The sequence below is a fragment of the Sphingobium sp. GW456-12-10-14-TSB1 genome (genome assembly GCF_059424385.1).
On the sequence record NZ_JBWKZI010000002.1, the window covers coordinates 490,172 to 547,842 of the forward strand.

The window sequence follows — 57,671 nt, forward strand, 5'->3', positions numbered from 1 at the left end:
GATGCGCGTGCTGGAGTTGCTCGATCTGATCCGCCTGCCCGCCACGCTGATCGACCAGCCGATCGGCGGCCTTTCGGGCGGCCAGAAGCAGCGGATCAACCTGGCACGGGCGCTGGCGGCCGATCCGCAACTGATCCTGTGCGACGAGGTGACGTCCGCGCTCGATACTGTCGTGGGCGCGGCGATACTGGAGCTAATGGCCGAGTTGCGCCGGGAACTGGGCATTGCGACCATGTTCATCAGCCATGACATTTCAACAGTCCGGGCGATTTGCGACGACATATTGGTGCTTTACGCCGGTACGATGGTCGAGACCGGGCCGCGTGAAGCGTTCGGCGTCGCGCCGTTCCATCCCTATACGGACCTGCTGATCGGATCGGTGCCGGAAATGCGGGCGGGATGGCTGGAGGAGAGTCATGCCGGGATCGCGCCGCCGCCGGTTGGAGGACAGGGCGATCATCCTGACCTTTGCCGTTTCCTGCCGCGGTGCCCCGCGCGGGTGGATGGGCTTTGCAATACCACGCCCCCACCCCGCCGCCCGCTCAGCAAGGGCAGCCAGATATTGTGCCATCTTGGAGATGAAAGCTTGCGTCCGTCATGAGCCGCTTCGTTCGTCTGGGTGAAATCGATCGCCCCGCTATCACCGTGCATGTCGATGGCGCCCCCGTCGGGGCGCTGGAGGGTGACACGCTGATGGTCGCATTGTTGAACCAGGGCAGCGTGCTGCGCCAGTCAGAGTTCGGGCCGGAGAAACGGGCCGGTTTCTGCCTGATGGGCGCCTGCCAGGATTGCTGGGTGTGGACCGAAAGCGGCGACCGCCTGCGCGCCTGTTCGACCCTGGCCGCATCGGGCCAGCGCATCCTGACCAGCCAGCCGGAGGCATCATGGCCGAACAACGCATGAGCCCAAGGGTCATTATCGTTGGTGCAGGGCCAGCCGGGACACGCGCGGCGCAAGCCTGCGTGCAGGCAGGCGTGCGCCCGATCCTGCTGGACGAGGGACGCCGCGACGGCGGCCAGATCTATCGCCGTCAGCCGGATAATTTCACCCGGCCCTATGCCAAGCTGTACGGCAGCGAGGCCGGTCGGGCCCAAGCGTTGCATGAAACATTCGATGGGCTGAAGAGCGCGATCGATTATCGCCCGGAAACGCTGGTGTGGAACATTGCTGGCGGGCAAGTCTGGACAGCGAGTGCGACATATGCGGACGCAATTCCGTTTGACGCATTATTGCTGTGCACTGGGGCGACCGATCGGCTGATGCCGGTCAAGGGATGGCAGTTTGCCGGCAGCTACAGCCTGGGCGGGTCGCAGGTGGCGCTCAAGAGCCAGGCGGTATCGATCGGGCACAATGTCGTGTTCATGGGATCGGGGCCGCTGCTCTATCTGGTTGCAAGCCAATATGTCGAGGCAGGCGCGAATGTCGTCGCTGTGCTCGATACAGCCCCCTACAGCGCGCGGATCAAGGCTTTGCCTGACCTGCTGGCGGTGCCGTCTGTGCTGTGGAACGGCGTCACGCTGACGATGAAATTGAAGCGCGCGGGCGTAGCCGTGCATAATGGCATCACGCCGCTGGAAATCATCGGCAACGCCGATAGCGGCGTGAGCGCCGTGCGTTTTCGCACCGGAGCGGGGACCGAACAGGACATTGTCTGCGACGCGGTGGCGATGGGGCATCATTTGCGCCCGGAAACGCAACTGGCCGATCTGGCGCGCTGCGCCTTCGCATTTGATCCAGGCACGCGGCAATGGCTGCCGGAGCGGGACAGCGATGGACGGTCGAGCGTGGCGGGCGTTTATTTGGCGGGCGACGGGGCCAAGATATTGGGCGCGCGATCAGCGGAAGCCAGTGGGCGGCTGGCGGCGCTGGCGGCACTGGCCGATCTGGGGCTGCCGGTGGACAAGGGCGAGATGGCGTCGCTGCGCGGCGATGTCGGCACCTATGCGAAATTTGCGCGGGGATTGGCGAAGGCTTTTCCATGGCCCTCGCATCAAGCATCGCAATTGCCCGACGATGCGATCTTGTGCCGGTGCGAGGGGGTGACCGCTGGCGACCTGCGCGGCATCATGCGCGAGACGGGCGCCAAGGAGGCAAACCGGGCCAAGGCGTTCAGCCGGGTCGGCATGGGGCGTTGCCAGGGCCGTTATTGCGGGCTGGCGGCGGCCGAGCTGATCGCGGCGGAAGCGGACATTCCCATTGAGCAGGTCGGCCGATTGCGCGGTCAGGCGCCGGTCAAGCCGCTGACCATAGCGATTGGAGACGATCAATGAGCGGGGCCAGCGATGTCATCATCGTGGGCGGCGGGCTGATGGGGTCATCGGCAGCACTTTTCCTGCGCGGCCATGGCCTGTCAGTAACCTTGCTGGAAACCGACCTGATCGGTCGGCAGGCAAGCGGCACCAATTTCGGCAATGTGAGGCGACAGGGGCGCCCCATCCATCAATTGCCGCTGGCCAATCGCGCCATTGCCATCTGGCGGAAATCGCGAGAATTATTGGGAGCCGATGTCGAATATCTCCAGTCCGGACATATCCGCGTCTGTTATCGCGACCGACCCGAACTGGTCGGTTCGATGGAGGATTATGCGGCAAATGCGCGCATGGAAGGGCTGGATCTGGAATTGGTGAGCGGCAATGTGCTGCGCGACAAATTTCCCTTTTTCGGGCCTGACGTGCTGGCCGGTTCCTATTCGCCAACGGATGGTCACGCCAATCCGCGCCTCGCCGCGCCTGCCTTTGCGCGGGCAGCGGCACGACTGGGCGCGGTGATCCATGAAAATACCCAGATTGTCGATGCGCAGAAGGTCGGGGAGGATTTCATCGTCACGGCAGCGGACGGGCGGACATTCCGCGCGCCTATATTGCTGGTGACGGCGGGCGCATGGGGCAATGCGTTGTCATCGCAATTTGGCGAGCCGGTGCCGATCGTCCCCAAAGGCCCGACCATGAGCGTGACAGAGCCGGTACCTTACGCCATTTTGCCGACGGTCGGCGTGATGACCCCGTTGGAGCAGGAGACGGTCTATTTCCGTCAGGTAGCGCGGGGCAATATCGTACTAGGCGGCAGCACGCGCGGACCATCCTTCCCCGACCAGTATCGCGCCTATGTCGAGCCGCAAAATACGGTGAGTCAGTTGAAGCATATAAGGCGGCTCGCCCCGTCGCTGGGCAGGCTCAACATCATCCGCGTCTGGTCCGGGATCGAGGGCTATATGCCCGACAGTCAGCCGGTGATGGGACCGAGCGCGACAACCAGCGGGCTATATTATGCGTTCGGCTTTTCAGGATCGGGTTTCCAGATCGGGCCGGGCGTGGGCGAGACGATGGCGGAGATCATCGCGAAGGGCGCGACCGACATCCCGACCGAACCCTATCGCGTCGAACGGTTCGCTACCCAGGCCTGACATAGACAGGCTGACATTGCCGATTGCGCGCCACGCCCTATAAGCGCGATGTCAGACAGGGCAGAAGCGCGCCGCCCTGCCTGCGCCGGGGGCAGGATGGAACAACAGGACAGCCGGGCATCGACCGGTAGTGACGAAACTTTGCGCGCGGGTCTTTTCGCGCAGCGCATCGCGGCGCTGAATGCCGCGTTGGCGCTGGCCTATTGCGTCGTCGGGTGGCTGGGCCTGAAAATGGCGATCCCGCCCGGCTATGCGACAGTAATCTGGCCGGCGTCGGGTATCGCCGTGTCCGCTATCCTGGTTTTCGGACGTACGCTATGGCCGGGCGTTGCGATCGGCGCGTTTCTTGTCAATGTCGCGATCGGCATGATGCGACTGGAAACGGCAGGCCTGCCGCTGATCCTGTCCAACGCGCTGTGTATTGCAATCGGATCGACCTTGCAGGCATTGGTCGCCGCCTGCATCGTACGTAAGCGCTTCGGGAGGCCAATCCAGTTGACGTCGGCATGGGATGTAGCGCTGATGGCGGCGCTGATCTGTCCGCTGGCCTGCGTCATCGCGCCCAGCATCGGCGTCACCATTTTGTACCTGAACCACTCCATCCCTGCGACCGCCATTGCCGAAAGCTGGGCGACATGGTGGACATGTGATCTGCTGGGGGTGTTGATCGTCACCCCGGTCATCATGCTCGGTCCCTGGAAGGGATGGCGCATATTGTGGCGCGGCGAGCCGATCGCGCATTATACCGCGACGATGAGCGCGGTCATGATGGTCATGATCGGTGGCACGTTGACCGCATGGAAGGTCACGTCCGAATTCGTCCATGACCGCAACCAGGCAAGCTTTGCCGTGCTGGCGCATGAAAATGAGCGGGCATTGCGATACCGGCTGGAAGCCTATTCCCGCAGCCTGGACGGCGCCGCGGCGCTATTTGCCGCGTCGGACGAGATAACCCCGGACGATTGGCGCGCCTATGTCGCGGCGCTGAACATGGGCACATTCCTGCCCGGTCTGAACGGCATGGGCTATATCCGTCCCGTGACACCTGCGACGCTGCCCGCGTTTATGCGCGCGCAGACGCAGCGTTTCCCCGGCTATCGCATCCATCCCGACAGCAACGCCCCCCTGCGCGGCGTGATCGCCCAGATCGAACCGATAGCCACCAACCGCGCCGCCATGGGGCTGGACATATTGGCCGAAGCCCGGCGGCGATCCGCCGCGCTGCACGCGCGCGACACCGGCAAGGCGACGATCACCCGGCGCATCATATTGGTGCAGGATGCGCAAAAGCGCCCCGGATTCCTGCTGTTGCGGCCTCTCTATCAGCCCGGCCTGCCCCATGTGACCGTGGAGGAGCGACGCAAGGCCCTGGTCGCGTGGATCTATGCGCCGTTCATCGCCAACCGCCTGATGGAGGGCTTGACGCAAAGTCAGGGACGGTCGCTGGACATCCATATTTTCGATGGTCCTGTGACGGCCGATGATGACACTATTTATGCCAGCGCTGCCAAGGGGAACCATCGACCCAAATATAGCGTAACCCGCACGCTGTTGCTGATGGAGCAGAGATGGACGGTGCGCTGGACCAGCACGCCCCAGTTTGAGCAAAGCGTATCGACGAGCGAAGGCTGGCTGGTGCTGCTTTGCGGGCTGGCGATCAGCTGGATATTCGGCATATTGACGCTGTCCTACATCCGGCGCGAAGCCTATGCGTTGCAGCAGGTGGAGATCAAGACCAGCGAATTGATGGAGCGCGAAACGGTGCTCCAGCAGGCGGTGAGCGCGCTGGAGGAAAGCGAACGGCATTTTTCCGCGCTGGCCAGCCTGTCACCTGCCGGAATTTTCCGCACGGATGATCTGGGCTTTTGCAATTTCGCCAATGACGCCTGGCTGAAAACCACTGGCCTGTCGCCCGACGCGGTCATGGGCGTTGGCTGGATGGCGGCGATCCACCCCCATGATCGTGAGAAGATACGGGCGCAATGGCGGACCGCCATGTCGCAAGGGCGGACATGGCGAGTGGAATTGCGCTTCTGCCACAGCGATGGCGGCATTTGCTGGGTCGACCTGATCTGCGGCCCGGAGGTCGATACGCAAGGGCAGTTGATCGGCCTGATCGGGGTTGGCACCGACATCACGCGGCGCAAGGATCTGGAACAGGAGAATGAGGCAGCGCTGGTGCGCGCTGAACAGGCGGCCAATGCCAAGGCCGTTTTCCTGGCGAATATGAGCCATGAGATCCGCACGCCGATGAACGGCGTTATCGGCTTTACCGAATTGCTGTTGCATGATGAGCCGCGCCATGCGCAGCGCACCAAGCTGGAGCTCATCCTGGAATCCAGCCAGTCGATGATGGAATTGCTGAACGACATATTGGATTTTTCACGGATCGAGGCGGGACAGATGGTGCTGGAACCCGAACCTGTGAACCTTCAGAAGAAGTTGCAGTCGAGCGTTGCCGCACTCCATGCGCTGGCCGAACGCAAGGGGCTGCCCGTGTCCGTCATCGTCGACCCGGCCTTGCCGCAGATGATCCTGTGCGACCGGTTGCGATTGCGCCAGATCATCGTCAACCTGTTGGCCAACGCGATCAAATTCACCCATGAAGGGCATATCATCATCCGGGCAATCAGGCTGCCCGATGCCGTGTTGCGCATAGAGGTGGAGGATACCGGCATCGGCATCGCCCATGACCGGCAGACCGCGATATTTCGGGAATTTGTCCAGGCGCATGGGGCGGCGGCACAGCGCCATGGGGGTTCGGGCCTTGGCCTGGCGATCTGCGACAAGCTGGCGCGGTTGATGGGCGGACAGGTCGTGCTGCGCAGCAATCCGGGCGAGGGCACGATCGTCGCGCTTCAGATACCGCTGGTAGCCGCAGAGGGCGAAGCGATGGCGCCCGCGCCCACCATGATGGATCCACCGGTCAGGGCCACCATCGCGCGCCGCATCCTGCTGGTCGAGGACCATGACATCAATCAGTTGCTGGTGTCGGAGATGCTGGAGCGGCTGGGCCATGAAGTCGCCATTGCCTCCAACGGTGCCGAAGCGATCGCCATGGTCGATGACGCCCATGCGCGGGGTTTGCCCTACGCGCTGGTGTTGATGGACCTGCGCATGCCGCACATGGACGGGATGACAGCGACGCGCACGTTGCGCAGGCGTGGCTATGGTCCAGACCGGCTGCCGATCATCGCGATCAGCGCGAATGCCTATGCGGACGATATTACGGCCTGTCTCGATGCGGGCATGCAGGGCCATGTGGCCAAGCCGGTCAGGATGAGCGATTTGCAGGCGGCACTGAAGCCGTGGTTGCGCGTGGAAAACGACCATCGGATGCTGACAGGATCGGCGCCGTCCCCCGAACTGGCGCGCATGTATCGCCAGCGGCTGGATAATATCGCCGCACTATTCGCCGATGCCGCCGCGCCCGATGGACTGACGAGCGAGACAAAGGCGCAGTTGCGCAACGCCATGCACCAGTTGGCCGGGACGGCCGGCCTGTTTGAGAGCGCAACGACCAGCAGCGCGCTACGCGAGATTTATGAGGCGCTGGAAGCGTGGTCCGACGAGCAATGGCGAGACCTGATTCGCGGGGCAGCCGAACGATTCACGCTGATCACAGGCCAGCCAGAAAGGGCTTTGTAACGCTACAAATGCTGGCTAGAGCTATTTAGTCCCTCTGCGGAACACCTGCCGCCGCATTTACCCATCACGGCGCTTGATGGCGGGATATAGTTGGGTTAGCGCGCATGTATAACAAATGTTTAACAAGCTGGGGTCGACGTGATACATAAGGTTTATGTCGTCGATGACGACGAACTAACATGCGTCGCGTTGCGCGACCTGCTCGAAATCGTGCCGGGGGTCGATGTCGAGATGTTTGCGTCGGGCCAGGATTTCCTCGACGCCATGCCGGTTGCTGGCGGGCTTTTGCTGATGGACGTCTATATGCCCGGCCTGGACGGGTTTGAGACAGTCGCGAAGCTGGGAGCGAGGCGCAGCCAATTTCCCACCATCATGATGTCGGGCCGGGGCGAAATCCGTCAGGCGGTGCAGGCGATGAAGATGGGCGCGATCGATTATCTGGAAAAGCCGTGTCAGCCGCAGACGCTTTATGCAGCGGTCAAGGCTGGCCTGGGCCAATTGAAAACGGTGCTTGATGACCAAAGCGCCAATACCGAAGCGCAGCAGCGCATTGCCAGCCTGACCGAGCGGGAAAGCGAACTGCTGCGCCTGCTGGTCAGCGGTATGACCAACAAGGATGCTGCCGAGCAGATGGCGATAAGCGTGAGGACGGCGGAAGCCCATCGCGCCAAGATCATGCTGAAGCTGGGCGCGGACAATTTCACCGAAGTCATGCGGCTGGCCTATGCGTCGGGCTTTGCCACGCTGAGCCCGGACAACGGCCCGCCGCCCGTGCTACAACAGGCTTAACGTTGCGGTAAGCATTTGTGCTTACGTATTTATACCAATTCGCGGGCATAACGGCGTAATGCGGGATGGCAGCATCATTTCATACCCCTTGATGCGGGTCATCCTGTTCGCCGGAGTCATGGCTTGTTCCAGCCTTGCCATGGGTCAAACAGCGAATGCCGCCTCCGGCGGCGCGGCGGTGACGATCTTGCGATCGCTATCGGCGACCCAGGAAGAATCGCTCGATTTCGGGCGTATTCTTCCTGCGGCGCAGGACGGGATCGTGACGGTGCGGCCTGATGGCGGGACCGATTGCAGCGCCGCAATGCTGTGCCTGGGCAAAGGGAAGCCTGCCCTGTTCCGGTTGACGGGCTCAGACTCGTCATTGTTCGTATCGATCGACCCGGCAGTCGCGATGATGGGACCGGATGCCGCGAGTCTGATGGTGACCCTGTTGCCATCCGGGCCTGTGGCGACGGCGAGTCGCGCTGGGGCATCCTATGCGGTGGGTGGACAGATGATCGTGACGGCGGGGACGCCGCCGGGCAGCTATGCCGGGCAATATAATATTAGCTTTGAATATCAGTAATTTAGGATATATTCCCTGGTCATTTCGATGGTTAATGGCGGCTTTACCATGCCCATTAGCCTTAGATAGACGGACATTTCCTATCCATGCCTCTGTCGGAGCTGGAATGCCGACGCTGACCAAGGGGTATATCACATGACCAATAAATCCGTTCAGGCCCTGGGCCTGACTGCCATGCTGTTTGCGGGCGCTGCGCTCTCGATCGAACCGGCCCACGCTGCATCCGCCACGGGCGATGCGACGGTTAAGATCCTGCGCGCCATCACCGTCACCAAATCGTCGGACCTGGACTTTGGCAAGATCGTGCCGTCGGCCGCTGCTGCGACCGTCGCCATCGCCGAAGACAATAGCCGCGTGTGCGGCAGCGGCCTGTCCTGCTTCGGCACCACCACCGCGGGCGCCTTTGCCGTCGTCGGCGCCGCGAATGAGACCGTGACCGTGGCGATCGACAATCCGTCGATCACGCTGACCGATGGCGGATCGAACAGCATGGCGGTGTTGCTTGCCACGACGACGTCGGCAATGACCCTGTCCGGCACGGGCGATGGCAGCTTCAAGGTTGCCGGCACGCTCAATGTCGGCGCCAATCAGGCCGCCGGCACCTATTCGGGCCAATATGCGGTTTCGGTTTCCTATCAGTAAATCACGGTCGGCGGGGGCGGCGCATAAGCGCCGCACCCACGCCGATGCCGAAGGGAGGACGGGGCAATGCGTGCAATATCCGCCATGGCGGCGATTGCCCTGAGCCTGTCCCCCCTGCCCGGCCATATGGCCCATGCCGACACGCGCAAGCAGGCGCCGATTGTCGAGGCGGCCACAGACATCAGTTTCGGGACGATCGCCGCCAGCGCTGCCGGCGGCACGATAGAGCTGACGCCATCTGGCACTGTGCGCTGCTCAGCAGGGCTGCAATGCCTGGGCGGTGAGCGGGCCGGGCTATTCTATGTCACCGGTCCCAAAGATTATATGGTCGGCATCATGCTGGCCCCTGCGCAACTGACCAACGGCCGTGGCGAAAGCATGACGGCCCTTCCCAAAGCGTCGCAATCGACGATGGTGCTGGATCCTGGCAAGCGCAAAAACAAGTTTAGCGTCGGCGGCAAGCTGACCCTGTCGGCGGCGCAGCCCGAAGGCGCGTACACCGGCAGTTATGAAGTGATGGTCGAATATTTCTGACCCCACTCCGCATGGTTAGCGAGTTGCTAACCTATTTTCGTCATCTTTGCCCATTGCGGCCCGCTGGACACGAAGCCGCTGACATGGGGTAATGATATGAAATGCACAATGATGATGGCGGCGATTGTCGCCAGCCATGCGCTTGCGCCGACCATGGCGCAGGCTGCCGCCGGCGACCTGCTGGTCGCGCCGACCCGCCTGATCATGGGCGCCAATAGCGGCGGCGAGGTCGTGGTCAACAATACCGGCGACAAGGCGACGACATATCGCATATCGCTGGTGCTGCGGAAGATGACCGAACAAGGCACGATCGAATCGGTCGATGAGGCCACTGCGTCGCAGCGCGATGCCGCAGCGCTGGACCTGATCACTTATGCACCGCGCAAAATCACGCTGGCGCCGCAACAGTCGCAGACGGTTCGGATCGGCGTGCGGGTGCCGCCGACCATGCCGGGTGGCGAATATCGCGCGCACCTGCTGTTCCGCGCGGTGCCTGACGTCGCCGATGCCGCCGCGCCGCAACCTGCCGCTGACGGTATGTCGATTAGCCTGACGCCAATTTACGGCGTCACCATTCCCGTCATCGTGCGCGTGGGCGAGCCGAAAGGCAGCGCCAGCCTGAACAACGCCCGTCTGAGCGTACAGGAGGGACAGGCGCAACTGGACGTCGACCTGATGCGTGCGGGCGAACGATCCGTCTATGGGACGCTGGAATTGATGCAGGCCGACGGTAAAACGCCGATCGCCACGATCAAGGGGATCGCCGCCTATCCGGAAGTGGCGCAGCGGCACATCATGCTGCCGGTGGACCGGGCTGCGCTGGCACGCGTGAGCGGGCCGCTCAAGGTGCGGTTCGTCGAGACGGACCCCGCGGCGGGCGGCGCAGTGAGCGAAACAGCCGTGGCGCGACCCTGACACCAGACCACAGGTCCATATCCCATGAACGCGCGGCCCCGGCTGTGGCGTGTTTTGCTGTCATGCCTGCTGGTCCTGCTGCTGTTGCGCGCGGGGCCGGCGATGGCAGCGGCCGCCCTGCTGTCCGCCGACGACGCGCTGTTGTTCGATGCGCGGGTCGGGTCATTGTCCGTCGGCAACGGCATTCGCGGCTTCACGGTCGAGGATGCCATCTGCCTGGATATGGGCGATGTGATCGAGGCACTGAAGATTGCCGTGGTGCCGAGCGAGGACAAGCGCCGGGCACAAGGTTGGGCTTTTGACGAGGCGCGGCATATCGCCATCGACCGCGATACTGGCGAGGCGCGGTTCGGGACGGAATATATGCGGCTGGGCGCAAATGACATTCATGACAGCCGGTCGGGATGGTGCGTTGATACCCAGGCGCTGGGCCGATGGCTGGGCGTTACATTTGATGCCGACACGACCAACGCGATCCTGACCATCACGTCCCCCGCGCCGCTGCCCATCGAAGCCGCGTTGCGCCGGACAGCGGCGGCCGAGCGGCTGGCGACGAAAACGCAACCACAGACAGCGGGGCTGGAGAAGCACCGCTTCCCCTATCGGCTATGGCGCATGCCCGCGCTCGATGCATCATTGGCCGCCGGGTGGCAGCGCGACGCGAAGGGCGCGCAGGTGCGAACGACACGATATGAAATGCTGGCGTCGGGCGAACTGGCCTATGCGTCTGCCGAAGCGCGGCTGGCGTCCGATGCGAACGCCATGCCGGACAGTTTGCGGCTGCGTCTCTACCGGGCCGATCCCGACGGGCAATTGCTGGGGCCGTTGGCCGCGACTCAGGCGGCCATCGGGGATGTGGACAGTTTTGCCATCCCCCTTGTTGCCGGATCAGCCAGTGGACGCGGCGTGGCGCTGACCAACCGGCCGCTCGATGCCATTGGCGAATTTGACAAGGTGGCGCTGACTGGCCTGCTACCGCAGGGGTGGGACGCGGAACTCTATCGCAACGGCGAATTGCTCCGCGTGGTCCCGGCGGATGCGGATGGACGCTATGCCTTTCGCGATATTGCGTTGCGCCATGGCGTCAATGTGCTGGAAGTCGTCCGCTATGGCCCGCAAGGGCAGGTCAGACGTGAACGGCGAGTCTATAATATCGCGGCGCAATCGCCGGGGCCGGGCGAGACCTGGTGGTCCACCAATATCGTGCAGGGCAATCATGATCTGCTGCGTTTCGGCACGAGTCGGCAAACCCCGGCATCGGGATGGCGCGGCAGCATGGCCGTCGACCATGGACTGGGCCGGGGAACGTCGATCGGCGCCGCGATCGTACGTGCGCCCTCATCAGATGGCAGCGCCGATTATGGCCATCTAAACCTGCGCGGCGGGTTGGGTGGAATGCTGGGCGAAGTGTCCTGGGCAGGCCGCAGGGGCGGCGGATCGGCCATGCGCGCTTCTGTCGTGGGCGATCTGTTCAAGACCAGCATAGCGGTAGAGGCTGTCCATAATCGCGGGTTGCGATCCGAACGGATGGACCCTGCACTGCGGTCCTATGTCGGGGTAGCGCTCGACCGGCCGGTCCATGCAGCCGGTCTGATCCTGCCACTGCATTTCGACCTGCGCTCGACCCGGCAGCAGAGCGGACAGGGGGTAGAGGCGAATGGCCGCCTGTCGGTTGCGACGCGCAGCGTGGCAGCCAGTCTGGTGGGTGGATGGAGCCGGTTCCAGTCGAGCGACGGCATGGCCCGCGAGAGTGCGACAGCCGGGCTGCTGGTCAGCGGGCGGGCCGGCAAGGTGAGGTTGCGGGGCGAGGTCCATTGGCGACTGAAGCCCGATCCCACGTTGATGGGGGTCCAGCTGACCGCGAACCGGGCGCTGGGGGCAACCGACATGGTGCAGATTTCCGCCAATTATGCGGCGGGCGAGAAAAAGGTCGCGATCGATGCGGCCTATGCGCGCGATTTCGGCCCGGCGGCGCTGACGCTGAACCTGTCGGGCGACAGCCGCCGGGCGGTGGCGATCGGCCTGGGACTGACGTTCAGCGTAGGCCCAGGCGCGAACGGACGGTTTGGCCGGGTACGTTCCGCGTCGCAGGCGCGAGGCGGCGGATTGCTGGTGCGAGCCTTTCGCGATCTGGACGGCAATGGACGGCGCGATGCGGGCGAACCGCCCTTTGCCGACCCGGTCGGGGTACTGGTGAACGATCTGCCGTTACCCGCCCGGTTGCGCGGGGAAGAGGCACGGGACATCGAGCTGGACGGGCTAAGCCCCGCTACCCCGATCAAGATTGCGCTGGACGAAGCATCATTGTCCGATCCGTTCGATATACCAAGCAATCCGGGCGTCCTTGTGACCCCGCGCGCTGGGCTGCACGAAGTGGTCGAACTGGGCGTATCGCCTTCAGCCTCGGTCGAAGGGACGCTGGCGATGAACGGGCGGGCGCTGGCGGGCGAGACGATCGAGTTGCTGACGATGGATGGTACAAGCGCCTATCGCGCGCGCACGGAGTTTGACGGCATGTTCAGTTTCGAGCGGGTTCGGTACGGCCGCTATCGGCTGAAGGTGGCGCAGGGCCGCCACCCACAGGTCGAGCAGATCGTCGAACTGGGCCAAGCCCGCAGCATGGCGCGGCTGGGCGTCATCGATGTCGGCACTGTGCAGCGCATGGCGGCGCGCTGATCAGAATTCGACGAGCGCCACCTTGGTCTTGAGATTGGCGACATAGGCTTCGCGGCCCAGATCCTTGCCGATGCCAGATTGCTTGAAGCCGCCCGTCGGCAGGATGAAGTCGTTGCTGCGGCCATAGCGGTTGACCCAGACAGTGCCGGCCTCCAGCGCGCGGGTGGCGCGCAGGGCGCGGCTGAGGTCGCCGGTATGGACGCCCGCGGCCAGCCCATAATTGCTGTCATTGGCCAACGCATAGGCTTCCCCTTCGTCGGCGAAGGTCTGGACGGTCAGCACCGGTCCGAAAATCTCACTCTGCACCGCCTCACTATGCTGCGCAGCATTTTGCAGCAACGTGGGCAGGAAATAGCTGCCATCCTGCGGCGCCGTGGCGCGTGTACCGCCCGCAAGCACCTGTGCGCCATCAGTGACGGCGCGCTGAACGATACCGTCGATCCGATCGAGCTGGCCATCGGAGATGATCGGGCCAAGCGTACTGTAGCTGGCCCAGGTTGGTCCCGGCTTGTGCGCCGCAAAGGCCGCCATGATGCGATCGATGACCTGATCGGCAACCTTGTCCTGCACCAGCAGGCGCGACCCTGCGACGCAGACCTGCCCGGCATTGAGCGTGATCGCGCGCGCGACGATGGCGGATGCCTTGTCCAAGCCTGCATCGGCGAAGATGATCTGCGGGCTTTTGCCGCCCAGTTCCAGCGTCACCGGCTTGGGGCCGGTCTGGGCGCAGGCGGTCATGATCGCCGCGCCCGTCGCGGTTGACCCGGTGAAGGTGACCTTGGCGATCTCAGGACGCCGCACCAGCGGATCGCCAACGCTTCGTCCGTCACCCTGAACGATGTTGAAAATGCCGGCGGGCAAGCCAGCCTCGATCGCCAGTTCCGCCAGCCGCACGATGCTGAACGGCGTCATTTCCGACGGCTTCAGCACGATGCTGTTGCCTGCCGCGATGGCGGGCGCGATTTTCCATGCGGCCATGACCAGCGGCAGGTTCCACGGCGCGATCGCAGCGACCACGCCATAGGGTTCGTGGATGGTAAGGCCCAGCTTGTCCGGTGTGGTCGATGCGACTTCGCCGCCAATCTTGTCCGCCCATTCGGCAAAGAAGCGGACGGTTTCAGCGGTATAGCTCACGTCCCAGGCGCGAATTTCGTGCATCATGCGCGTGGAGCCAAGCGCCTCCAGCGGTGCGAGCGTTTCCATGTCGCCATCAATAAGGTCAGCCCAGCGGCGCAGCACCCGCATCCGACCGCGCGGGTCAGTCTGCGCCCAGCCGCTGCTTTTATAGGCGCGCTGCGCGTCCTCGACCGCCTGCGCCAACTGCGCATCATCGACACTGTCGAGATCGGCATAGATCCGCCCGTCCGAGGGGCGCCGCACGGGAATCGCCTGTCCGCGCCCGACAACACGCCGTCCCCCGATAAAATTGCTGCCCTGCGGCAAGACGATGAGATCGGGGTTGAAAATGTCCACAGCGCAGCTTTCCTTCATGCAGGCTGGACGAGAGAATATGGATCGCGCGCGGCATGTGTTGCAGTTGCGGGGGAAAATCTGCGCGATAATCTTCCAAAAACGGGCCGAAGGCAGCAGCCAATGCTTGGACACGCCGATTAATACCGATCCAAGTGATTCCTTATCTGGGCAGGCGGACGACCCATTTCCGCCGGGGAGCAAGATGCATGGCGACAGACATAGAGGCGATGGTGGACCTGCGGGCGATGACCGTGGACGATCTGCCCGCTGCGCACGCGCTTTCCAGCGAACAGAAGTGGCCGCACCGGATCGAGGATTGGGACATGCTGCTCAGCCTTGGCTTTGGTTATGTGGCGGAACGTGACGGAGAGGTTATCGGCACGGCCATGGCGTGGTTGTACGGGACCGACGCGGCGACGCTGGGGATGGTGATCGTATCGCCGGCAGCGCAGGGCATGGGGCTTGGTCGCCGGTTGATGGAGGCGGTGATGGCCGATCTTGGCGACCGTACGATCCTGCTCAACGCCACGGATGAGGGCGCGCCGCTCTATCGCAAGCTTGGCTTTGAACCGGTCGGCCCGGTGTTCCAGCATCAAGGGGCTGCCTTTGCCGTGCCGGTCGCCGAACTCATCCCCGACGAACGGGTGCGGCCATTGGGGGCGAAGGATATGCCGACGCTCCATGATCTGGCGCGGCAGGCGAGCGGCATGAACCGGGACACGCTGCTGGATGCTCTGGTGCCAGGCGCGCAAGGCGTGGTGCTGACGCGCGCCAATGAACCGGTGGGCTTTGCCCTGTTCCGCCGTTTTGGCCGCGGCTATGTCGTCGGGCCGACGGTGGCCCCGGACACTGGCGGCGCAAAGGCGCTGATTTCCCACTGGCTCGGATCGAACAGCGGGATTTTCTGTCGGCTCGACGTGCCGGAAGAAAGCGCGCTGAGCAACTGGCTCGATGAATTGGGCCTGCCCTGCGTCGGCCGGGTGATGCGCATGGTGCGCGGGCCGATGCCGCAGACAGACCCCTTGATCAAAGTCTTCTCTCTCACGACACAGGCGCTCGGATGACTCTTTCCCTTTCCAACCCCGCCCTTTTCGTCGAACGCGCCTATATTGGCGGCGCGTGGGTCGGCACAGCGTCCGGTGCGACCGTGCCGGTGGACAATCCCGCGACCGGCGCGATCATCGGCACCGTGCCCGATTGCAGCGCGGCTGATACCCAGGCGGCGATAGATGCGGCAGAGGCCGCCTTCCCGGCGTGGAAGGCGCGGACGGCAAGCGATCGCGCGGCGATGCTGGAGCGTTGGCATGCGCTGGTGATGGACAATCTGGTCGATCTGGGCCGGATCATGACCGCCGAACAAGGCAAGCCGACCGCGGAAGCCGAGGGCGAAATTCGCTACGCTGCAAGCTTTATCAAATGGTTCGCCGAAGAAGCCCGGCGGATTGACGGCGGCATCATCCCCGCCCCCGAAGCCAATCGCCGCATATTGGTGATGAAGGAGCCGGTTGGGGTATCGGCGGCGATCACGCCATGGAATTTCCCCTCTGCCATGATCACGCGCAAATGTGCGCCTGCACTGGCGGCCGGTTGCCCGGTGGTGGTCAAGCCGTCGGAACTGACGCCCTATAGCGCGCTGGCCATGGCAAAGCTGGCGGAAGAAGCAGGTTTCCCGGCAGGCGTGTTCAACGTCGTCACCGGCCTTCCGACAGCGATCGGCGGTGCGCTGACCGCCAGTCCTGTAGTGCGCAAATTGTCCTTCACCGGATCGACCCGCGTAGGCGCTTTGCTGATGCGGCAGTGCGCCGACACGATCAAGCGGGTCAGCTTCGAACTGGGTGGCAATGCGCCGTTGATCATATTCGATGATGCCGACATCGATCTGGCCGTTGCCAGCGCGATGGTCAGCAAATTCCGCAATGCCGGCCAGACCTGCGTCTGCGCCAATCGCATTCTGGTGCAGGACGGCGTTTATGACCAGTTTGCCGAGAAGCTGGCCAAGGCCGTGTCGGCGCTGAAGGTCGCACCGGGCGACATGCAGGGTAGCACCATCGGGCCGCTGATCAACACTGCCGCCGCCGAGAAGGTGAAGGCGCATGTCGACGACGCGCTGTCGCACGGCGCGACCCTGTTTGCGCAAGCGCCCGAAGGTGCGACAGGTGAGCGCTTTGCCCGCCCCGTCGTCCTGACAGGCGCGACACGGGACATGCGGCTGGCGGAAGAAGAGACGTTCGGCCCGGTCGCGCCGCTGTTCCGCTTCACCCATGAGGATGAAGGGATCGAACTGGCCAACGCCACCAGCTATGGCCTTGCCAGCTATTTCTATACCGAAAATCTGCATCGCGCCTTCCGCGTTGCCGAGCGGCTGGAGGCGGGCATGGTTGCGCTCAATACCGGTTCGATCGCTATGGAAGTCGCGCCGTTCGGCGGGGTCAAGATGTCGGGTCTGGGCCGAGAGGGGGCCCATGCGGGGATTGAGGAATATCTGGAGACAAAAGCGTTCCATATCGGCGGGCTGAAGATCTAGAGCCACCCGTCCCGCCCGCTTAGCCCAGTTCCCGCCGTCGCTGGCACACGTCCCTCGTAAAGGAGGCATCATGCGCAACTATAACATCTCCGTCATCCCCGGCGACGGCATTGGCAAGGAAGTCATGCCCGAAGGCATCCGCGTACTGGAGCGGGCGGCGAGCCTCTATGGCTTCACGATCGGCCAGAAATGGCAGGATTTCGCCTGCTGCGATTATTACGCCAAACATGGCCAGATGATGCCGGACGACTGGAAGGAGCAGATCGGCAAGCCTGACGCGATCTTCTTTGGCGCGGTCGGCTGGCCAAACACGGTGCCAGATCATATTTCGCTGTGGGGATCCTTGCTCCAGTTCCGGCGGGAATATGATCAATATGTCAATCTGCGCCCTGTTCGGTTGATGCCCGGCGTCCCCTGTCCGCTGGCCGGCCGCGAGCCGGGTGACATTGATTTCTGGGTGGTGCGCGAAAATACCGAGGGCGAATATAGCTCGGTCGGCGGCAAGATGTTTCCAGGCACCGATCGTGAGATCGTGATCCAGGAGACGGTGATGACCCGTCACGGCACCGACCGGGTATTGCGCTATGCTTTCGATCTGGCCACCACGCGCGAGCGCAAGCATGTGACGTCCGCCACAAAGTCGAACGGCATCGCCATCACCATGCCCTGGTGGGACGAGCGGGTGGAGGAGATGGCCAAAAATTACCCGACCGTCACCCATGATAAATATCATATCGACATTCTGACGGCGCAATTCGTGCTGAACCCCGATCGTTTCGACGTCGTGGTGGCGTCCAACCTGTTTGGCGACATATTGTCGGACCTTGGCCCGGCCTGCACCGGAACGATCGGCGTGGCACCGTCGGGCAATATCAACCCGGATGGCACCCACCCGTCGCTGTTCGAACCGGTCCATGGCTCGGCGCCCGACATCGCCGGCAAGGGCATTGCCAATCCCGTAGGCCAGATCTGGTCGGCGGCGATGATGCTGGAGCATCTGGGCGAGGCGGATGCCGCTGCTGCCATCATGCGCGCGGTCGAAACGGTATTGGCCGAACCTGCCCTGCGGACAGGCGACCTGAAGGGCAAGGCCAGTACCGAGGAATGTGGCAAGGCCATTGCCGACGCGCTGGCCTGAGCGGGACCGGCGCGGCACAATATGCCGCGCCGTTTCGCCAATACGGCCCCGGCAGGCTTGTAAACGGGTCGATTGAGACTTTCCCGCTGCGTCACAAGGATAGGCTGCGTCCCATGACCACCATGGCGAGCACCCCCAAGATGCACCAATCCAACCGTAACCTGCTGGACATCGACCGCGATCATCTGATTCATTCGGTCACTTCCTTCCGCGCCCATGAAGCGCGCGGCGCGACCATGTTGCAAAGCGGCAAGGGCATGTGGCTGACCGATATGGACGGCCGCGAAGTGCTAGATGCCTTTGCCGGGCTGTGGTGCGTCAATGTCGGCTATGGCCAGGACAGCATCGTCGAGGCGGCAGCAGAGCAGATGCGACGCCTGCCCTACGCGACCGGCTATTTCCATTTCGGTTGCGAGCCTGCCGCGCGGCTGGCCGAGCGTCTCGTCGCTCTGTCGCCGGAGGGGCTGGAGCATGTCTATTTTACGCTGGGCGGGTCGGATGCGGTGGACTCGGCGATCCGCTATATCACCCATTATTACAATGCCATCGGCAAGCCCGCCAAGAAACAGTGCATCGCGCTGGAGCGGGGCTATCATGGATCTAGCAGCACCGGCGCGGGCCTGACGGCGCTCGCCAACTTCCATCGTAACTTCGATCTGCCGCTGCGCTGGCAGCATCATATCAGCTCGCCCTACCCCTATCGCAGCGATCTGGAAGGGGACGATGCAGCGATTATCGCCCGGTCGGTTCAGCAGTTGAAGGACAGGGTCGCAGAACTGGGCGCGGACAATGTCGCTGCCTTCTTCTGCGAGCCGATACAGGGCTCTGGCGGCGTCATCGTGCCGCCAGTCGGCTGGCTCAAAGCCATGCGTCAGGCGTGCGACGAACTGGATATTTTGCTGGTCGCCGACGAAGTGATCACCGCCTTTGGCCGCACCGGGCCAATGTTCGCCTGCGAAGCGGAGGGCGTGACGCCAGACCTTATGACCGTCGCCAAGGGTTTGACCTCCGGCTATGTGCCGATGGGCGCGGTGCTGATGTCCGACAAAGTCTATCAAGGCATTGCCGATGGCGCGGCCGCCGATGTCGTGATCGGCCATGGCGCGACCTATTCGGGCCATCCGGTGAGCGCGGCGGTAGGGCTGGAAGTGTTGCGGCTTTATACCGAAGGCGGGATATTGGCGAACGGCCAGAAGGTCGCAGCGCGATTCGATGCCGGGCTGGCCGGGCTGGCTGACCATCCGCTGGTGGGCGATACGCGTGGACGCGGCCTGCTAGGTGCGATCGAGCTGGTGGCGGACAAAGGCACGAAAGCGCGGTTTGACCCGGCGCTCAAGGTCGCCGACCGCCTGTTCAACGATGGATATGCCAATGGCGTCATCTTCCGCGCTTTTGCCGACAATATCATCGGCCTGGCTCCGGCGCTGTGCGCAACCGATGCCGAGATGGACGAGATATTCGCGCGTATCAGGAAAACGCTCGACGGCTTGCTCGAACAGGCAGATATTCGCGCGACGCTGGGATAAATATAAGGGGGAACAAGGACATGTTGGGCGGACCCAGACTGGACAGGATCGACCTGAAAATCCTGACGCAGCTACAGCAGTCGGGCCGGATCACCAATGTCGAGCTGGCCGATGCCGTCGGCCTGTCCCCCAGCCCATGCCTGACCCGCGTCAAGCGACTGGAGAAAGCGGGCTATATCACCGGCTATGGCGCACATATCAATTTGCACAAGCTGGGCGAATTTCTGACCGTCTTTACCGAGGTGACGCTAACCGAACATCGGTCGGGCGACTTTTCCCGGTTTGAAACCCGCATCCGCAAACTGGACGAGATTGTCGAATGTCATCTGGTCAGCGGCGGATATGATTATCTGTTGAAATTCGTGACCCGCGGGGTCGGCCATTATCAGTCGATCATCGAAGGTATGCTGGAAAGCGATTATGGCATCGAAAAATATTTCAGCTATGTCGTGATCAAATCGCCCTTCATCAAACATCATTACCCGATCCAGCATCTGTTTGGCGAGCAACGCTAGGATTGGAAGCGGAAGCTTGTTGATTGATTATGCATGACATCACCGACCTGATCGAACCGCTCGTTGCGTTCCGCCGCGACATTCACGCGCACCCTGAACTCGGCTTTTGCGAGCATCGCACGGCGGGACGGATAGCCGAGCAGTTGCGCGCGCTGGGGCTCGAAGTGCATGAAGGGATCGGGCGTACGGGCGTGGTCGGCGTGCTGCGCAACGGCACGTCGGGACGCAGTATCGGGCTGCGGGCGGATATGGACGCACTGCCGATCGAGGAGCAGACCAACCTGCCCTGGGCCAGCAAGACGCCTGGAACCTTCCATGGTTGCGGCCATGACGGGCATGTCGCGATGCTACTGGGCGCGGCCCAGCAGCTGACGCGCAGCCGCAATTTCGACGGGACGGTCCATTTCTTCTTCCAGCCAGCCGAAGAAGGACAAGGCGGTGCGCGCGAAATGGTGCAGGAGGGACTGTTCGAGCGTTTCCCGTGCGAGCGCGTGTTCGGTCTGCATAACTGGCCCGATCTGCCTGCCGGCACGATCGCGACCCGGCCGGGCCCGATCATGGGCGCGGCCGACAAGTTCGAAATCCTGCTTGAAGGACGCGGCGGCCATGCCGCGATCCCGCAGGATACGCCCGATGCCATATTGGCCGCAGCGACGCTGGTGACGCAATTGAACGCGATCATATCGCGCCGGATCGCGCCGACCGCGTCGGCCGTGCTGTCGATCACGCAAATCCATGGGGGGCATACCCATAATGTGATCCCCGCCGAAGTCCGTATCGGCGGCACTGTGCGGACGTTCGATGAGCAAGTGCAGGACAGGATCGAAGCATCTATCCGCGAGATTGCGGCAGGCGTGGCACTGGCCAACGGATTGAGCGCGAGCGTCGATTATCAGCGTTACTATCCCGCGACGATCAATGATGCGCAGGCGGCGCAGGAAGCGCTCGACGCGGCAGCGACCGTCGGCGTCGCGCAGCTCGCACCCGACCCCGCCTTCACATCGGAGGATTTCGCCTTCATGCTGAAAGCCTGCAAGGGTGCCTATATCTGGCTGGGTCAGGCAAAGCCTGAGGGTGGCGCGCCACTCCATAACCCCCATTATGATTTCAACGATGATGTGCTGGGGCTGGGTATCCGGCTGCATGTCGCCCTGGTCGAACGGCATTTGGCGATTTAGGGCTGTAGTAACATATCAGCCTTCGATCGAAACGATAGGAGCAGCGGACGAAGAGGGCCTGCCCTATCGCGAAATGACTGGCGGTTGGTAGCCAGTCCGTTGGGCTGAAAGCCTCTTTGAATTCCCTCAGGCCGGCACGACTCCCGGCCCATATCGTGTCGGCACGCCAGGACGCGCCGGCCTTGTATGAGCCGGGATGCGTTGCGCTTACCGGATCGTCAATTGCACGCCGACCGTTCGTGGCGCGTCAACCAGGGCACTGATGCTGCCGGGTGCGAGCGGGATCGACTGCTTATATTGCGTAGTCAGCTTGTCGGTCAGGTTCTTGCCGACCAGCGCCACTTCCCAACGACCATCCTGCGGCCCGAACCCAATGCGCAGGTCGACCTTGGTATAGCCGCGCTGCTCCAGCAGCGGGTCGGCGGTAGCCGCCATGAAATAGCGTGACGTGAAATAGACCAAGGGATCGACCGTCAGACTGTAATTGCCGACCGGGATAGACGCCCGTGCGCCGACATTTCCGCTCCATTCCGGCGCGTTGGTGCGCCGTTTGCCCGACAGATCCTGAGTACAGCCCCCGCCGACTTGCGCCAGTGCCTGGATAGTGCAGGCACCGTTGGGATAATCGGTATATTTGGCGTCGAGATAGGCAACACTGGTATTGAGCGTGAGCCAGGAGGTTGTGCGCAGACTGGCATTGAACTCGACACCTTGCGAGCGCGATGCGCCGACATTCTGCACCAGCGAGGTGATGGTCCCGTTGGGCTGAAGTTGAAGACTGGTTTCCTGCAGGTCCTTATAGTCGCTGCGATAGAATGTCAGGTCCATGTTCAGCCGCCGGTCAAGGAAGCTGCCCTTTATACCCAGTTCATAGGCGTTGACCGTTTCCGGCCCGAAATCCTCGTTCTGCGCCCCAAAGCTATAGCCGCCAGCCTTAAAGCCGTTGGCATAGCTTGCGTATATCATGACGTCGCGCGACAGATCATATTGAATGCTTGCGGACGGCATGAATTTATTGTCGGTCCGCTCCGGGCGCGCAAAGTCCGCGGTATTGGTGGCCAAGAGCCGCGCCACAATTGCTGTCTGGGCGGGGGAAAGGCTCTGAAATCCCTCGAACGAGGCGAGATTGTCGCCCAGTCCTGGCGCGGCCGTACGATGGGCACGCTTCTGGATGCTGGAGTAACGAGCGCCCAGATTGATCCGGAAATGCTCGATCGGACGGATGGTCGCGGACGCGAAACCCGACCAGGTCGTATCATTTTGCGTAATGATATTGTTACCGGCGAATAATGTGGAGGCATTGAAAGTGCCCGTGGTGTCGCGCGCGCCAAAGGGCTGGAACGAAAAACCAACAACTGTTCGCGTGCTCAACCGACCATGCGAGGCATAGCCGCCAATCATATATTCCAATGTGCCGCCGGTGGCAGACTGATAGCGAATTTCCTGGCTCACTTGGCGATAACGTTCGTCCTGACGCGTGGGATAGCCATTGGTCCCGCCAATCGCATCGGTCAGCGGGAATGGAATGCCCTGCCCCAAGTTCGTGGTGTGATGCCAGAAATAGCCGGAGATCATGTTGATCGATCCGCTGCCGACGTCGACACTGTTCGTCCATGCACCTTCAATGAAGTCATAGTTGGTTTGAGTAGGGCCGGTCGCAGAATGATAATCGAGCGTGTCGTCAATGTTGCCGCCATTCTGATTGAGATAGCGATTGCAGACATTGATCGGGGCGAGCGCGAAGCCCGGCGGAGGAGGACAGTTGATGACTTGGTACATCCCTGAACCACGGGTGCGCGAGCGCGCGCCGTCTATCCGCAAGTCCGACCGGAAGTCGCTGTCCGGCTCCCATTTGAGAGCGATACGTCCCTGGGCCGTGCGGTCATGCGGCCCATCTTCGCCGGTATTGCTGCTTTTGATATATCCGTCGCTACCCGACACGCGACCAGCAATGCGGGCGCTGAGCGATGGGCTGAGCGGCGCGTCCACCCCCATCTGCACATCATATTCCTGGGTCGAGGGAACATAGGTCGCAACCGCATTGTAATTCAATTCTTCGCCTGGCTTTCGCGTGACGATGTTCAGCGCACCGGCAATCGCGTTCGCCCCGAAGAAGGTTGTCTGCGGTCCCTTGAGCACCTCGACCCGTTCAAGGTCAAACAAGGCTGCGCGAGTGGAGCGCGAACGGCTGCGATAGACGCCGTCGACAAAGGTTGCGACCGACTGTTCGAAGCCGGGATTGGGCCCTGACCCGACGCCCCGGATCGTGATCGCATTGGCGATGGTGCCGGTCGAAATCCGTACGTTGGGCAGGCGTACCGCCATGTCATTCAGGCTGGTGATGTTCTGGCGTTGCAGCGTCTCGCCGCCGACGACCGAAACGGCGACTGGCACGTCCTGCAGTCGCTGTTCGCGGCGCTGGGCCGTTACGACGATTTCGCCGTCGGCATTTTGCCCTGCCGCATCTGCCTGCGCAAACGCTGGCGTCGTTAGCAAAGCACAGATGGCAGTTCCCAAAAGCAGATGGCTTTGTGAGATAATTTTCATCACTCCCTCCCAATATTTATTTGGATATAATGTCTATTATTAAAATTATATAATATGACTCATAAGATTATTATTATTATATGTATTGCGATTTATAATTCTATTTGGCTAGATCTATCGATTGAAGATCTTTGCCGATTATGAGAGGGCCGCTGTAATTCGCCCTTATTTCTTGTTCGACAACCTGCGTGGATTGAGGGGTCAGGAAGCCCGCGATGTGCATCAGAACCAGCTTCTTGACCCCAGCCTTGGCGGCGAGCTTGCCAACTTCCTGCGGCGTCAGATGTTCGAGCGTCATGTGCGCGGCAAGTTCGGTGCGAACTGATCCGCTGTTGTCCACAGGCGCCGCGTCGACGCGCGGCGGCAGGACTTCGCTGACCAGAATGTCGGCACCTTTCGCCAAGGCAGCGACGGCGTCACTTGGTCCTGTATCGCCAGTGAACACCACTGATCCGCTGAGCGTATCGAACCGATAGGAATAGCTTTTGTCGACCTTGCCGTCAGGCCCGACGGACTTGTGCCCGAAATGCGAGTTCTCGACCGCCGTAACCCTGACCTTGTCGTCAGAATAGATCAGGCCCGGCTGTTTGTCGTGACCGACAAAGCGCGTCTTGGCCTGTGGCAGGCTAGGGATGCCGGCGCGAAAAATCCGCTCCGACACGCTTAGATAGCGCAGCGCTGCGTCGACCAGGAATTCGGTCGCGGGCGGACCATAGATTTCGACCGGCGGCCCTTTGGCGCCGCGAAGCCCCGTACCGATCCAGTTGAGCGACATCAGCGGTTCCAGTCCCGCCGTATGGTCGAGGTGATGATGCGTGATGAAGATTGTTCGCAGCGCGCCAATTGGAAATCCGGCCGCTACAAACTGATGCGCGGTACCCGCGCCCGCGTCGATCAGGTAGGGCGTGCCGCCGATGACGAGCAGGGAAGCAGGCTCCGACCGCTCAAGGTCGACCACCGGACCACCCTTAGTTCCCAACAGGATGATCCTGTCCTGCTTGGTCGGCGTTGCAGCGGAGGGCTGAGCCGTCGCGGCCCCTGACATTGCGGCAAAGGCAGTAGCCGCGAGCAACAAAAAGCGTGTCATTCCTTGATCTCCGGACGAAATCCCTGGTTGGGGCGCGGGCCCCCTGATGGTCGGAACCGGACCGGGCCATCACATGCGGGCCCGGCCTTGTTCCAGTGGAGCATCACGATGATTTGGCCGTGCCGACCGTCACTTTCTCTATCTCACACCCGCAGGTCCGCGGCCCGGTGCGATCGTCCAGCGCTGGCCGCCCGATAATCGCTTCGCCGGCAAGGATGCGAATGATGCGATCGACAGGTGCAGTCTGGGTCACCTTACCGTCGACCTTCATGGTCAGCGTGAAGCCCTTGTCCGCAGGAACGAATGCGACCGAAATCTCATGAGTGCCGGGAGCGAGCGCGCCGCCGCCCTTCACTGTCCGGCGCTCCTGTGCCCGGCCTGACGGATTATACGTAAAGACCGGCACCCCGTTTTCCAGCGATAGCGCATAGCCCGACGGCACGCCCCCCTGGTTGAGGATCGGCCCGTTCTCCATGCCCTGAACGGTTACCTTCGCAACGGCTTCCCAGCCCGGCGTCAGTTCGGGGAAGGCAGCCGCCGGATAGCGTATGTCGCTAGGATAGTAGACATGGGCGACATTGGCTTCGATCGCTGGCGGCCGGAATTTCGAGTTGATCCGTTCAAAGAAATCGGCGGACAAGGGATAGATGTTGAACTTTGCAGCAGCCTTGTCGAAATCCGCCCTCAGTTCGGCGAGTTTTTCGGGATATTTGGCAGACACATCAACGGTCTGGGAATAATCATTATTCAGATTGTAAAGCTGCCAGGTCGCTTTGTAGGGATTGGTCTTATTAGGGCCCCAAGGCTTCCAGTTCACGTCTGTTCCTGCCAGCCAGCCGTCCTTGTAATAGGCGCGGCTGCCGAGCATTTCGAAATATTGCTCGCGATGGCGGGTCGGGGCTTTGGCATCCTTGAAAGTATAATTTAATGCCACGCCGTCAATCGGTTGCTGGACAACGCCATTCACCTTTTCCGGAGGTGCGATGCCGATGGCCTCATAGATGGTGGGGGCGATATCGATCACATGACTGAATTGGGTGCGAACGCCGCCCTTGTCGGCGATGCCCTTGGGCCATGAAATGACCATGCCATCGCGCAGTCCGCCCAATTTGGACGCGACCGTCTTGCCCCAGGGGAAGGGCGTGTTGGTGGCATAACCCCAGCCGACCGGATAGTTGCTCAGCACATGCTCGCTGCCAAGTCGGTCGATGTCTTTCAACATGTCTTCGTCCGAAGGCTCGATTCCTGCGAACAGCGAATAGACATTGTTCGTGCCGCGAAGATTGTGCAGCGCCGCGCCATTGTCGCCCTGGATGAAGATGATCAGCGTGTTGTCGAGTTGTCCGGTATCCTTCAGCCGCGCGATGATCCGGCCGAACTGATCGTCGGTATAGGCAAGCTGGGCGGCAGCGACCTCCATCATGCGCGCATAAAGACGCTTCTGGTCGGAAGACAGGCTGCTCCACGCGGGCACACCCGGCAACGGCGGCGCCAGCTTCGTATCGGGCGCGACCACACCCATTTTCTTTTGGCGAGCAAGTATCTGTTCGCGGACGACATCCCATCCCATGTCGAACTTGCCTTTGAACTTGTCGATCCACTCCTTGGGCGCCTGCTGCGGCCCGTGCATGGCACCTGGCGCATAATAGGCAAAGAAGGGTTTGTCGGGGTTGGAGCCATTTTGCGCGCTCATCCAGGCGAGCAAATGGTCGGCCATGTCCTTTTCAAAGATATAGTTGGGATCGTTGGGATCACGGCGGACGCCGATATGATTTTCAAGCAACGGCGGATTGGCCTGATCCGTCCCGGCGGCGTTGAAGCCATAGAAATAATCGAAGCCCATGCCGCTCGGCCAGTGCGTGAACGGTCCCATCGGCCCCAGTTCCCAGTCTGGCGTATTGTGGTTCTTGCCGAACCAGGCGGTGTCGTAACCGTTATTTTTCAGCACCTGGCCCAGAGTTGCCGCGCTGTCGGGAATGACAGATGTATAGCCCGGCTCATCCACGGACACGTTGCTGATCGATCCGGATCCGACCGCATGATGGTTGCGTCCGGTCAGCAGCGACGCCCGCGTGGGCGAACACATGGCCGTCGTGTGAAACTGCGTGTATTTTAGTCCATTGCGCGCGAGCATGTCGAAATTGGGCGTCGGGATCGGCCCGCCAAACGTGCTCGACGCGCCAAAACCGACATCGTCGGTCAACACCAGCAGGACATTGGGAGCGCCTTTGGGTGCCTTGGGAATATTGGGATAATAGCGCCAGCTCCCGTCAGCCTGTGTGCGCAGCGGTTGCTGCTGCTGCTGCGCAGATGCCGCGTCGCCACCAGCCTGTGCCAAAGCCTGCCCACTGAGGGAGGCGACGAGGCCGGCGGCAATCACACGCGCCATATCCTTCGCCAATCGCGCACGCACCCGCTTCAGATACCCTTGCCGCATCATCAGTCCTTTCCCAATCTTCTTGTCGACCCTGCTTGCGAAGGCCTTTGCTTTCCGCCGTTAGTCGGTAATCAAGCGCGCCGTCGTGCCAGAGGGGGTATCCGGCCAACTTGAGCGCAGTGCATATTGGCTCATACGCTTGGCGACTTGTTCCTGTGTGCACCCACAGGGGGCAACCGGGCCGGATATTTCTATCGCGCGCCGGTTTCCTTCTCCTGGCTGATGGTTACGGACAGCAGCCGCCCTTGATAGGCAAAGGGCAGTTCCATATCGTCGGCGACAGATTCATCACCCAGTTGCCCAACGGAGCCGGCAAGGCCGAGGAAAGAGGACGACATGGGTGTAGTCTGGCGAGCCACTTCCTTGCCATCGACCGACAGTTCCAATGTCCCTCCCCGGCCCGGCATGGCGTCCGGGACGAAACGCCCCATAATGCTATGCGTGCCTGGGGAGAGTGACTCAGACCCGCTCAGCCGGATGGCGGTATCGTGATCGGAAGGATCGTAGAGAAAAACCGGCTTGCCGTTGATCACGAAAAGCCCCCAGCCCATCGCCCAGCCGCCTTGCGCGACCAGGGTTCCGTCCCCTCCTGCCGATGGAACATCTACTTGTGCGCTGGCTGACCATCCGGTCCGCATCAGGCTGGGGAAGGCCCCATAGTTGAACCGCGCCGTGCTGGGATAATATGTCACGCTGTTGCGTCCCCCCAAGATCGACGGACGGAAACGGGCATCGAGACGGCTGAAGAAATCGGAGGTCAAAGGGAAGACGTTGTTCGCCTTCGCAGCCGTTTCGAAATCGGCCTGCAACGCGGCGAGCTTTTCGGGATGTCTGGCCGCCAGATTGACGGACTGCGAATAATCCCGATTGAGATCGTATAATTCCCACTTGAATGCGAGCGGGTCGACATGCGTCGGACTATGATCCCATGTCGGGCGTGCCGGGACCGTATTGGCGAGCCAACCGTCCTTATAAAAACCGCGATTGCCCATCAGTTCGAAATATTGCTCAGTATGGCGGTTCGCGGCCTTTGCCTCACGAAAGGTGTAGGCAAAACTCACGCCGTCGATCGGCATCTGATCGACCCCGTTCATCTGCGTGGGCGGAGTAATGCCGATCGCTTCGTAGACGGTCGGCGCAATATCGATAACATGGGTGAACTGCCCACGGGTCTGCCGCTGGTCGGCGACATGGCCCGGCCAGGATACCACCATGCCGTTCATCGTGCCGCCAAGGTGTGACGCAACCTGCTTGGAATATTGGAAGGGCGTGTTCATCGCATAAGCCCATCCCGCCTGATACACGCCCGCGCTGTGCGGCCCGCCCAGACTGTCTTCCTTGCCAATCATCTGATCCCATTCAGGATCATTGTTGTTCATTGAGGCATATTCATTGTTCGTACCCCGCGGCCCGGCCTCTTCCGACGAGCCATTGTCGCCCTGAACGTAGATGATCAGCGTATTGTCATATTCGCCAAGCCGCTTGAGTTCGCCAAATAACCGGCCGAATTGATCGTCGAAGAAGGCGAGCTGGGCGGCGTAAACCTCCATCATCCGCGCCGACACTTTCTGCTGCTCGGGCGTAAGGGAATCCCATGCCGGGAGAGCGGCTTCACGCGGATTGAGGCGCGCATTCTTGGGAATGACGCCCATTGCCTTTTGCCGCTTGAATATCTCGACGCGCAGCTTGTCCCAGCCCATATCGAACTTGCCGCGAAACTTGGCGATCCACTCCTTGGGTGCCTGCTGAGGGCCATGCGCTGTACCGGGCGACCAATACATCAGGAAAGGCGCATCTGGGCGCAACGACTTCTGCCCGCCCAGCCACTGGATCGCATGATCGGCCGTATCGCGATCCAGAATATAGTCAGGCTTGCCGATATAGGGACGGATGGTGTTGAGATTTTCGGTCAGGATCGGCGCGAACTGGCTGGTTGCCGGTCCATTGAAACCGTAAAAATAGTCAAAGCCCAGCCCTAGTGGCCATCGGTCGAACGGCCCGTAGGGCGTCAAATCCCAGGGAGGCGTATTGTGATTCTTGCCAAACCAGGAGGTGTCATATCCATGGGCCTTTAACACCTGACCAATCGTCGCGGCAGTTTTCGGAATGGACGCGTTATAGCCGGGCGCATCTATCGACACCTCGGATATGGCGCCAAACCCCACCCGGTGATGATTGCGGCCGGTCAGCAGCGCGGCGCGCGTCGGGGAGCACATCGCGGTCGTGTGGAAATTATTGTATCGAACACCCTGCGCCGCCAGTGCGTCGTAATTTGGCATGGGAATGAGTCCGCCAAAGGTGCTGCTTGCCCCGAAACCGACGTCGTCGGTCAGGACGATGAGGATATTGGGTGCCTGGGCGGGAGCCTGCGGGCGGGCGGGATAGGTCTTGAATGCCGGCTGCGGAGCGGCGACGCTACCGTCGCTAGCAAGAACTGCAGTTGCCGGCATAACCATTGCTGTGGTTGCAGCTATCAGCTTGATCCAGTTACGCACGGTCGCAATTCTCCTTGGTAATTGTCGGCAACGCCATGATGCCGGTTCGCTCTGCCCTGCCGATGATCAACACCCATGCGATGCACAGGGCGACAGGGATAAGAGCGGCGAGCATGAAGCCGCCGACACCTGCTACATGAGCGACCAGCCAGCCGCCGGCCAACGGCCCGCAGATCGCACCCGATCGCGTGACGGCGATTGACAGGCCGACAAAGCTGGACAGCAGATGCTGCGGATAGAAAATCATCCCAAAAATGGTGATGGCGATATGGGCCCCGGAAATTCCTACGCCTATGGCCAGTAGCAACAGTGCCCAGAGCGTCCCGCTATAGGCAGTGACGGCGATGCCGATTAGTCCGGCGGCTGCGCAAAGATATCCGCCAACGAACGTCCTGACCGCGCGACCCCGATCCAACTGATAGGCGAAAAAAAAGCCGCCCACGATGCCGCCAAACTGAAACAATCCGCTGAGCCGCGCGGCCGTGTCTACCGGCATGCCACCACGAGGCAACAGGGTCGGCAGCCAATTTATCATCATATAGATGAGAAACGTATTGGTCGTCGCCAACCCCAGGAGCAGCAATGTCTTGATCCGGTGGGCAGGCAAGAATAGCTCAAAAAGCGGAGAGGCTGAAGGCTGCCGCCTGGTTGTGGTGGACGAAGACGGGATCGCCTGCTGATGCGACGGCATCAGGATCACCAGACCGGCTATTGCGATCAGCGTCAGCAGCCCCGCTATCACGAACAGCGCCTGCCAATTGCCTATTCTCACCACCGGCGCAACAATCAGTGCGGCCATCACCGACCCCACGGGGATCGCCGTATTGACGATCGCCAGAATTCTGGCGCGCATATGCACGGGCGCGATGTGGGCCACGCTGGCCGTGACATTGGGCAGGCACGCGCCAAGGCCGATGCCGGTCAGCAAGCGCCAGACGACGAACGCCGAGACATTGTCTGCTGTGGCGGTGCCGAAAGTAGCCCCCGCCGCCAGCATGCCCGTCCAGACGATCATGCGCTTGCGGCCGAACCTTTCCCCCAGCGGGGCGAGCAACACCGACGCGAGACCGATGCCTATCAGGACGGCGGACAGGCTGAGGGCGAAGGCAGAGGGAGGCTGGCCCCATTGCGCGCTCACGCGCGGCACGGCGAGCGGCATTGCAGCGAGGTCCAGCCCTTCGATCAGCATGAAGAAAGCGCAGAAGAACAGGATTGCGACGGTTCGCGCTGTTAGCCGGTCATGAACCGTGCCAGAGGCGTTGATCGCCTGGTCAAGCATCATTCCCACCTCTCCTGGCCAGCCTTCTGGCTTTATGCGCCGCCGCCGCTGGCACTGCGTCTATGGTGCAACGCATAGGCCCACCTAAGACGGGAGAGAACGTGTTAAATCGATAGGGAGTGATAGCATTTTACCTATCGCGACCTTTCGCTTTTTGGGGTTCCCCTAGCCCCCTCTGAAGGGCCATTGAGGGCTATAAGCTGTCTCCAGAGAACAGGGGAAAGCGCGGACGAAAGAGGATGGCGAAGAACGGCAAGAGGGGTGATAACAGGCGCGGATCAAAGGCCGCTGGCGTTGGCGGCTGGCGCAATCCGCTTCCGATTTCATCCTGACGCGCCTTGTCGCACCTGTTCGCCTGATGGGCTGAGAGGTCGTTACATGAAGGGCATCGCAAGACTGGCGTGGATGGCAGGCATGATCGCCTTGCTGAGCGCCTGTGGCGGGACGGATCGACATTCCGCCACCCGCGATGGTGCCGACTGGCCGACGACCGGCGGGACGCTTGACGCCCAGCGCTTCAGTCCGCTCAACAGCATCAACCGGGACACGGTGGGCCGACTGGGCCTTGCCTGGTCGGTTGATCTCGACACCAATGCCGGTCAAGAAGCCACGCCGATCATGCGGGACGGCACCCTTTACATCATCAGTGCTTATGACGTGGTGCGCGCGGTGGACGCGCGGACGGGCGAGGTGCGCTGGACCTATGACCCGCAGGTGCGTGCGGCGGCCGCCCGCTCATGTTGCGGTCCAGTGTCTCGCGGCGTAGCGGTGGAAAACGGGCTTGTCTATGTGGGAGCGCTGGACGGTCGCCTGATCGCACTCAATGCGCAGGACGGCACAGTGCGCTGGCAAGTGCAGACGCTGGACGACGCCTGGCCGCCCGCTGTCAACTATTCGATCACGGGTGCGCCCCGCGTCATCAAGGGGCGCGTCATCATCGGCAACGGTGGCGCGGAATTCGGCGCGCGCGGTTTCATTACCGCCTATGACGCCCAAAGCGGGAAGAAAGAGTGGCGCTTCTACACGGTGCCGGGCAAACCGGGGACTAGGGACAATGCCGCATCCGATGCGATGCTTGGCAAGGTGCAATCGACATGGAACGGGCAATGGTGGCGCTGGGGCGGCGGTGGCACTGTGTGGGACGTGATCGAATATGATCGCGAACTTGACCTGCTCTATTTCGGCGTCGGAAATGGCAGCCCGACAAATCATGGGCTGCGCAGCGACGGCAAGGGCGATAACCTGTTCCTGGCCTCAATTGTCGCTGTCCGTCCCGATACCGGCGAATATGTCTGGCATTATCAGGAAACACCGGCCGAAAGCTGGGACTATACTGCGACGCAGCCGATCATCCTTGCGGACCTCGAAATAGGCGGAAAAATGCGCAAGGTGCTGATGCAGGCACCGAAAAACGGGTTCTTCTACATTCTGGACCGCGCGACCGGCGAATTGCTGTCCGCCGACCCCATCGCCAAGACGACATGGGCCAGCCACATCGATCTCAAAACCGGGCGCCCGGTGGAAAATCCGGATGCCCGCTACTATCGCACTGGCAAGACGACGATCCTGTATCCAAGTTCCGGCGGCGCCCACAATTGGCAGCCCATGTCCTACAGCCCACAAACCGGGCTGGTCTATCTTCCGGTCATGGAAATGGGCATCCCGCTCAGCCAGGGTGGCAGTCCGACGCCGGTCCCCGGGGTCTATAACACCGGCACCGACATGCAGGGCGGAACCGCCTGGAACGCAGAACAACTGAAATCCATCCGCCAGGATACAAAAGGGTTCCTGATGGCGTGGGACCCCGTACGGCGAAAGGTCGCATGGAAGCGCGAGCTGGCCGCCAATTTTAACGGCGGCGTGCTTTCGACGGGGGGCGGCCTGGTGTTCCAAGGTAACGCTGAGCGGAAATTCGCCGCTTATGATGCCAAGAGTGGGGAATTGCTCTGGCAGTTCGATGCGCAGACCGGCATCGCCGCCGCGCCGATCACCTACGCGATCGATGGCATTCAATATGTCGCGGTCATGGCCGGATGGGGCGGCGCATGGCCGATGCTGGGCGGGCAACTGGCGGAACAGCCGGTAAACGGGGTGGGACCAAACCGGCTGCTGGTGTTCCGCCTCGACGGCAAGGGTATCCTGCCACCCCTCCCGAATGCAGCGCCTCGGCAGCTCGATCCGCCGACCGAAACGGCATCTGCAGACCTGATTGCGCGCGGTAACGGTCTCTATGGAGAAAACTGCCTGCGCTGTCATGGCATGGCGGCGGTTAGCGCCAGCATGGTGCCCGACCTGCGGCACAGCGGCGCGATCCACAGTGCCGACGCCTTCAACCAGATAGTGATAGGCGGCGCGCTCAAGGACCAGGGAATGCCCGGTTTCAGGACGCAGATCACCGCATCCGACCTTGAGGCGATCCGCGCCTATCTCATCCATCGCGCCAATCAGGATGCGAAAAACAACGGGTCTGGCACCCGGTAACGCGACGTACGTCAATGTTAATCAGTGCAGTAGAGGATTTTCCATGACCATCGAGGCCAAGTTACAAGCTCTCACCGAAGCCCTGGCACGTGTTGAAAAGCGCGCGCAGGCGGCAGAAGACTATATCGCCATTTCCAATCTCCAGCGGACCTATGGCTATTATGTCGACAAGTTCCAATGGGAACAGGTCGCCGACCTGTTCGCCCGCGACGCGATCATCGAAATCAATGCGCGCGGCAAGTTCAAGGGGCATGAGCGTATTCGCGAATATATGCGCCATTTCGGGCCGGCGCAGCGCGGCGTGCTGATGAACCATATCCAGTTGCAGCCAGTCATCCACATCGACGAGGATGGCGAGACCGCGCATGGCCGCTGGCGCGCTATGATGCAGGTCGGCGAATTGGGCGGTGTCGCCCGCCTCGGCGAAGCGATCTACGAAAATCGCTATATCAAGGAGGATGGTGTCTGGAAAATCGCATCGCTGCGCGCATACCAGACTTTCTACGTTCCCTACGAAGGCGGCTGGGGTAAGGAAGCCCTGCCCCTCGTTACCCATTTCGACGACCTGGAGCCGGACGAATATAGCGAACCCTATCCGGTCTTTCCCGATGTCTTTGTTCCGCCCTATCACTACACCAATCCCGTGAGCGGGAGGGAGTGAGGAGGAAGCGCGTGTCGCGATGTTGACGATCCGGCAGATGATCATCTTTGCCGCCGTGGTCAGGCATGGCAGTTTCCGTGCCTGCGCGGAACAGGCCGGCCTCACCCAGGTGGTCGTGAGTGCGCATATCCGCGAACTCGAAAGCAGGCTGGGCGTGTCGCTCTTTGAGCGGCGCCCCGGCCATGCCGCCGCATTGACCACGAAAGGGCAGCATGCGTTCGAACGCATCTCCGCGATCCTGGCCGACCTGAACGATCTGCAACGCGAACTGACGGGCGAACAGACCCGTAGGACACTGAACCTTACGACCTATGGCTTCATCATGCTGAAGTTGCAGGACAGGATCGACGCCTTCGAGGACGCAAGGCCGCAGATCGAGCTGCACATTCGGCTTGATCCGCCGGATAATCGGACGCTGGCTATGCAGGTGCATCGGGGCGAGGTCGATCTCGCCTGTTTTTATACAATGGATCAGGATGAAGTTCCTGGCAGCGTACATGTCGGGCACGAGCAGCTAGCCATCTACGTCGGACCGGACCATCCACTGGCCAGTGCAAAAGGTGTGACCGGCGCAGAGCTCGGCCGTCATCCGGCCATCATGCTCCGGCATGAAAATCCGCAACGCCGTCTGACCGATCTGGCGTTGGACCGCATCGGCGCTGTTCCGGGCAAGATCATATTGGAAACGGACGCGCTCGCGCTGATGCTCAATAATGTGCGTCGCAACCGCGCCTGGATATGCTTGTTTCAGGATTCGGTAGATGACATGATTCCCGGGCTTGTACGCGTGGACCTTGCCACGCCGTTGCCGCCTGTCGAGATCCGGCTGCTCTCACGCCCCTCAGCGCGGCATGACCCCAATCTGATCGCCCTTCGCGACAGTTTTTGCGGATAGACGTCCGCAAGGATGTACGAGCCGCGACGGAACATGCCGAAATCGGTCTTCATGCCATTCTGGTCTGACAGGTCCCTCGCTCCAAAGCCTTAAGACCGGAGCCGTATCGGGCCTTGCGGTATCCCTAACGAATGTTACTGTTATCTAAACAACCAAACACGCTTTGCCCCGTCGGCGTGAGCGAAACGAGGAAGAGGATTTTCAGATGCGAGATCAAACGCCCGTCACGATCCTGATCCCGGCGGCGCAGGTGCCCGAAGGCCAGACTCCGCCTATGATCGCAGCCGATCATGATGCGCTGCTGGCCAGCGACGATCCGCGCCTGCGTGCCAACAAGCAGTTATGCTACGATATGTATCGGACGTTGTTGCAAGCCGGTCGCGCCGACCGCGTACGTGAATTCATCGGTCCCCACTATATTCAGCACAACCCCAATGTCGTCAGCGGTGCCGCCGCGCTGGAAGAGTTCATTCGCAATTCGCGGCCCGAACGACCGATTGAGGATCGCATTGCGTTACCCTTGACCGCAATCATTGCGGAACGAGACATGGTAACGTTCGTGTTCGTGCGCCAGGAAAAGGACGAGGCAGGTGATACCTATTACACCAGCTGGTTCGACGTTTTCCGGGTCGAAAACGGCCTGATCGTCGAACATTGGGACCCGGCAATGAAGAGCGCGGAGATGCTGAAACTGGACCCGAACAAGAAGCGGATCGATCCCTGATTCCTGCTCGATTTCACGGCAGTGCGACGATCAGGGCAATGCCTGGGTCGCATGCCGTTGGTCGATGCAACAGGCAAAGGTCTGGCCGCACAGCGGAATGCGCCTGTTGAAATATAGGTAGCTGTCCATCGTCCAAGCGAGGCGCGTGATGGACGAAAGGGCCGCCCGTGCTGCACTAGGCAGGACGAGCCGCCCCTGGCCGACCCTAGCCGACCCTAGACGCGTCGGTATCTCGCCGCCCAGATAAGATGCAGGCCGCTCCATATATAAAAGGCCCCAAAGCATGCGATTGCCAGGCGGATGCCAGTCGCGCCGGCTTGCGCACAAGCCGATCCGGACACTTGCCCTACAGCGCCAGCGCACTGGGCCGCGAAATTGGCTGATCCATAGGCCCAGGCAGAAAGATGATCGCTGGCGAGGCCGGCAATCGGCGGACCAAAGCCCTGCCCCGTCAAATACATGATCAGCAAGAACAGCGCCGATCCGGTCGCGCGACTACGCGAATCGAGCAGTCCATGGAGCGCGGCGATGGCCGGTCCCATCGCCATGTAGAAAAATAGCGAACCCGCCAGCATCAGACAAAAGGCGGGAACCAGATCCTTCTGCATAACCCCTATAATGAAGATCGGCGCGCCAACGATCGCACCTATGCCGGGCACCGCGATCAACATTCGCGCATCGCGCCGAGCCAGCCATTCAGCGCCATAGCCGCCTGCAATCGTTCCGATGGCGGACGCTATGCCGCTCAACAGGCCGAAGGCTAGCCCCGCCTGTCCTACGTCCAGATTGAAGCTGCGGGCAAAGAAGGCAGGGAGGAAGGTGTTGATGCCAAAGGCACCCAGGCTGACGACAGATACGCCGATCAGGATATGCCGCATGCAACGATCGCGCACCAGGATGAGGAAAACATCCTTCAAACGCATCCGTTCGGCATTGATCGCTACATCCTGGCGTGGAGGCTCACGCATCACGAGCAACGCCAGGATCGATACCAGTAACCCGATGCCACCGATCACGTAGAAGGTAGCACGCCAGCCGTGCGAGGCGGCGATCGACCCGCCAATGGAGGAGCCCAGGAAAGCCGCGACGGGAACGCCCAGCATGAACAATGATATGGCCGATGCTCGCTTTTCAGGAGGATACATGTCCGAAATCATCGAATGGGGTGGCGCTTCTGTCCCCGCACTGCCACCAGCCATCCCGAACCGCGCCGCAATCAACTGCATGAAACTGCTCGTCGCGCCGCAGAGCATGGTGAATGCCGATGCGAACATGAGCGATCCAGCCGCTACCCATTTGCGCGGATAGCGATCCGCCAGCCAGGCGAGCGGCAGCGACGCAAAGGTGTTGATCACCGCGAATGCGGTGCCGCCAAGAAGGCCGATCTGAAAATCGCTCAGGCTGAAATCGGCCTTGATCTGCTGCGCGACCAGCGCAATGACAATCCGGTCAATGAACCCAAAGCCGTAGATGGCGGTGAGCAGGAACAGCGCGATCCTGCGTGCGCCGGGCGTCATGGTCGCCCCCCTGTTACCGGCGGGCAAGTCGGAAAGATGGATTGCATGGTCGATCCTCTGGGTGATTGGGGGAAGGGCAGCAGACGGCACATCAAAACGCGCGGCGGCTTTCGTCGCCACGGTGAAGCTCCCTTCCCCGGCCGGTTTCAGTGAAACAGGCGACTGCTGCGAAAGGCTCTGGGCGTTTCGCCGAAACGCCCCTTGAACGAACGGCTGAAGTGTTGGGAATCGTTGAAACCCCAATAATGCGCGATGTCAGTGATGGAGCGGTGGGCCTGCGCAGGGTCCAGCAAGTCCTGCCTGCACCGGTCCAGCCGCCGATGCCAGATCATCCGGCCCAGCGTTTCGGCGTCATCGGCGAACAGTTTATGCAGGGTCCGTTTGGCGTAACCCATTTCCTGCGCGATCCGGGCCACATCCAGATCGCGGTCGGCCAGGTTGCGATCGACGAAGTCGATCACCGCGAGGCGACGAGCGCGCGTGCTATTGGCGCTCTGCGCGACAGGATCGGCATCCCATACCGTGTTGAGCATCTGGATGTTGATTTCCACTGAGAAGTGACCCGGGTTTTCCATCGAGAAGTGACCCGTCTGCGGATTATGTTTCGGGTGTCATGGGTGGGTCAACCCGTGGTTTTCTCCTTTGGGTTCTGGCCTGCTTGGCAGAGCTGTTTTTGAAGCGGAAGCTATCGTTGCCGGTCTCCAGGATGTGGCAGTGATGGGTAAGCCGATCGAGAAGCGCCGTGGTCATTTTGGCGTCGCCGAACACGGTGGCCCATTCGCTGAAGCTCAGGTTTGTGGTGATGATGACGCTGGTGCGCTCGTAGAGTTTGCTCAGCAGATGGAAGAGCAGCGCGCCACCTGAAGCACTGAACGGCAGATATCCAAGCTCATCCAGGATAACGAGATCGGAGTGCAGGAGGCGATTGGCGATCTGACCGGCCTTGCCCTGTGCTTTTTCCTGCTCGAGCGCATTGACCAGTTCGACCGTCGAGAAGAAGCGGACGCGCTTTCGATGATGTTCGATGGCCTGGATGCCCAGCGCGGTTGCCACATGGCTCTTGCCGGTGCCAGGACCGCCGACCAGCACGATATTGTCGGCGATGTCGATGAAGTCGCAGCGATGCAACTGACGCACCAGAGCTTCATTGACCTCGCTACTGGTAAAGTCGAAGCCGGCCAGATCGCGATAGACAGGGAAGCGCGCGATCTTGAGCTGATAGGCCACAGACCGAACCTCCCGTTCTGCTGTCTCGGCTTTGAGCAACTGGGAGAGGATCGGGATGGCGGCTTCGAAGGCTGGAGATCCCTGTTCCATGAGATCGGTGACGGCCTGCGCCATGCCATGCATCTTGAGGCTGCGGAGCATGACAACGATGGCGCCGCTGGCAGGGTCATGACGCATGACGCTTCTCCTTGCGCAGATCATCATAGCGTTCGACATTGGCCATCGGCTCGCTGACCAGCTTGAGCGCCTGGGGCGCCGTCACCGGCGGCGTGGAGATCGGTTTTCCGTCGACCAGCCTATAGAGCAGATTGAGGATATGGGTCTTGGTCGGAACGCCAGCCTCCAGCGCCATGGTGACCGCCGTCAGCACCAGTTGCTCATCATGATGAAGAACCAGCGCCAGTATTTCGACCATTTCCCTGTCGCCGCCAGGATTGCGCAACAGATGTCGCTGCAGACGCTGGAACGCATCGGGTAGCTCAAGGAAGGGCGCTCCGTTGCGCAGGGCGCCGGGTTTGCGCTGCACGACCGCCAGATAATGACGCCAGTCATAAACCGTATGACCTGGACCGTCGTGAGAGCGGTTGATGATGCGCTGATGCGCGCAGATTGGCTGCCCCTCGGCGACGACCTGGAAGCGATCAGGATAGACGCGCAGGCTGACAGTGCGATTGGCGAAAGAGGCCGGTACGCTGTAGCGATTGCGCTCAAAGTGGATGAGGCACGTCGGCGATACCCGTTTGCGATATTCCACAAAACCATCGAAGGGCCTGCCCGCAACCATCAGACACTCAGATTCATCGGCCCAGGCATTGGCAACCGACCCGGGTTCGATCCCGTGAGAGATGTCCTCCCATAACGCCTTGCAGCGCTCCTCCAGCCACAGGTTCAGCGCATCAAGGCTCTCGGCCTGCGGCGTGGGTTGCCACAGACGGTGCCGCGCATCCTGGACATTCTTCTCGACCTGCCCCTTTTCCCATCCCGCAGCCGGGTTACAGAACTCGGCTTCGAACAGATAGTGGCTGACCATCGTCAGGAAGCGTGCGTTGACGGTGCGTTCCTTACCACGCCCGACCTTGTCGACCGCCGTGCGCATATTGTCATAGATACCCCGGCGCGGCACGCCGCCCAGCACGCGGAAGGCGTGATTATGGGCGTCGAACAGCATCTCATGGGTTTGCAGAAGGTAGGCGCGCACGATGAATGCCCGGCTGTAACTGAGCTTGAAATGCGCGACCTGCAGCTTGGTCCGAACCCCGGCAATGATTGCCCAGTCCTCGCTCCAATCAAACTGGAAAGCTTCCCCCGGCGCGAACGACAGGGGCACGAATGTCCCACGCCCGCCAATCTGTTGCTGGCGCCGATAATCTTCGCGCCAGTCCCGAGCAAAAGCGGCAACCCGGTTGTAGGATCCTTCATAACCCAGGCTCACCAGATCGGCGTGAAACTGCTTGATCGTGCGCTTCTGCTTGCGCGATCGGCCCATCTCGCGCCGCAGCCAGGCCGCCAGATGCTCAGCAAATGGATCCAGTTTGCTTGGTCGATCAGGCACCTTGAATCGCGGATCGATCGTCTCGGACCGCAAATATTTGCGGATCGTGTTGCGTGATAGTCCGGTGCGCCGCGCTATCTCTCGGATCGGTAGATGATCGCGAAAATGCCAGCGCCGGATAACGCTCAATAACGCCATGTCCAACACTCCATATACCCTCGCTTGCCAAAGCCAGGGACGAGTTCAACATGGGTCAATTCTCAGTGGAAATTTACGCCCTACCCGGGTCACTTCTCAGTGGAAATCAACATGTTGGCGACGGTTAGCGCGATACTGTCACCCGACAGGACGCCGGGCGCCGGATGCAGCCCGTGGGTGCCGCTTTGCGCCCAGGCTGGAAAGGCGTTGCTGAGGCTGAGGGCAGCCGCGCCCTTTAACAAGGCGCGGCGGTCGAGGGTCAGATGGGTCATGCCCCTTCATACGCGGGGGGCAGCGTCATCCCTCAAACTTTCCGACAATTTTGCACGCGCACGGTAAAGGCGGGTTTCGACCGCTTTTTCGCTGAGACCCAGCGTGGCGGCGGTGTCAGCCTGGCTCATCGCCTCTATCGTGCGCAGCAGCAGCACATCCTTGAGCGGAGCGGGCAGCGCGGCGATGGCGGCGTTGATACGGGCGAGCTCACGCTGCGATTGCAGCGCGGCTTCAGGATCGGGCGCAACATCGGCGATGTCCCCTGCTTCGTCGATGGGGCGGGCAAAAGCGAAGAAGCGCCGCACGGCACGGCGGCGGCCCCAGTCGCGACATTTGTTGAGCGTGATCCGCGCGATCCAGGCGCGGAAAGGACGCGCGCCGTCATAGCGGGCCAGCGCGGCAAAGGCGGCGATGAACACCTCCTGCGTGATGTCGAGCGCTTCGTCATTATCGCCCACATGGCCGCGCGCCAGTCGCCACACGGCATCCCGATGTCGGCGCATCAGCGCGGCATAGGCGTCCTGATGCCCGGCCAGCGCATGCGCCGCCAGCGTCCTGTCATCGGGTTCGCCGGGCGTCACCGGCGGTCGGGCTGGGTCAGTGCCTTGACGACCGCGCTGTCAAATTGCGCTGCCTGATCGGGACGCAGCACAGCGCGCATGGCGAAAATATGTTGCAGCGTTTCCTTTTGCAGGGCGCCCATGACATGATGGGTACGATCCACCGCCTGCGCGACCTGCGGCCCATAGCCATGTTCCGCGGCAATTGCCTGCGCCAGCCGCGCATTGTCGGCGCGCATTTCCGCTTCCAGGGCTTCACGCCGGATGGCGAAGGCAGCTTCGAGCGTGTGGATGCGTTGTTCCTGCGCCGCATCGAGCGTCAGCTTTTCATGCAGCAGCGCATGGATTTCGCTTTCGACGCGGGGCTGCGGCGCGATCCACATGCGCGCAAACAGCACCGCCGCCAGCGCCGCGGCGAAGGCGACGAGCGCGACGAGCAGATAGCGCCGGGTCGTCATTGGCCCAGCAGGCGCGATGGCGCGTAATCGGACATGCCGATCGGCGCGGGCGCCGCCTGCGCTGGGGCCGACGGCACGATACTGCCCGCCCAGCCGATGCCGACCGCCAGCAACCCGGCGAGCATCAGGCTGCGCCGCGCCACGCCCTGTTCGCGGCGGCGGGTAAGCCCCTGCATCACCGCACCGTCCATCTGCTCCAGCCGGTTATCGACCGGCATGGCCCGTATTTGCGCCAGCATCTGATCGAGATCACTCATCTCTACATACTCCATCCTCACCACGGCATACGCGCATCAGGCGCCGATCCCTCATTGGGTGAGGACAAAAATCATGCACCTGTGATGAGGGATCGGGCAAGTCCATGCGTAATGTTGCGTAATACCCATCATGGAGAAGTGAGCATGTCCCGTTTCCTGTCCGCCGCCCTTGCCCTGTCGATCGCGATCCTACCGGGCGCGGCGTTCGCCCATTCCAAGCTGCTGTCGTCCAGTCCCGCTGCAAATGCGACGGTCGCCAAGCCGACCAAGCTGACGCTGACCTTTTCCGAGACGTTCCTGGGCCCGCTTTCCGGCGTCGATCTGGTGATGACCGGAATGCCGGGCATGAGCGACCATCCGCCGATGCCGATCAAGGGATTCAAGACGACGGTTGCGCCTGACGGCAAGACGATGGTCGTCACCCTGCCCCGCGCGCTGCCCGCCGGCAGCTATGACCTGAAATGGCATATTGTCGGCGCCGACCAACATAAGATGGAAGGCGGCTACAGCTTCAAGGTCAAATAAGCCGTGATGGCCGGGGGGATAGAGGCACCCATGCTGCTCCTGGCGCGCTTTGGCCTGATGGCCGACCTTGCCCTGCTCATGGGCCTGCCGCTCTTCTGGTGGGCCATGGGCATGGCGGGGCAGCGCGTGCTGCTGGCAGGGCTGGCATTGGGGGGCATGCTATTGTCTGCGCTCTGGCTGCTGGCGAGCGCGGCCAGCATGGCGGGCACCCCGATGCTGCCGCCCGACTGGGCGACGGCGAAGATAGTGCTGACGATGACCCCGATCGGCCCGGTGCTGGCGGTGCGGGGCGGCGCCCTTCTTGCCGCGCTGGGCCTGGCTATGGCGGGGCGGGATCGCTGGGTACTGGTCCCGGCGGCCATCGCCGCTGCAACCATGGCCTGGACCGGCCATACCGGCGCGAGCGAGCATGGCGCAGGCGCGATCCACCGAATGGCCGATGTCGCGCATATCTGGGCGGCGTCGGGCTGGATCGGTGCGCTCGCCGCACTGCTATATGCCGTGACGAGGCGGCGTCCCCCGGGCGACCGGATCGCCGGGATGCTGGCGAAATTTTCGCTGCTGGGCACCATATTCGTCGCCACGTTGATCGTGACCGGCGCGGTCAACGCCGCCATGATCGTGGGCGTGGCTGACATGGGCATGCTGACGGGCAGCCGCTATGGCTGGCTGCTGGGCGCAAAGCTGGTCCTGTTCTGCGGGATGCTGGCGCTGGCGGGGATTAATCGCTGGCGGCTGACACCGGCGCTGGAACGGGGCGAACATGCAATTGCCGCGCTACGTCTCTCACTCTGTGTGGAGACGAGCGCGGCAATCGGCATTTTGGCGCTGGTGGCCTGGCTGGGGACGCTCGATCCCCTGGCCTGAGCCATCAGGCCGGACGGTAGATCGCATATATTTTCTTGACGTGCACCTGGCTGTCCCAGCTGCACGAAGCGCCCTGTTCGACCAGGAAAATGTCGCCCTTGCCAAATGTCGCGGTTGCATCTGCCCCATCGACAAAGGTGACGCTGCCTTCCAGCAGATACATCAATTCATAATGGCGATAGAACATGGCGCGGCGGTGATAGGGGGTGGAATCCCAGGTGCCGCAGACAAATTCGCCATCGGCTGAGCGATAGTCGGTAAAGTTGCGGCAGGACGGGGTCGGCCCGACAAGCAATTCAGCCAGCGGCGCACCGGACGGTTCGAGCGTCGCATTGGTGTCGATCGGGATGATCGCACCGTCGGCGGCAGACCCGCCAGTGCGGCGCACGAACAGCAGGCGCGCATCGGCGGCGACAGTCCAGCCAAAGGTTGCGCCTTCACACAGGACGATGCTGTCGCCTTCGTTGAGCGTGCGATCATCGATCTGCACGCTGCCCGATTCAACGATCACGAATTCATCGGCGGGCATTGCCGCGACCGTGCCACTCCCTTGCGGCAGGGCGATCAGCCCTATCGAAACGGGGCCTTCAGGCTGGGGCAGTTCGGCGCGGGCAGACAGGAAGGTCTCGCCCTCCCCTGGCTGGGCCGTTACCCCCGCCGCCCAGGCGCGCAGGTCGACAAAGGAGCGGGTTGCGGTCTGGCTGGTCGTCATTTTGGCTTCCCTCAAGAAATTTGCGGCAAGCTAGCGTGATGCTGACGGCAGGTTGCACCAAGCGCGCATCAGCGACGCGCAAATGGTGCCGTTTGCATCTGCCGGGACGTTCAAAGCTGCCGCAGCGCGCTGGCCGGACGCACCGACAGCAGCGGGATCGACCCGGCCAGGCCGATGCCCAGCGTCAGCAGCGCGCCACCGCCCAGCGTCGCCAGAACCACCAGCCAGTCGGGCGACCAGCTGAATTCGAAGATCCGGACGATCACGAACCAGGCGGCAATCGACCCCAGCGCCAGCGCGACCAGCGCGAGCATGATGGCGAGCAGGCCATATTCGAGCGCCTGTCCGCCCAGCAGCTGCGCGCGGGTCGCGCCCAGCGTCTTCAATATCACGCTATCATAGCTGCGCGCCTGTCGCGACGCGGCGATGGCGCCGACCAGCACGGCTATGCCCGCCAGAATCGCGACCGACGCTGCTGAAACGATCGCCGCGGACATCTGCGTCATGATCTCGCCCACCTGCGCAATGATCTGTCCCACGGCGATCACCGATATACCGGGAAAGGCCGCCAGCAGGTCGCGCGTGACGGCGCCATCCTTGCGCGTGTCCATGGTGATGGTCGCAGCCAGGCTGTGCGGTGCGGCGGAGACGATGCCGGGGGAAAAGACGAGGATATAGTTGAGGCCCATCGTGTCCCAGTTGATCTTGCGCAGCGAGGCGATGCGGGCGGTAATTTCGCGCCCCAGCACGCTGACCGTCAGCGTATCGCCAAGGCCAACACCCAATATCCTGGCCGCTTCAGCGTCAAAGGAAACGAGCGGCGGCCCGTCATAGTCGCGCGGCCACCATTGGCCCGCGACCAGTTCGCTGCCCGCCGGCAGGGCCGCGCTATAGGTCACGCCACGTTCGCCGCGCAGGAACCAGGCACCTTCGGGCAGCTCCTTCAGGTCAGTGACGCGCTGATCGCCATAGGCGACAATCGTGCCGCGGAGCGCGGGGACGATGTTGAACTGAGCGTCGGGGGCTTGTTTGCGCACGATGGATCGAAAACGGTCCGCCTGATCCGAGGGGATGTCGAGCACGAACTGGGCCGGGGCTGTTTTGGGCACGACATTGCGGATTTCGCTGTCAAGGCTGGTCTGGATACCAGCTAGCGTCACAAACAGGGTGAGCGCGAGGCCAAGCGCGACGATCAGCGCGGCAGTCTGCGCGCCGGGGCGGTGAAGATTGGCCAGCGCCAGCCGGAGCAACGGCCGACGCGGCCGCGGCGCACGCTGGGCGATCTGGCGCACGCCCCAGCCGATACCAAGCAAATGCAGCAGGACCGCCGCCGTCGCGCCAAGGACCGCCGCGGAAAAGAGCGGCTCGCGCGCCGTGCCGAGCGCCAGCCCAACAAGCAGCAGGCCTGCCGCCGCCATGGCAAGGATAGTGCGCCGATCAATGCCGTGGCGCGGATCTACGACGCCGCGAAAGATCAATGCGGCAGGCTGGGTCCGCGCGCGCGCCAGCGGCGGCAGGGTGAAGAGGAAGGCGATCAGCAAGCCATAGGCGGCACTGGTGACGAGCGGCAGAGGATGAAGCCGAAAGCCAGGACTGACCGGCAGCACATCGCCGGCCAGTACGACGATGACGGAAGGCAGAAGAGCGCCCACGACAAGCCCGCAGCCGATACCGATCAGTGCGACGCAGCCGATCTGCAGCAGGTAGATGCGCGCAATATCGCGCGACGTTGCGCCCAGCACCTTGAACGTCGCGATGCCGGGCCGTTTGAGGGCGAGATAGGAGGCAACGCCGTTGCTGACGCCGATGCCCGCGATCACGAGTGCGGCAAGGCCGATCAGCGAGAGAAATTGGCCCATGCGGATGATGAAGCGGCTGGCACCGGGCGCCGCCCGATCGCGGTCCTTGAACTCCCAGCCAGCCGAGGGATATTGCTGTTCGAGGCGCTCCCGCACGGCCTGCGCATCCACGCCGGCAGGCAGGCGCAGACGATATTTGCTTTCATAAAGACTGCCCGGCTGGATCAGCCCGGTACGGCGCAATCCATCAAGCAAGACGATCGCGACCGGGCCAAGCGTGAAGCCTTCGCCCAGCCGGTCGGGCTCATCGGCAATGATCGCGGCGATGGTGAAAGTGGCTGTGCCATAGACCAGCCGGTCGCCCGGACCGACATTCAGCCGATCGGCAAGGGCGGGGCCGATCAATATGCGGTCGGGCGCAAGCGGCGCGCGATAATCGCCCTGCCGCAACGCCAGCGTGCCGTAGAGCGGATAGGCATTATCGACGCCCTTGAGTTCGGTCAGAACGGCGAGCGCGTCTGGCCGGTCGCCCCGCGCCATGGCGCGCAAGCGGATCGTTTCGCTCATTGTGCCCAAACCACGAAAGACAGCTTTGTCGCCATCGCCTGCTTCGCGCTGTGTCATGGCGATTTCCACGTCGCCGCCAAGCAATCCCTGCCCGCGCAGGCTCAATTCCTGCGTGATCGCGGAGGTCAGGCTGCCGATTGCGGCCAGCGTGGCGACGCCCAGGAACAGGCAAAGAAAGAGCAGCCGCAATCCCCGGAAACGGCCCACAAGATCACGCCGGGCGATGCGCCAGCTTGTCGCCCAATCCAGCGCGTTCATGCGGTGCGATCCGAGACGATCTGGCCATCGCGCATTTCGACGATCCGGCCGCATCGTTCAGCCAGTGAAGGATCGTGCGTGATGATAACAAGGGTTGCACCAGCCGCGCGCTGCCGATCGAACAGCAAGTCCATGATGGTGATGCCTGTCGTCGCGTCAAGATTGCCGGTCGGTTCGTCGGCGAACAGGATGGTCGGCCGTGGCGCGACGGCGCGGGCGATGGCGACGCGCTGCTGTTCACCACCCGACAATTGGGCGGGATAATGGTCGAGGCGGTGGCCAAGGCCAACTGCCCGCAATTCATCCGCGGCCCGGGCGAAGGCATCGACATCGCCCGCCAGTTCCAGCGGCACGGCGACATTTTCAAGAGCGGTCATGGTCGGGAGCAGGTGGAAACTTTGCAGGACGATGCCGATGCGACCGCGCCGGGCGCGGGCCAGCGCATCTTCATCCAGTGCGCCGAAATCGACCCCGCCGATATGCACATCCCCGCCGCTGGCCCGCTCCAGCCCGCACAGCACGGCCATCAGCGAACTTTTGCCCGATCCCGATGCGCCCAGGATCGCGATGCTTTCGCCACGCAGCATAACAAGGTCGACCCCCTTCAAAATCTCGACCGGCGCATCGCGGGTGCCAAGCGAGAGGGTGACATTATGCGCGCGGATCGCGATAGTGGCCGGATCGATGGGCATGTGCATGAAGAAGGAGCGCTCCTTGGCGGGCAGATATTGGCAATATGGGGCGCTGGCGCTCATTATCCAACTGGGCTCGGCATGTTCAGACAAGGCCCCTCCCCCACCCCCTGCCGCCAATAGCGCGCAGGCAACGCCATCAACTGCGCCAACCGCCGATGCCAAGCTGATCGTCGCATTTGGTGACAGTCTTTATGCCGGTTATAATCTGGACCAGGGCAAGGGGCTTGCCCCGGTGCTGGAGCGGGCCCTGGCCGCGCGCGGCGTCAACGCGCAGGTCGTCAATGCCGGTGTATCCGGCGATACAAGCGCAGCGGGACTGGCGCGGCTGGCCTTCACGCTGGACGGCCTCGCGCGCAAGCCCGACCTGATGCTGGTCGGACTGGGCGGCAATGACATGCTGCGCGGCTTGAGCCCGAAAACCACGCGCGACAATCTCGACGCGATCCTGGCTGAACTGAAGAAGCGGGATATTCCCGTGCTGCTGACAGGCATGTTAGCCTCACCCAATATGGGGCCAGATTATGCCGCTTCATTCAATCCTATCTTCCCGGCACTGGCGAAGAAATATGGTACAACGTTCTACCCCTTCATGCTGGACGGGGTCATCGGCAATCGCGCGCTGCAACTGCCCGACGGCATTCATCCCAATGACAAGGGCGTTGGGGTCATCGTGGGCAGGCTGGAACCAATGGTCGAGGATGCGTTGCGTGGCTGACGGTATCCATGCCGGATTGGTCGGCTATGCCCCCACCGGACGGATATGCCTGTGCCATTGCTGCGCGCCGTTTCGGCTTTGGCGTTGACGAGCATCAGCACCGGCCATGCCGATGACGTCGCAGCGCCCGATCGATACCGATAATCCGACGTGTTATCAGTGACAATCCAACGTGATTTCAGAATCGTGGCATCGTGTTTTCAAACCGGATCGGACGTGCGATCGAATTTGGCTAAGCCTATCCAACTGACGGAAATTAAAGCGAAAATCATCAGAACTCTGGACCGTAACCCTGCTAATCCCAGAATAAATCTCTAAGCGGATGGTTTGGCACGGCAGAAGAGGATGGCTCCAGGTTCGCTACCCAACGCAACTCTCAGCACAGGATTGAAGTTCGCGGGCTATCAGGCAGCACCAAGCCCATCCGGCATCTAGCAGGATCATGGTTATGGTTTGACGTTGATGCAGCGCAGCAAGTTGGGATCACCGGCACCCTGCTCCATCGGTTTGACTTTCAGGGTAAAATAGGAGCATTAAACACAAACTATTTTACGGCCCATGATTCGGCCATGCGAGGCACCATGTCGTTTACAGTCAACACACTGCGTAACGTCACCACAGCTTGCCAACAGATGCGCGATCATATCAAGACGATCGTGTTCAGGCCGGAAAATCATAAGACGCTCGACATCACTTTTGGCCCCACGGTTGCAGCCGAGCTGATCGGTCGCACGCCCGAAGCGCTGGCCAAGGCCGAAGCGAAAGGCCGCCTGCCCCAGCCCAAGCAACTGCCCAATGGCCGCCGCTATTACACGCTGGAGGATCTCACCCAGATTCGCGCCGCACTTGGCATACAGGTCGGCAAGCAGCCGGACGAAGATGCAGTCGTGCTGGCGGTGCAGAATTTCAAGGGCGGCGTTGGCAAGAGCACCATCACCAAGCATCTCGCCGACTATCTCGCCCTGCATGGCTACAGCGTGCTGGTGATCGACTGCGATCCGCAGGCTTCAACGACGACGATGTTCGACATCCAGCCCGAAACGCTGATCGACGACGAACAGACACTTGGCGCCTTCCTCTCGCCGCGCAGCACCTTCAGTGATTTTTCGCAGACGATCCGCGACACGCCCTGGCCGACGATCAAGATCGTGCCATCCAGCCTTGGCCTGCAGGACGCCGAATGGGATCTGACCTCTACCTTGCGCGAAGGCGGGCAGGCGGTGCGTGAAGGGCTGCAGGCGCTGCGCATCGGCATTGCCAGTGTGACCAAGGATTTCGACGTGATCCTGCTCGATCCGCCGCCAGCCATGGGCTTCCTTGGCCTCAACGTCATGGCCGCGGCTACGGGCATGTTGATCCCCGTGCCGGCGCGGCAGCTCGATTATCTTTCGACCATCCATTTCATGGAGACGATCGCAGATAATATCGAGATACTCGAAGAAAATGGCACGCCAGTGGATTATGGCTTCATTCGCGTGGTCTGTTCCGCCTTCTCGCCAAGCAAGCCGGGCGAAAATGATATGTGGCGGATCATGCAGGCGACCTATGCAGGCCTGCTGCTGGGCCAGCCGATCCTCGCGTCCGAGGAGATCAAGAACGCCACCCAGGCATTCCGCTCAATTTATGAATCCAAGCCGTCCGCCTCGCACCAGACATATACGCGGTGCCGCGACAATCTGGACGCCGTCTTTGCCGAGGTCGAGCAGCAGATCCGTCAGCAATGGCCGTCGACAAGCCTGACCGCCAACGCCAGTGTGGGTGTCGCGGCATGAGCCGCCGTTCCCTGATCAGCGAAGCTCTTGCCGCCTCGCTTAACGATCCCGCACCTGCGCCGGTCGTCGCGAGCGATGCGGGCGCTCCGGCTCAGCGGTCGAACTTCACCAACAAGCGGCTCGAAGCCTTTGGCGAGGCGGCGCGGATCGTCAAGCGACCGACGATCCGGTTGAAGCCTTCTGAATGTTCGATCTGGCCGGGCAACGCGCGTGACTATTCGCTGCTCGACGAACATCGACTGCGCAGCCTGATCGATTCCATCCTGGCCGAGGGGGGCAATCGCATCCCTGCCGTGGTGCGACGCACGCCGCAGGGTGACCATCCCTATGAACTGGTCACGGGAACACGGCGGCACTGGGCCATCGCCTGGCTCAACGCCAATCATTATCCCGACATCGAACTGATCGCGATCATCGAGGATCTGGACGATGAGGCGGCCTTTCGTCTGGCCGACATTGAAAATCGCGAGCGGGAGGATATTTCCGATCTCGAACGCGGTGCCAACTATAAGGCGGCGGTTGATCGCTTTTATGGTGGCGTCCAACTGCGCATGGCGGAACGGCTCAAAATCTCCAAGTCGCAATTGTCCCGCTATATTGCCCTTACCGAAATTCCGCCCTTGCTGGTCAGCGCCTTTCATTCGCCGATGGACCTGCAGGCCAAATATGCCGAGAAGCTTCTGCCCCTGCTGCGTGATCCCACCACACGCAGCAAGCTGGAGGCAGCCGCCGACCAGATCGCATCGGAGCAAAGCTTTCGTCGGTCGGGTGACGAACAGCCGATCGCCGGATCCGAAGTGCTGGCCCGGCTGCTCAAGTCGGTAACGACCAAGGGCCGGGTGCAAAAAGCCGCGATAGCGAGTGCCGACGGGGCGACGGTGGGACAGGTGGAGAAGGACCAGCAGAAGCTTTTGACGCTGACGCTCATGCCATCGGACCTGTCCACCGATGCGATATTGGAAGCGCTGCGGCCAGTGATTGATCAGGCGAAGATTATGCGCGCGCGTCGGCGCTGAGCAAGTGAGATTAGAAAGCTGAAATATCAGCTTTTATCGTTATATTTCAGAGTGTTATATTGGTTTTCCCTCTGGGGGGAATGCAGGGCGAGGCAGATAGGGTGGAGATTGAGGGCGAACTAAAGACGGCGCTTAAGGAGCGCAAGGTCCAGTTCGAAATGTTCTTCACCCTGCCCGATTTCAGTGATATTTCGTTGCGTGATTATCAGGAAACGATGCAACGGCCCTTCTTCAGCCTGTCGAAGCGCAAACGCATAAAGCCGATAGAGTATACCAGTCCCGATAAGTCGGTCAGCGTCCATGTCTCCCCCAACCCTGCCTATGGCATGGCGACGATCTGGGACGCAGACATCATGATCTATCTCGCGTCCCACCTCAACGAGTTGCGCGAACGTGGGGCTAACGATCTGTCTCCCGTTATCCGGCTGCAGCCAGGCGATCTGCTCAAGCGCATTTGCTGGGGGACCAGCGGCCGCGCCTATGAGCGGTTGGTCAGTGCGCTCGACAGGCTTCAGGCGACAACGATCAAGACAAATATTCGGGCCAGTGCCAAGAGCCGCGAGACGACTTTCTCCTGGATCGACAGCTATACCCATTTGGTGGACGAGCGCACCCAGCGGTCGCTCGGTATGGAGATCACCCTCTCCAAATGGTTCTTCGATGGCGTGATGGACAAGCGCAACGTGCTATCGATTTCGCCGCTCTATTTTGAGATCACGAGCGGCCTTGGCAAATGGCTGTATCGGGCCTCACGCAAGCATGCCGGGGGGAATGGCGCGGAAGGCTTTACGATCGGCTTTGAGACGCTCCATCAGAAGAGTGGCAGCGAAAGTCTATACCCTGTATTCAAGCGCAAGTTGCTGGATCTGGCACGGGTGAATGATCTGCCCGATATCAGCCTGGAGGTCATCGATGGCGATGGCCCGCGGCCCAAAATGAAGATGGTGATGCGGCGCCACTTGAGCAGACGGGCTGGAAATCGGGGGCGCAACGCCCTCCCCTCCCCTCCTCCCGCAGTCGAAAATGACGAGGATATGGTCGATCCCCGTCTGGCGCTGGGCATGATTTCTAGTCTGTCCAAGGGGATGCGGGTCAGCGGAGAAGATACGCCGCGACGTGTGATCGGATCATCCGCGCCCCGCCGAACCATGGCGACCGGTCGCGCTATAGCCAGTCGAATGATCGATGCTGAAATCTACAGCGCCATCCGCGCCGATTTCCCTGGCTGGGACTATGATGAATTGCTGGGCCGCTTTGATGCCTTTCTCGGTGCCAACCCCTCGGAACTCCCGCGCAATTACTCGAAGCGCTTCTACGGCTTCGTTAAGGAACATCATCGGCGCAATAAATATCGTCTGTGATGGCAGGCAGGCTGTCACCGCAATGACGGCCTCGACGTGTTTTCAGAATCACGCATTGAGGACGTAACTGAGCTGCGTTGACAGCTCCCATGCTGATCGATGGCATTCATCGGTGCCGACGATGTTCCATAAAGCCCTGTAGATACAGGCTTTGGCACGCGTGATCGCGACGGAGAACCATCGTCAGATGCAATTTTGGTCTGTCGGCACGAGTGATTCTGAAAACACGTTGAGCAGACGGGTTTGTTGATATGGCCGCTCGCGTTGCCAACATGACAAGCATATCACCCAGTCGAATAGGCCGGAGATACGAGTCATGCGCCCTGCTCTCTTGGTGCATCATCACCAGCGCGTTAATCCCTACGTGTTTTCAGAATCATCCTTGGACACGCGTCGTTGCGACCAGTGACGCAGGAAAATGCCGCGCGATAATGCGAACAAAAGACGAAAGTCGCGATATGGCCCTTTAGAGACCCGTAGAGCGCTTCTGTCGCACCGACATAGATTGGGTCATCGGGCAGCTCAAATCGCTCTTAGAGAGGCTCTGGCGAGGCCGTATTTTCTGGCTCGTCGGACCAAAAATCGTCAATGAGCCAATCCTGAAGAGGGCGACGCGCGGCAATTGGCGTCATGTTGATCGGCAGGGCGTAGCTGCGGTAGCTCGCCTGACCTGATTGTTCAATCAGCAAGCCTTCGGATTCCGCAATCGCCAGCAACTTGATTGCGCCAGCAGATGTCAGACCCAAGGCCTTGGCGACAGAGCCGCTCGATATGCGCGGGTGGGTCATGGCCAGCCGCAGGACATCCTTCAGGCGTCCCGGCCGCCGCCTCCGCTCGATGTGCTGGGCCGCCCGCCAGGCATAGGCGCGCAGGCGTGTTTCCAGGTCAAGATGGGCGTGCGCGCCAGTAGCGATCGCCTCAAGCCAGATCAGGTCCAGGCGCTCGCCCGATGCTTGCCGCCATGCCACACTGCTGTTGTCCAGTCCCAGCGCGATCAATCCTCCGGCAGACCCTATCCACCGCCCAGGCCCCCAGCGGTCGCCGACGAGTAGGCTGGCGACCAGATCGCCGTGTCCGATCGGCGCGTGGCGTTGCCAAAGGTGGAATAGTTGCGCGCTTTGAAGCAGGGGAGGGGAGGGGGGCAGCGCGGCTGCCGCCTGCTGCCATTGGGCAATGGCTGGCAATATGTCCTCTGGACTCCGCCCGGACCGTAGGGCTGGAGCTGCATTCATCCCGTCCGCCGCCACTATGCCGAGCCAGCGCATCACGCCTAAACCGTCATTGAGCAACATGTCGAGCGTAATCGGCGCGCCGATCGCCTGCCGCCAATGGCTAAGGTCAAACGCCGAGGGAAGAACTGCGCCGCGCCCGTCGATTGTGAAGGCCTGATCATCGATCGGGCTATTGTCGATCCGGGCAAGCGCTTGCCGCTCAGCGATAAGTGTGCGAATTCTCCAGGGGCGACGAACCGGGCTAAGCCTGCGGCGTTCCTCCAGCCGTTCCAGCGCGCCTTGTGCGTCAGCGTAGGCCAAAATGAGCCGGGATTCATGGTCCAAGGAGGGAAAGGTGGGCTGCATCGTACGTATTTGCTCAATATATGAGTATGATAAAAATCATTGAATAACAGCAATATGATGGTTTATATTAAACGATATACGCCATATAGCAAGTATGCTCCTACATCTCCTCGCTGCGCTCATCGGCGCATCGCGGGAGCGATCCTTGATGGCCTGCGTTGACGCGATGATGGGCCCTGGCCAAATCATTCAATCCTATTGGCATTCGCCAGAAAGCTGACAGCATGACCATCACTCTTGCCGATCCGTCCCTATTGCGTGACCAATGCCTGATCGGCGGCATGTGGACCGGGGTGCCGACCATCCCTGTGACTGACCCGGCGACCGGTGCGGCTATCGGCTCCATCCCCGATCTGGACGCAAGCGACACCCGAGCCGCCGTCTGCGCAGCGGATGCAGCGCTGCCGGCATGGCGCGCAAAGACGGCAGCGGAACGCGCCCGCATTCTGCGCCGCTGGTTCGACCTGCTGACGGCACATCAGGATGATCTGGCGATGATCCTGACCCGTGAACAGGGCAAGGCGCTGGCGGAGGCCAAGGGCGAGATTGGGTACGCCGCCAGTTTCGTCGAATGGTTTGCGGAGGAGGGGCGGCGTATCTATGGCGAGATCATCCCGACGCATCGGGCCGACAGTCGCATTGTCGTTATCAAGCAACCCGTCGGCGTCGTCGCTGCGATTACGCCATGGAATTTCCCGGCGGCCATGATCACCCGCAAGGCCGCCCCGGCATTGTCGGCAGGCTGTACCATGGTTCTGAAGCCAGCGACGCAGACTCCGCTGACCGCGCTGGCGCTTGCCGTTCTGGCCGAACGGGCAGGGGTGCCACCTGGTGTTTTCAATGTTGTTACGGGATCGTCACGAGTTATTGGTGGTGAACTGACCGCCAATCCGCTGGTGCGTAAATTGAGCTTTACCGGATCGACCGAGGTTGGCCGGACTCTGATGGGACAATGTGCGCCGACGATGAAGAAATTGTCGATGGAGCTGGGCGGCAACGCCCCATTCATCGTCTTTCGCGACGCGGATTTGGACGCCGCGGTCGAAGGGGCAATGGCGTCCAAATATCGCAATAGCGGGCAGACTTGCGTGTGCGTCAACCGCTTCTTCGTGCAGCGCGATGTGTCCGCAGCCTTCGAACGGAAGCTGGCGGATGCCGTTGCCAAGCTCAAGGTTGGACCAGGCACCGAGGCGGGCGTTACGCAGGGTCCGCTGATCGACGACAAGGCGGTCGACAAGGTGGAGGAGCATGTCGCCGATGCTCTGGCCAAGGGCGCCCGGCTGGTACATGGCGGGCATCGTCATCCGCTGGGCCACAGTTTCTACGAACCCACCATCATTGCCGGTTGTACGCCAGCCATGGCGCTGGCCAGCGAGGAGACATTCGGACCGCTGGCCGCGCTTTTCACCTTCGATACCGAAGAGGAGGCGATAGCGATGGCCAATGACACCGACGTCGGCCTGGCGGGCTATTTCTACACGCGCGATCTGGCGCGCGCCTGGCGGGTAGGGGAAGCGCTGGAGGTCGGTATGGTCGGCATCAATACAGGTCTGATCTCGACCGAAGTCGCGCCATTTGGCGGTATCAAGCAATCAGGCATGGGCCGCGAAGGATCGCGTCATGGTATCGAGGATTATGTCGAGATCAAATATATGTGCATGGCAGGCATCTAGGCAAAATCAGGGCGGGACCAAGCGATGACAGGCATAGTGGCGGTTACGGGCGCAGCGGGCGCGCTGGGCAGCAAGACAGTCGAGATATTGGCTGCGGGCGGTTGGACGGTTGTCGGCATCGACCTAGGCAAGGTGGCGTCGGATGGCGTTGCGCTCGCTTTGGGTGGCGTCGATCTGACCGATGAAGCGGCGGTCGGCGTCGCTGCCGCTCGGATAGAAAAGGAGCTTGGGCGGCTTGACGGCCTGGTCAATATCGCAGGCGGTTTCAGTTGGGAAACCGTGGCAGACGGCAGCGTCGCGACATGGGACCGGCTCTATGCCATGAATGTCCGCACCGCACTGATCGCAAGTCGCGCGCTTTTGCCATTGCTGCGCGCCAGCCACGGGGCGATCGTCAATATCGGCGCAGCCGCTTCGGTGAAAGCCGGGGTTGGCATGGGCGCCTATGCCGCCTCCAAGTCCGGCGTTGCGCGCCTGACCGAAGCATTGGCCGAGGAATTGAAGGAAGAGGGCGTGCGGGTAAACGCCATATTGCCCAGTATCATCGACACGCCCACGAACCGCGCCGATATGCCAGACGCTGATGTCGCAAAATGGGTATCCCCGGCACAGCTTGCAGGCGTGGTGGCCTTCCTGTTGTCCAGTGACGCCATGCCGATCACTGGCGCGCTGATCCCGGTGACGGGGCGGGTCTAACGCCGCGTCCCGACCGAAAGGATGGTCGAAACGATCAAGGTACTGATCGCCCCTGCCTCCGTTCAGCTAATCGTCTGCCGGAGCAGCGCCAAAGTCCGCGCCCAGGCAAGATCGGCCGCCGCCTTGTCGAAACGCGGGGTCGTATCATTGTTGAACCCATGCTCCGCGCCCTCGTAGATATAGGCTTTGTAGTGCGTTCCGGCCTGCTTCAACGCCGCTTGATATTCGGGCCATGCTGCGTTGGTCCGCGCGTCATTGCCGGCATAATGGATGAGTAGTTGCGCTTTGATCTTCGGCACCTCGGCCAGTGCGGACGGGCTGCCATAGAAGGGCACGGCCGCGCGCAGGTCAGGCAGGCGTGTTGCCAGCAGATTGGCGATCCAACCGCCAAAGCAGAAGCCGACTGCCGCGATCTTGCCGTTGCTGCCCGCCATGGTGCGCGCGTGGGTTGCCGCGGCGACAAAATCCTCGCCAATCTTGGTCCGGTCCAGCGTGGCAAAGGCAGCGCGCGCCTTGTCCTCGTCGCCCGGATAGCCGCCGATCGTTGTCAGGGCGTCCGGCGCAACCGCCATATAGCCATCGACCGCCAGCCGCCGGGCAATATCCTCAATATGCGGGTTAAGGCCGCGATTTTCATGCGCAACGATGACGACGGGCAGCTTTGCGGTGGTCTTTGCCGCTGGCCGCGCAACATAGGCGCGCACCGTCCCGTTGCCAGCGGGTGAAGCGATATCCACATGGCTGATGATGATCCGCTTGTCGTCGGGTTTGATCACCTGTCCGCGTGCGAAATCGGGGCTGAGCGCCGCCAGCATCGTCGTGGCCGCCGCCGCGCTGCCGACATGCACGGCGCATTGGGTCACAAAGCCGCGCCGGTCGATCGCGCCATGCACATAAGCGTCAAACAAATCGAGCACCGCGCGGGGGTAGGCGGTGGCGCCCTTCCTGTCAGCGTCCTGCGTCATGTCACTGTCCTTCCATTCAGCCCGATACCACGAGTTTATCGCCGTCTTTTGCGGTCAAGCCAAGAAAAACCCATAGCCTCGGGCCGCTAAGCCTCGCTATGGGAAGCCAACCCCCAAGAGACACAGGACATTGCCCCGATATGAGCGCCCCGCTGTCGCCCCGCACCATTGGTCCATTCACGGTCAAGGCCATCGGCCTTGGCTGCATGAATTTGAGCCATGCCTACCTGCCCCGGCCCGAACCTGCCCAGGCGGAACGGCTGTTGGGCCACGCGCTCGACATCGGCGTCGACTTTTTCGACACCGCGGCGCTGTACGGCTTTGGCGCGAATGAGGAACTGTTGGGCCGTACCCTG

48 protein-coding genes and 1 pseudogene (2 of these 49 running past the window's edge) are annotated in these 57,671 nt (G+C 61.7%); 30 read left to right on the forward strand and 19 right to left on the reverse strand.

Translation table 11 applies throughout. The features are described from left to right. The 11 genes from AC07X9_RS19480 to AC07X9_RS19530 form a co-directional block, all read left to right on the forward strand. Positions 1-601, forward strand: the 3' portion of a protein-coding gene (locus AC07X9_RS19480; protein WP_017181864.1) for an ABC transporter ATP-binding protein. It extends 1,208 nt beyond the left edge of the window; 601 of the gene's 1,809 nt are visible here — the last part of the coding sequence; the start codon falls outside the window, past its left edge; it ends in the stop codon at positions 599-601. Beyond that, on the forward strand, positions 598-903 hold the full coding sequence (locus AC07X9_RS19485) for a (2Fe-2S)-binding protein (protein ID WP_017181865.1): 306 nt from the start codon (positions 598-600) through the stop codon (positions 901-903). Before AC07X9_RS19480 ends, AC07X9_RS19485 begins: the two co-directional genes overlap by 4 nt. Further along, positions 885-2,270, forward strand: a complete 1,386-nt coding sequence (locus tag AC07X9_RS19490; protein WP_017181866.1) for an FAD/NAD(P)-dependent oxidoreductase — start codon at positions 885-887, stop codon at positions 2,268-2,270. The genes AC07X9_RS19485 and AC07X9_RS19490 overlap by 19 nt, the downstream gene beginning before the upstream one ends. After that, a complete protein-coding gene (locus AC07X9_RS19495; protein WP_017181867.1) occupies positions 2,267-3,403 on the forward strand; it encodes an NAD(P)/FAD-dependent oxidoreductase in 1,137 nt (378 codons plus the stop codon). Before AC07X9_RS19490 ends, AC07X9_RS19495 begins: the two co-directional genes overlap by 4 nt. 96 nt (positions 3,404-3,499) lie before the next feature. Next, positions 3,500-7,051, forward strand: a complete 3,552-nt coding sequence (locus tag AC07X9_RS19500) for a CHASE domain-containing protein (RefSeq protein ID WP_017181868.1) — start codon at positions 3,500-3,502, stop codon at positions 7,049-7,051. Positions 7,052-7,189: 138 nt separating this feature from the next. Next, positions 7,190-7,840, forward strand: coding sequence for a response regulator transcription factor (locus tag AC07X9_RS19505; RefSeq protein WP_017181869.1), 651 nt, complete (start codon positions 7,190-7,192; stop codon positions 7,838-7,840). A gap of 139 nt (positions 7,841-7,979) precedes the next feature. Beyond that, positions 7,980-8,408, forward strand: a complete 429-nt coding sequence (locus tag AC07X9_RS19510; protein WP_241763591.1) for a DUF4402 domain-containing protein — start codon at positions 7,980-7,982, stop codon at positions 8,406-8,408. Positions 8,409-8,543: 135 nt separating this feature from the next. Next, positions 8,544-9,050, forward strand: a complete 507-nt coding sequence (locus AC07X9_RS19515; RefSeq protein WP_017181871.1) for a DUF4402 domain-containing protein — start codon at positions 8,544-8,546, stop codon at positions 9,048-9,050. Positions 9,051-9,116: 66 nt separating this feature from the next. Further along, positions 9,117-9,584 (forward strand): DUF4402 domain-containing protein, encoded by a 468-nt coding sequence (locus tag AC07X9_RS19520; protein ID WP_086486117.1) that lies wholly within the window; start codon positions 9,117-9,119, stop codon positions 9,582-9,584. A gap of 96 nt (positions 9,585-9,680) precedes the next feature. Next, positions 9,681-10,499: a fimbrial biogenesis chaperone gene (locus AC07X9_RS19525; protein ID WP_026002175.1), complete on the forward strand. Its 819-nt coding sequence runs from the start codon at positions 9,681-9,683 to the stop codon at positions 10,497-10,499. A 24-nt stretch (positions 10,500-10,523) separates the two neighbouring features. Beyond that, positions 10,524-13,175: a carboxypeptidase-like regulatory domain-containing protein gene (locus tag AC07X9_RS19530; protein ID WP_086486116.1), complete on the forward strand. Its 2,652-nt coding sequence runs from the start codon at positions 10,524-10,526 to the stop codon at positions 13,173-13,175. On the opposite strand, the gene AC07X9_RS19535 is transcribed toward AC07X9_RS19530, so the two are convergent. Beyond that, complete coding sequence (locus AC07X9_RS19535; RefSeq protein WP_026002177.1) at positions 13,176-14,648, reverse strand: aldehyde dehydrogenase family protein; 1,473 nt, start codon at positions 14,646-14,648, stop codon at positions 13,176-13,178. It lies immediately after the preceding gene. A 206-nt stretch (positions 14,649-14,854) separates the two neighbouring features. Between AC07X9_RS19535 and AC07X9_RS19540 the strand changes: the two genes are divergently transcribed. From AC07X9_RS19540 to AC07X9_RS19565, 6 genes are all read left to right on the forward strand, one after another. Further along, a complete protein-coding gene (locus tag AC07X9_RS19540; RefSeq protein ID WP_037514131.1) occupies positions 14,855-15,712 on the forward strand; it encodes a GNAT family N-acetyltransferase in 858 nt (285 codons plus the stop codon). Continuing rightward, a complete protein-coding gene (locus tag AC07X9_RS19545) occupies positions 15,709-17,172 on the forward strand; it encodes an NAD-dependent succinate-semialdehyde dehydrogenase (protein WP_017181877.1) in 1,464 nt (487 codons plus the stop codon). The genes AC07X9_RS19540 and AC07X9_RS19545 overlap by 4 nt, the downstream gene beginning before the upstream one ends. A gap of 70 nt (positions 17,173-17,242) precedes the next feature. Beyond that, positions 17,243-18,310, forward strand: coding sequence for a tartrate dehydrogenase (locus tag AC07X9_RS19550; RefSeq protein ID WP_017181878.1), 1,068 nt, complete (start codon positions 17,243-17,245; stop codon positions 18,308-18,310). 113 nt (positions 18,311-18,423) lie between these two features. After that, complete coding sequence (locus AC07X9_RS19555; protein WP_017181879.1) at positions 18,424-19,836, forward strand: aspartate aminotransferase family protein; 1,413 nt, start codon at positions 18,424-18,426, stop codon at positions 19,834-19,836. A gap of 20 nt (positions 19,837-19,856) precedes the next feature. Continuing rightward, a complete protein-coding gene (locus tag AC07X9_RS19560; protein WP_017181880.1) occupies positions 19,857-20,351 on the forward strand; it encodes an Lrp/AsnC family transcriptional regulator in 495 nt (164 codons plus the stop codon). A gap of 29 nt (positions 20,352-20,380) precedes the next feature. Further along, the gene (locus tag AC07X9_RS19565; protein WP_017181881.1) at positions 20,381-21,529 is read left to right on the forward strand and encodes a M20 aminoacylase family protein; all 1,149 of its coding nucleotides are present in this window, start codon (positions 20,381-20,383) and stop codon (positions 21,527-21,529) included. A 207-nt stretch (positions 21,530-21,736) separates the two neighbouring features. On the opposite strand, the gene AC07X9_RS19570 is transcribed toward AC07X9_RS19565, so the two are convergent. From AC07X9_RS19570 to AC07X9_RS19590, 5 genes are all read right to left on the reverse strand, one after another. Then, positions 21,737-24,076, reverse strand: a complete 2,340-nt coding sequence (locus tag AC07X9_RS19570; RefSeq protein ID WP_017181882.1) for a TonB-dependent receptor — start codon at positions 24,074-24,076, stop codon at positions 21,737-21,739. A gap of 100 nt (positions 24,077-24,176) precedes the next feature. After that, positions 24,177-25,163 carry an MBL fold metallo-hydrolase gene (locus AC07X9_RS19575; RefSeq protein ID WP_017181883.1) on the reverse strand — a complete coding sequence of 329 codons (987 nt, stop codon included), beginning with the start codon at positions 25,161-25,163 and terminating at the stop codon, positions 24,177-24,179. Positions 25,164-25,266: 103 nt separating this feature from the next. Next, a complete protein-coding gene (locus AC07X9_RS19580; protein ID WP_017181884.1) occupies positions 25,267-27,603 on the reverse strand; it encodes an arylsulfatase in 2,337 nt (778 codons plus the stop codon). 188 nt (positions 27,604-27,791) lie between these two features. Continuing rightward, a complete protein-coding gene (locus AC07X9_RS19585) occupies positions 27,792-30,095 on the reverse strand; it encodes an arylsulfatase (protein WP_286869922.1) in 2,304 nt (767 codons plus the stop codon). Beyond that, positions 30,088-31,377, reverse strand: a complete 1,290-nt coding sequence (locus tag AC07X9_RS19590) for an MFS transporter (RefSeq protein ID WP_017181886.1) — start codon at positions 31,375-31,377, stop codon at positions 30,088-30,090. Before AC07X9_RS19590 ends, AC07X9_RS19585 begins: the two co-directional genes overlap by 8 nt. A 375-nt stretch (positions 31,378-31,752) precedes the next feature. On the opposite strand from AC07X9_RS19590, the gene AC07X9_RS19595 reads away from it, so the two are divergent. The 4 genes from AC07X9_RS19595 to AC07X9_RS19610 all read left to right on the forward strand — a co-directional run bounded on the left by AC07X9_RS19595 (position 31,753) and on the right by AC07X9_RS19610 (position 36,135). After that, on the forward strand, positions 31,753-33,855 hold the full coding sequence (locus AC07X9_RS19595; RefSeq protein ID WP_017181887.1) for a PQQ-dependent dehydrogenase, methanol/ethanol family: 2,103 nt from the start codon (positions 31,753-31,755) through the stop codon (positions 33,853-33,855). A 43-nt stretch (positions 33,856-33,898) separates the two neighbouring features. Next, positions 33,899-34,516, forward strand: a complete 618-nt coding sequence (locus tag AC07X9_RS19600) for a nuclear transport factor 2 family protein (RefSeq protein ID WP_017181888.1) — start codon at positions 33,899-33,901, stop codon at positions 34,514-34,516. A gap of 19 nt (positions 34,517-34,535) precedes the next feature. After that, positions 34,536-35,411, forward strand: coding sequence for a LysR family transcriptional regulator (locus tag AC07X9_RS19605; RefSeq protein WP_017181889.1), 876 nt, complete (start codon positions 34,536-34,538; stop codon positions 35,409-35,411). A gap of 205 nt (positions 35,412-35,616) precedes the next feature. Then, positions 35,617-36,135, forward strand: a complete 519-nt coding sequence (locus AC07X9_RS19610; protein ID WP_017181890.1) for a nuclear transport factor 2 family protein — start codon at positions 35,617-35,619, stop codon at positions 36,133-36,135. Positions 36,136-36,350: 215 nt separating this feature from the next. Here AC07X9_RS19610 and AC07X9_RS19615 read toward each other — a convergent pair whose 3' ends face one another. From AC07X9_RS19615 to AC07X9_RS19650, 8 genes and pseudogenes are all read right to left on the reverse strand, one after another. After that, positions 36,351-37,652, reverse strand: a complete 1,302-nt coding sequence (locus AC07X9_RS19615) for a spinster family MFS transporter (RefSeq protein ID WP_017181892.1) — start codon at positions 37,650-37,652, stop codon at positions 36,351-36,353. 146 nt (positions 37,653-37,798) lie between these two features. After that, on the reverse strand, positions 37,799-38,203 hold the full coding sequence (locus AC07X9_RS19620) for a helix-turn-helix domain-containing protein (protein WP_254908126.1): 405 nt from the start codon (positions 38,201-38,203) through the stop codon (positions 37,799-37,801). Between the two features lie 46 nt (positions 38,204-38,249). Further along, the gene (gene istB / locus AC07X9_RS19625; RefSeq protein ID WP_069338825.1) at positions 38,250-39,056 is read right to left on the reverse strand and encodes an IS21-like element helper ATPase IstB; all 807 of its coding nucleotides are present in this window, start codon (positions 39,054-39,056) and stop codon (positions 38,250-38,252) included. Beyond that, positions 39,046-40,569 carry an IS21 family transposase gene (istA, locus tag AC07X9_RS19630; protein ID WP_086485527.1) on the reverse strand — a complete coding sequence of 508 codons (1,524 nt, stop codon included), beginning with the start codon at positions 40,567-40,569 and terminating at the stop codon, positions 39,046-39,048. Before istA ends, istB begins: the two co-directional genes overlap by 11 nt. A 98-nt stretch (positions 40,570-40,667) precedes the next feature. Then, positions 40,668-40,841, reverse strand: a pseudogene (locus tag AC07X9_RS19635) (copper resistance system multicopper oxidase); the annotation flags it as partial. A 6-nt stretch (positions 40,842-40,847) separates the two neighbouring features. Next, the gene (locus AC07X9_RS19640) at positions 40,848-41,423 is read right to left on the reverse strand and encodes an RNA polymerase sigma factor (RefSeq protein ID WP_017181900.1); all 576 of its coding nucleotides are present in this window, start codon (positions 41,421-41,423) and stop codon (positions 40,848-40,850) included. After that, on the reverse strand, positions 41,420-41,860 hold the full coding sequence (locus AC07X9_RS19645; RefSeq protein ID WP_017181901.1) for a periplasmic heavy metal sensor: 441 nt from the start codon (positions 41,858-41,860) through the stop codon (positions 41,420-41,422). The genes AC07X9_RS19640 and AC07X9_RS19645 overlap by 4 nt, the downstream gene beginning before the upstream one ends. Further along, complete coding sequence (locus AC07X9_RS19650; protein WP_017181902.1) at positions 41,857-42,117, reverse strand: hypothetical protein; 261 nt, start codon at positions 42,115-42,117, stop codon at positions 41,857-41,859. The genes AC07X9_RS19645 and AC07X9_RS19650 overlap by 4 nt, the downstream gene beginning before the upstream one ends. Before the next feature lie 144 nt (positions 42,118-42,261). Here AC07X9_RS19650 and copC point away from each other — a divergent pair, with 144 nt between their 5' ends. Together copC and copD are read left to right on the forward strand one after the other, a co-directional pair. Further along, positions 42,262-42,642 carry a copper homeostasis periplasmic binding protein CopC gene (gene copC, locus AC07X9_RS19655; protein WP_017181903.1) on the forward strand — a complete coding sequence of 127 codons (381 nt, stop codon included), beginning with the start codon at positions 42,262-42,264 and terminating at the stop codon, positions 42,640-42,642. Between the two features lie 30 nt (positions 42,643-42,672). Next, positions 42,673-43,509, forward strand: coding sequence for a copper homeostasis membrane protein CopD (copD, locus tag AC07X9_RS19660; protein ID WP_017181904.1), 837 nt, complete (start codon positions 42,673-42,675; stop codon positions 43,507-43,509). A gap of 4 nt (positions 43,510-43,513) precedes the next feature. On the opposite strand, the gene AC07X9_RS19665 is transcribed toward copD, so the two are convergent. The 3 genes from AC07X9_RS19665 to AC07X9_RS19675 all read right to left on the reverse strand — a co-directional run bounded on the left by AC07X9_RS19665 (position 43,514) and on the right by AC07X9_RS19675 (position 47,543). After that, entirely contained in the window at positions 43,514-44,221 is a 708-nt protein-coding gene (locus AC07X9_RS19665; protein WP_017181905.1) for a cupin domain-containing protein, read from the reverse strand. Between the two features lie 110 nt (positions 44,222-44,331). After that, positions 44,332-46,845, reverse strand: coding sequence for an ABC transporter permease (locus AC07X9_RS19670; protein WP_017181906.1), 2,514 nt, complete (start codon positions 46,843-46,845; stop codon positions 44,332-44,334). Continuing rightward, positions 46,842-47,543: an ABC transporter ATP-binding protein gene (locus AC07X9_RS19675; RefSeq protein WP_017181907.1), complete on the reverse strand. Its 702-nt coding sequence runs from the start codon at positions 47,541-47,543 to the stop codon at positions 46,842-46,844. The genes AC07X9_RS19670 and AC07X9_RS19675 overlap by 4 nt, the downstream gene beginning before the upstream one ends. Here AC07X9_RS19675 and AC07X9_RS19680 point away from each other — a divergent pair. The 4 genes from AC07X9_RS19680 to AC07X9_RS19695 all read left to right on the forward strand — a co-directional run bounded on the left by AC07X9_RS19680 (position 47,542) and on the right by AC07X9_RS19695 (position 52,404). Beyond that, positions 47,542-48,255, forward strand: coding sequence for an arylesterase (locus tag AC07X9_RS19680; protein WP_017181908.1), 714 nt, complete (start codon positions 47,542-47,544; stop codon positions 48,253-48,255). The two genes, AC07X9_RS19675 and AC07X9_RS19680, sit on opposite strands and share 2 nt — an antisense overlap. Before the next feature lie 581 nt (positions 48,256-48,836). Then, entirely contained in the window at positions 48,837-50,027 is a 1,191-nt protein-coding gene (locus AC07X9_RS19685) for an AAA family ATPase (protein WP_019053290.1), read from the forward strand. Next, on the forward strand, positions 50,024-51,043 hold the full coding sequence (locus AC07X9_RS19690) for a ParB/RepB/Spo0J family partition protein (protein WP_017181910.1): 1,020 nt from the start codon (positions 50,024-50,026) through the stop codon (positions 51,041-51,043). Before AC07X9_RS19685 ends, AC07X9_RS19690 begins: the two co-directional genes overlap by 4 nt. Positions 51,044-51,123: 80 nt before the next feature. After that, positions 51,124-52,404: a replication initiator protein A gene (locus tag AC07X9_RS19695; protein ID WP_017181911.1), complete on the forward strand. Its 1,281-nt coding sequence runs from the start codon at positions 51,124-51,126 to the stop codon at positions 52,402-52,404. A gap of 533 nt (positions 52,405-52,937) precedes the next feature. Here the strand turns inward: AC07X9_RS19695 and AC07X9_RS19700 are convergent. Beyond that, entirely contained in the window at positions 52,938-53,936 is a 999-nt protein-coding gene (locus AC07X9_RS19700) for a hypothetical protein (protein WP_241763592.1), read from the reverse strand. 269 nt (positions 53,937-54,205) lie between these two features. Here AC07X9_RS19700 and AC07X9_RS19705 point away from each other — a divergent pair, with 269 nt between their 5' ends. Together AC07X9_RS19705 and AC07X9_RS19710 are read left to right on the forward strand one after the other, a co-directional pair. Then, complete coding sequence (locus AC07X9_RS19705; RefSeq protein WP_017181913.1) at positions 54,206-55,654, forward strand: NAD-dependent succinate-semialdehyde dehydrogenase; 1,449 nt, start codon at positions 54,206-54,208, stop codon at positions 55,652-55,654. 24 nt (positions 55,655-55,678) lie between these two features. After that, positions 55,679-56,350: an SDR family NAD(P)-dependent oxidoreductase gene (locus AC07X9_RS19710; RefSeq protein ID WP_017181914.1), complete on the forward strand. Its 672-nt coding sequence runs from the start codon at positions 55,679-55,681 to the stop codon at positions 56,348-56,350. A gap of 62 nt (positions 56,351-56,412) precedes the next feature. Here the strand turns inward: AC07X9_RS19710 and AC07X9_RS19715 are convergent, their stop codons facing one another. After that, on the reverse strand, positions 56,413-57,315 hold the full coding sequence (locus tag AC07X9_RS19715) for a dienelactone hydrolase family protein (RefSeq protein ID WP_017181915.1): 903 nt from the start codon (positions 57,313-57,315) through the stop codon (positions 56,413-56,415). 140 nt (positions 57,316-57,455) lie between these two features. Between AC07X9_RS19715 and AC07X9_RS19720 the strand changes: the two genes are divergently transcribed. After that, positions 57,456-57,671, forward strand: partial view of an aldo/keto reductase gene (locus AC07X9_RS19720; RefSeq protein ID WP_017181916.1) — the 5' portion only. Its footprint extends 798 nt past the window's final position; only the first 216 of its 1,014 coding nucleotides appear in the window; its start codon is at positions 57,456-57,458; its stop codon lies beyond the right edge, outside the window.

What these genes read in the sequence shown, in the direction of transcription:
- AC07X9_RS19610 (WP_017181890.1), top strand. Translation starts at nt 35,617, where the DNA reads ATGCGAGATCAAACGCCCGTCACGATCCTGATCCCGGCGGCGCAGGTG.
- AC07X9_RS19565 (WP_017181881.1), top strand. Translation starts at nt 20,381, where the DNA reads ATGCATGACATCACCGACCTGATCGAACCGCTCGTTGCGTTCCGCCGC.
- AC07X9_RS19580 (WP_017181884.1), bottom strand. Translation starts at nt 27,603, where the DNA reads ATGATGCGGCAAGGGTATCTGAAGCGGGTGCGTGCGCGATTGGCGAAG.
- AC07X9_RS19550 (WP_017181878.1), top strand. Translation starts at nt 17,243, where the DNA reads ATGCGCAACTATAACATCTCCGTCATCCCCGGCGACGGCATTGGCAAG.
- AC07X9_RS19510 (WP_241763591.1), top strand. Translation starts at nt 7,980, where the DNA reads ATGGGTCAAACAGCGAATGCCGCCTCCGGCGGCGCGGCGGTGACGATC.
- AC07X9_RS19685 (WP_019053290.1), top strand. Translation starts at nt 48,837, where the DNA reads ATGTCGTTTACAGTCAACACACTGCGTAACGTCACCACAGCTTGCCAA.
- AC07X9_RS19615 (WP_017181892.1), bottom strand. Translation starts at nt 37,652, where the DNA reads ATGACGCCCGGCGCACGCAGGATCGCGCTGTTCCTGCTCACCGCCATC.
- AC07X9_RS19600 (WP_017181888.1), top strand. Translation starts at nt 33,899, where the DNA reads ATGACCATCGAGGCCAAGTTACAAGCTCTCACCGAAGCCCTGGCACGT.
- AC07X9_RS19705 (WP_017181913.1), top strand. Translation starts at nt 54,206, where the DNA reads ATGACCATCACTCTTGCCGATCCGTCCCTATTGCGTGACCAATGCCTG.
- AC07X9_RS19645 (WP_017181901.1), bottom strand. Translation starts at nt 41,860, where the DNA reads ATGACGACCCGGCGCTATCTGCTCGTCGCGCTCGTCGCCTTCGCCGCG.
- AC07X9_RS19570 (WP_017181882.1), bottom strand. Translation starts at nt 24,076, where the DNA reads ATGAAAATTATCTCACAAAGCCATCTGCTTTTGGGAACTGCCATCTGT.
- AC07X9_RS19715 (WP_017181915.1), bottom strand. Translation starts at nt 57,315, where the DNA reads ATGACGCAGGACGCTGACAGGAAGGGCGCCACCGCCTACCCCCGCGCG.
- AC07X9_RS19650 (WP_017181902.1), bottom strand. Translation starts at nt 42,117, where the DNA reads ATGAGTGATCTCGATCAGATGCTGGCGCAAATACGGGCCATGCCGGTC.
- AC07X9_RS19545 (WP_017181877.1), top strand. Translation starts at nt 15,709, where the DNA reads ATGACTCTTTCCCTTTCCAACCCCGCCCTTTTCGTCGAACGCGCCTAT.
- istB (WP_069338825.1), bottom strand. Translation starts at nt 39,056, where the DNA reads ATGCGTCATGACCCTGCCAGCGGCGCCATCGTTGTCATGCTCCGCAGC.
- AC07X9_RS19670 (WP_017181906.1), bottom strand. Translation starts at nt 46,845, where the DNA reads ATGAACGCGCTGGATTGGGCGACAAGCTGGCGCATCGCCCGGCGTGAT.
- AC07X9_RS19520 (WP_086486117.1), top strand. Translation starts at nt 9,117, where the DNA reads ATGCGTGCAATATCCGCCATGGCGGCGATTGCCCTGAGCCTGTCCCCC.
- AC07X9_RS19695 (WP_017181911.1), top strand. Translation starts at nt 51,124, where the DNA reads ATGCAGGGCGAGGCAGATAGGGTGGAGATTGAGGGCGAACTAAAGACG.
- AC07X9_RS19555 (WP_017181879.1), top strand. Translation starts at nt 18,424, where the DNA reads ATGACCACCATGGCGAGCACCCCCAAGATGCACCAATCCAACCGTAAC.
- copC (WP_017181903.1), top strand. Translation starts at nt 42,262, where the DNA reads ATGTCCCGTTTCCTGTCCGCCGCCCTTGCCCTGTCGATCGCGATCCTA.
- AC07X9_RS19680 (WP_017181908.1), top strand. Translation starts at nt 47,542, where the DNA reads ATGAAGAAGGAGCGCTCCTTGGCGGGCAGATATTGGCAATATGGGGCG.
- AC07X9_RS19525 (WP_026002175.1), top strand. Translation starts at nt 9,681, where the DNA reads ATGAAATGCACAATGATGATGGCGGCGATTGTCGCCAGCCATGCGCTT.
- AC07X9_RS19515 (WP_017181871.1), top strand. Translation starts at nt 8,544, where the DNA reads ATGACCAATAAATCCGTTCAGGCCCTGGGCCTGACTGCCATGCTGTTT.
- AC07X9_RS19665 (WP_017181905.1), bottom strand. Translation starts at nt 44,221, where the DNA reads ATGACGACCAGCCAGACCGCAACCCGCTCCTTTGTCGACCTGCGCGCC.
- AC07X9_RS19595 (WP_017181887.1), top strand. Translation starts at nt 31,753, where the DNA reads ATGAAGGGCATCGCAAGACTGGCGTGGATGGCAGGCATGATCGCCTTG.
- AC07X9_RS19690 (WP_017181910.1), top strand. Translation starts at nt 50,024, where the DNA reads ATGAGCCGCCGTTCCCTGATCAGCGAAGCTCTTGCCGCCTCGCTTAAC.
- AC07X9_RS19590 (WP_017181886.1), bottom strand. Translation starts at nt 31,377, where the DNA reads ATGATGCTTGACCAGGCGATCAACGCCTCTGGCACGGTTCATGACCGG.
- AC07X9_RS19500 (WP_017181868.1), top strand. Translation starts at nt 3,500, where the DNA reads ATGGAACAACAGGACAGCCGGGCATCGACCGGTAGTGACGAAACTTTG.
- AC07X9_RS19490 (WP_017181866.1), top strand. Translation starts at nt 885, where the DNA reads ATGGCCGAACAACGCATGAGCCCAAGGGTCATTATCGTTGGTGCAGGG.
- AC07X9_RS19540 (WP_037514131.1), top strand. Translation starts at nt 14,855, where the DNA reads ATGGCGACAGACATAGAGGCGATGGTGGACCTGCGGGCGATGACCGTG.
- AC07X9_RS19560 (WP_017181880.1), top strand. Translation starts at nt 19,857, where the DNA reads ATGTTGGGCGGACCCAGACTGGACAGGATCGACCTGAAAATCCTGACG.
- AC07X9_RS19575 (WP_017181883.1), bottom strand. Translation starts at nt 25,163, where the DNA reads ATGACACGCTTTTTGTTGCTCGCGGCTACTGCCTTTGCCGCAATGTCA.
- copD (WP_017181904.1), top strand. Translation starts at nt 42,673, where the DNA reads ATGCTGCTCCTGGCGCGCTTTGGCCTGATGGCCGACCTTGCCCTGCTC.
- AC07X9_RS19495 (WP_017181867.1), top strand. Translation starts at nt 2,267, where the DNA reads ATGAGCGGGGCCAGCGATGTCATCATCGTGGGCGGCGGGCTGATGGGG.
- AC07X9_RS19485 (WP_017181865.1), top strand. Translation starts at nt 598, where the DNA reads ATGAGCCGCTTCGTTCGTCTGGGTGAAATCGATCGCCCCGCTATCACC.
- AC07X9_RS19605 (WP_017181889.1), top strand. Translation starts at nt 34,536, where the DNA reads ATGTTGACGATCCGGCAGATGATCATCTTTGCCGCCGTGGTCAGGCAT.
- AC07X9_RS19710 (WP_017181914.1), top strand. Translation starts at nt 55,679, where the DNA reads ATGACAGGCATAGTGGCGGTTACGGGCGCAGCGGGCGCGCTGGGCAGC.
- AC07X9_RS19675 (WP_017181907.1), bottom strand. Translation starts at nt 47,543, where the DNA reads ATGCACATGCCCATCGATCCGGCCACTATCGCGATCCGCGCGCATAAT.
- AC07X9_RS19530 (WP_086486116.1), top strand. Translation starts at nt 10,524, where the DNA reads ATGAACGCGCGGCCCCGGCTGTGGCGTGTTTTGCTGTCATGCCTGCTG.
- istA (WP_086485527.1), bottom strand. Translation starts at nt 40,569, where the DNA reads ATGGCGTTATTGAGCGTTATCCGGCGCTGGCATTTTCGCGATCATCTA.